Genomic DNA, 56849 nt, shown 5'->3' on the forward strand with positions numbered 1-56849 from the left:
AAGCACGGCGGAGCCGCCGGCGGCGGCGTGCAGGGCGGCCCAGTCGCCGCGATGGGCGCCGAATTCGCTGGCCGGCGCCAGGGTCCAGCTCATGTTCGTGCGCTTGCTCATGCCAGCACCGCCCTGCGCAGCGCGCCGGCCAGCCACGCGGCTTCGCGGTCGTCCAGTTCCTGGTGGCAGGGCAGGCCCAGCACATGGCGCGACAGATAGGCGGCGTGCGTACATGCCGCCGGGTCCATGCCTTCCCACAGCGGATAGCCGAAGCGGGTCAGGGGGACGCCGTCCGCCAGCAGGCGCCGCGCCAGGCCGTCCGGGTCCTCGGCCACCAGCGGGAACAGCCAGGGGCAGACGCCTTCAGGCAGGGATGCATGCAGCGGCCGCACGCCGGGCAATCCTTGCAGCGCCTGCTGCAGCCGCAGGTAATGCTCACGGCGGCGCGCCGCCACCCGCGCCGGCGACGACAGGGCGAGGATCAGGCGGGTGCAGCGCGAGGCGCGCTTGTCGGCCCAGGCCGGGTCGAAGCCGTAGCCGCTGTCGGAAGACGCCGGGGCCAGCTGGGCGCGCGGCGGCCTGCTGCGCTTGAGCGCGCGCCAGGCCAGGTCCTTGGCGCGCAGCGGCAGCCACAAGGCCGCGCGCAGGGCGCCCAGGCGGCCGAAACTGAAGCCGCGTTCCAGCGTGTTGAAAGCGGACTTCAGCTCGAAGCCAGGTCCGGCCGGGAGCAGCCTGAGCGCGGACAGGTCGCGGCGCGCCGAGATCAGGGCGCCGCCCTCGTACAGGGGCAGGAATTTCATGATGCTGGCGGCCGCGTAGTCGCCCCAGGAGCCCAGCGGCCTGCCTTCGTGCTCGCCGATGAAAGCGTGGGCGCAGTCTTCCAGCAGGGCGATGCCGCGCGCGTCGCACAGGGCGCGCAGGGCGGCCAGCGGCTGCGGAAAACCGAAGAAATGGGTCGCCACCAGCACCCGCGTGTGCGGGGCGATGCGGGCGGCGATGTCGTCCAGGTCGGCCTGGCCATCCGGACCGACGCGGTAGAACAGGGGCAGGGCGCCGCGCCACAGCACCGGCGGCACCATCGAGGCGCTGTGGTAGGCAGGCAGCAGCACGCTGTCGCCGGCACCGACGCCCAGCTCGCGCAGGGCCAGGGCAATCGCAACCCGGCCGCTGGTGACCAGGCGCGCTGCGCCCGCGTCGAGCACGGTGAGGGCGCGCGCGCCGCCGTCCCGGCGGAAGGAAGCCAGGGACAGCACCGGCGCGAGCGGAATGGCGGGACGATTGGAGCGCATGTCGGCAAGCATGGCCCAGTATAAACCGGCGGCCGAAAATTGCCACGCACCGGCGTCGCCGTGCGCCTGGACTGCGGCCGATGGTAAGATGACGGACTGCGGCGCGCGCCGCGTTTACCTTGTTTGCCATGGCCGACCTGATTCACGACTTCATCTTCGCCGCCGCCCGCCGTTCCCCCGCCGCGCAAGCCCTGGTGGACGGTTCCCGCCGCCTCGACTATGCCGCCCTGGCCGGCGCCGTCGAGCTGGCCGCGGGCGCCTTCCTGGCGGCCGGCGTGCGGCGCCGCGAACGGGTCGCGGTCTACCTCGACAAGCGGATCGAGAACGTGGCCGCGATGTTCGGCGCGTCCCTGGCCGGCGCCGTCTTCGTGCCGGTCAATCCCCAGCTCAAGGCGGCCCAGGTGGCCCACATCCTGGCCGACTGCAACGTGCGCGTACTGGTGACGTCGGCCGAGCGCCTGGCGCAGATGGAAGCGGCGCTGGCGGATTGCCCGGACCTGCGCAGTGTGTTCGTCACCGGCGCGGCATCGGCCCCGGCCTCGCCGTCCGGGTTTGCCGTGCACGCCTGGGAAGCGGCGCAGACCCCGCCCGCGCCCGATGCGCTGGCGCAGCGGCGCGCCATCGACGCCGACATGGCCGCCATCCTCTACACGTCAGGCAGCACCGGCAAGCCGAAGGGCGTGGTGCTGTCGCACCGGAACATGGTGGCCGGCGCGCAGAGCGTGGCGTCCTACCTGGACCTGCGTGCGGACGACCGCGTGCTGTCGGTGCTGCCGCTCAGCTTCGACTACGGCCTGAGCCAGCTGACCTGCGCCTTCCTGGCCGGCGCCACCGCGGTGCTGATGAACTACCTGTTCCCGAAAGACATCCTGCAAGCCGTGGTGGGCGAGCGCATCACCGGACTGGCCGCGGTGCCGCCGCTGTGGCAGCAGCTCGCCGCCCTCGACTGGCCCGCCGGCTGCAGCCTGCGCTACCTGACCAATTCCGGAGGCGCCATGCCGCGCACCACGGTGGAGGCGCTGCGGCGCGCGCTGCCGCGGGCCGAGCTGTTCCTGATGTACGGCCTGACCGAGGCTTTCCGTTCCACCTACCTGCCGCCGTCGGAGCTGGACCGCCGCCCCGATTCGATGGGGCGGGCGATTCCGAACGCCGAAGTGATGGTGGTGCGCCCGGACGGCACGCCCTGCGCGCCGGACGAGCCGGGCGAGCTGGTGCACCGCGGCGCGCTGGTGTCGCTGGGCTATTGGAACGATCCGGCGCGTACCGCCGAGCGCTTCCGTCCCGCGCCCGGCCAGCCGCCGGGCCTGCCGCTGACCGAAATGGCGGTGTGGTCGGGCGACACCGTGCGCATGGACCGCGACGGCTACCTGTACTTCATCGGGCGCAGCGACGACATGATCAAGGTGTCCGGCTACCGGGTCAGCCCGACCGAGGTCGAGGAGGGCGCGTACGCCACCGGCCTGGTGGCCGAGGCGGTCGCCTTCGGCGTTCCCCACCCTGCGCTGGGCCAGGCCATCGTGCTGCTGGCCCTGCCGCGCGAGCCGGGCCTGGACGGCGCCGCCCTGCAGCGCCAGTGCCAGCGCCAGCTGCCCAGCTGGATGGTGCCGGCGCACGTCGTGCTGGCGCATGCGCCCTTCCCGCGCAACCCGAACGGCAAGCTCGATCGCAAGAGCCTGCGCGAACCCTATCTCACCCTGTTCGATCAACCAGCATGACGTCCAAGCCCCTCCACGCCAGCCAAACCCTGTTTCCGGTCGCCGACGGCTGCCTGCAGGTCGGCGGCATCGCCTTGCCGCGCCTGGCCCAGCGCGTCGGCAGCACCCCTTTCTATGCCTATGACCGCGCGCTCCTGAGCGCGCGCGTGGCGCACGTGCGCCGCCACCTGCCGCAGGAAATCGCCCTGCATTATTCGATGAAGGCCAATCCCATGCCGGCGCTGGTGCAGCACATGGCGGGCCTGGTCGACGGCATCGACGTGGCGTCCGGAGGCGAGCTGAAAGTCGCCCTCGATACCGGCACCGATCCGTCCCGCATCAGCTTTGCCGGTCCCGGCAAGCGCGGCGCCGAGCTGCTGCAGGCGGTCGCCGCCGGCGCCTGCGTGCATGCGGAATCGGAGCGCGAGCTGCGCGCGCTGGCGCAGATCAGGCGGGAGACCGGCATCGCGCCGCGCCTGGTCCTGCGCATCAATCCGGACTTCGAGCTGAAAGGATCGGGCATGCGCATGGGCGGCGGCGCCAAGCAGTTCGGCATCGACGCCGAGGACGCGCCGCGCGTACTAGGGCTGGCGGCCGAACTGGGCCTGGAAGTGCTGGGCTTTCATATCTTCAGCGGCTCGCAAAGCCTCAAGGCCGAGGCCATCATCCAGGCGCAGGCCCAGACCCTGGAGCTGGCCCGGCGCCTGGCCGCGGCCAGCGCCGATCCGGTGCGCATCCTGAACCTGGGCGGCGGCTTCGGCATTCCGTATTTTCCCGGCGAGCAGGCGCTCGACCTGGCCCCGATCGGCGCGGCGCTGGCGGCGGCGCTGCCGCAGGTCCGGGAGGCGCTGCCGCAGGCCCGCCTGTCGATCGAACTCGGACGCTACCTGGTGGGCGAGGCAGGGGTGTATGTCGCGCGTGTGATTGAACGCAAGGTCTCGCGCGGCCAGGTCTTCCTGGTCACCGACGGCGGCCTGCACCACCATCTGGCGGCATCCGGCAACTTCGGCCAGGTGATCCGCAAGAACTACCCGGTCGCGATCGGCAACCGCATGGACCAGCCGGCGGGAACGCCGGTCTCGGTCGTCGGGCCCCTGTGCACGCCGCTCGACCTGCTGGCCGACCAGATGGCCCTGCCGGATGCCGAGGCGGGCGACCTGGTGGTGGTGTTCCAGTCCGGGGCGTATGGCCGCTCCGCTAGTCCGCAGGACTTTCTCAGCCATCCCGAAGCGGTCGAAGTGCTGGTCTGAACAGGGGGCACGTACCGCCCCTATGATGTTGCGCAGCTGACACACAAAAAAATGCATGTAGGATTTGTCTGACGCAAGGTTACAATGGCGAGGGTCAATACGATAACCTTTAGTTAACCGCTCCCGGCCACCAAGACGAATCCTTTAGGCAGCCAGTCAGTGAACAATCCAATTGCTAACCGAGACTTCCCGATCGAGATCGACATCCGTGCGCTGCCGGCTGAACTCAAGGAGGAATTCGATTTCGACGTGTGCCGCAGCACGGCGGACCTTGCATGTCCAGTACTGGACGATGCCTGGAACCGGATGCTGGAAACCGGGCGCAGCCCGGAAAAGTTTTATCAGATGCCCGCTTTCGTACGGTCCAGGAACAGCGGGCAATATCTGGAAAAGCACTGGGAGCTGGTGACGGTAAGACGCCGCAGCGATGCAGCCGTCGTCGGTATTCTTCCTTTGCGCAAAGGTGAGCAAGAAGTTGGCTTGCACCTCGGTTCGATTTGCCTGTTCAAGTACAAGATCAAGGTATTGCAGCTGCTTGGCAGCGTACCTCTGTTGCATCCGGTCGAAGAGCGCTTGTTCGGCTTCGTTCTGAGTAAGCTGCTCGAGCGGCATCCGGATTGCCAGGCCTTGTCCATGCAGGCCGTGCCGCTGGAACTCATCGGTGAATTCCGGGATGTCAAAGGCTTGTCCTGTCACGTCCTGCATGGCTGGCGCGAGTGCCATACGGTTCCGCTGCCGGATACGGTCAGCGAATATCTTCAGAAATTCAGTTCGAAGAAGCGGTATAACCTGTCGCGGCAAATCCGCCTGCTGTCCAAGGAAGCCGGCGAGGCTCGCCTGGTCCGCATCACGCAGCCCGACCAGGTCGCGGACCTCATTGCAGCGCTCAAATCCCTGCCTTCCGGACAACAGCACGCGACACCGGCGCTGCAGACGGAGCTGGAAAACTCCGCGCGCAACGGGTTGCTACTTTCCTACCTGCTCCAGTGCGGCAGCGAAACCGTCGCTGCGATCATTGGCAGTTCGGGTGAAAAGGTCTGGCATGTCCATAACATCCTTTGCAAGGACAAGTACCTGGAGTTGTCGGTGGGGACGAGCATCACCCATTTGGCCATGCAAGATGTCATTGAAGACCTGTCTTTCAAGCTTGTCGATTTCGGGTATGGAACGCCGAACCAGGAATACCGTTCGACGCATGTCCTGAAAAAGCGCGCCCAGGTCTTGCTGTGCCGCAGCCGCAGCCTCTTCAATGCGATGTTCGTCATCCAGAATATGCTCGGCGCGCTGAATAAAACGATGGTCGAGCGCATCAAGAAAACGAGCAAGGAATTTCGCCGGAGGGCGCAGAAGCCCGGGAAACCGTAATGCAAGGCGCCCAGCCTTGACATTGCCGCCGCCTGGGGGAGTGCCCCTGGCGGCGTTGCTGGCTGAAAGCGGCGGGTTTCGCCTTCAGGCCGCTTTCAGTCCGGTCACCCGGCCGTAGATCTGCTTGTAGCGCGCCACGCTGACCGGCCAGTTGCGCTCGTTTTCCACGTATTCCCGTCCTGCCTTGCGCAGCGCCGGCCAGTCGGTCCGGGCTTCGAGCAAATCGCCGACCTTGCTGGCCAGGGCCTGGGGATCGTCGGGTGCGAACAGGACGCCGGTCTTGCCGTCGGTGATCAGTTCGCGGTGTCCGCCGACCCCGGAAGCGGCCAGGATGCGGCCCTGGGCCATGGCCTCGAGCGGCTTGAGCGGGGTGACCAGGTCGGTCAGGCGCATCGACAGGCGCGGGTAGACCAGCACGTCGAGGAGATCGTAGTAGCGCTGTACCTGGTCGTGCGGCACGCGGCCCGTGAACACCACTTTGTCGCCGATGCCGAGTTCCTTCGCCAGCTGGCGCAGCTGGGCGTCCTGGGGACCGCCGCCCACCAGCAGCACCCGCAGGTCGGGGGCGCGCGCGCACAGCGCGGGCACGGCGCGCAGCAGCACGTCCAGGCCTTCATACGCGTAGAAGGAGCCGATGAAGCCGATCAGGCGGTTGTCCTGCAGGCCGAGCTGGCGCTTGAGTTCCAGGTCCGGCTGGCCGCCGACGGCGAACTTGTCGATGTCGACCGCGTTCGGGATCACCGTCACCTTCTCGGCCGGGATGCCGCGCCCGAGGATGTCGCCGCGCAAGCCTTCGCAGATGGTGGTGACCGCATTCGCGCGCTTCAGGGCATAGGTCTCGAGCGCGCGCGTCAGGCGATAGCGCAGGCCGCCCTCGCTGCTGGTGCCGTGGTCGACCGCGGCGTCTTCCCAGAAGGCGCGCACTTCGTACACCACGGGAATGCCGAAGCGGCGGCCGGCGCGCAGGGCGGCGATCGCGTTCAGGCAGGGGGAATGGGCATGCAGGACGTCGGGCTTGATGCGCGGGATGATCTCGGCCAGGCGCTTCTCCAGGCCGCGGATCACTTCCAGCTGGTTCAGGACCGGCATCTTCGCCAGGATGCTGCGCGAGCGCGGGGTGCGGAAGAAATGCAGGCCGTCCGCGGATTCCTCGGGCAGGTCGTTGCCGCCCTGGTGCTTGGCGCCGGTGACATGGAAGGTTTCCCAGCCGAGCGCGCGCTGTTCGCGCAGGATGGAACGGGTGCGGAAGGTATAGCCGCTGTGCAGCGGGATCGAATGGTCGAGGACGTGAAGAACACGCATTGCTGTCAGCTCCGGATGGCGGCGGTCGCGCCGTTCTTGCGCAGGAAGGCTTCGAACATCAGCACGGCCCACAGCGCCGTGCTGTGGTCCTTGGTGCCGGCCTGGTGTTCGTCCAGCATCTGCCTGAGGTACTTGTCGTTGAAAATGCCGGTATCGAGCAGCATCGGGTTGAGCACCGCGCGCTCCAGGGACTCGCGCAGCGGTCCGCGCAGCCAGGACGCAAGCGGAATCGAGAAGCCCATCTTCTTGCGGTACAGGATGTCGTCCGAGAGATAGGGCTGGAGCGCCTTCTTGAAGATGTGCTTGCCCTCGCCGTTGCGCAGCTTGCACGAGGACGGCAGGCCCGAGACCCATTCCACGAACTTGTGGTCCAGCAGCGGCACGCGCACTTCGAGCGCATGCGCCATGCTGGCGCGGTCGACCTTGGTCAGGATGTCGCCCGGCAGGTAGGTCTTCATGTCGACGTACTGCAGCAGCGAGAGCGGGTCGTCGGTCGGCGAGTTGGCGGCGTGGGCGCGCATGACTTCCGCCGCGCGGTAGCCTTGCAGGCGGGCGCGGAAGGAGTCCGAGAACAGCTGGTCGCGCACCCGGTCGACCAGGATCGACACGCCGTGGAAGTAGCCGTCGACCAGGTCGCGCGCCAGGGCCTCGAAGGTGGTCTTGGCGCGGAAGATGCGGGGCGCCCAGTCGGCCTTCGGGTAGGCCGCGCCGAGGAAGCCGAATACCGGCTTGCGCAGGGCCAGCGGCAGCATCGAGCGCACCTGCTGTTCGCCCATCGCCATGCGGTAGCGGCGGTAGCCGGCGAAGTTCTCGTCGCCGCCGTCGCCCGACAGCGCCACCGTCACGCGCTTGCGGGCGAGCTGGCATACGCGGTAGGTCGGGATCGCCGAGCTGTCGGCATAGGGCTCGTCGTACAGCCCCGCCAGCAGGTCGACCAGGCCGTAGTCGTCCTTGTCCACGGTCTCGGACTGGTGGTTGGTCCGGTACTGCTCCGCCACCTGGCGCGCGTAAGTCGATTCGTCGAAGGCCGGGTCGTTGAAGGCGATCGAGCAGGTGTTGACCGGATCCTTGGACAGGCCCGCCATCATGGCCACGACCGCGCTCGAATCGACGCCGCCGGAGAGGAAGGCGCCCAGCGGCACCTCGGCCTCGAGCTGGCTCTCGACCGCTTCGCGCAGGCGCGTCACCAGCTCTTCCTCCATCTCGCGCTCGCCCATCGGCGCATGCGGGGTGAAGGGCAGGTCCCACCAGCGGCGCGGGCGGGCGGCGCGGCCGTCGGCGCCCACGTGCAGGGTCAGGCTATGACCGGGTTCGAGCTTGAAGGCATCCTTGAAGATGGTGCGCGGTTCCGGCACGTAGCCGTAGGCGAAGTATTCCTCGACCGCGCGCGGCTCGATGGTGCGAGGCAGCTCGGGGAAGGACAGCAGCGACTTGAGCTCCGAGCCGAACACCAGGGTGCCGTCCGGCAGGAAGGCGTAATGCAGCGGCTTGATGCCGAGGTGGTCGCGCGCCAGGAAGAAGGTGCGTTCCTTGCGGTCCCAGATCGCGAACGCGAACATGCCGCGCAGGTGGCGCACGCAGTCGTCCCCCCACTGTTCCCAGGCGTGCACGATGGTCTCGGTGTCCGACTGGGTGCGGAAGGTGTGGCCGAGCGCCTTGAGCTCCGCCATCAGTTCGCGGAAATTGTAGATCTCGCCATTGAATACGGTGACCACGCTGTGGTCTTCGTTGAACAGCGGTTGCTGGCCGCTGGCCAGGTCGATGATCGACAGGCGGCGGTGGCCGAAGCCGACGCCGGGTTCGAGGTAGACGTCGCCCTCGACGGGGCCGCGGTGGAACTGGGTCTGGTTCATCCGCTCCAGCACCGCGCGATCGATGTCGCGCGTGCCGCGCGGGTCAAAAATGCCAACTATTCCGCACATGGTCGGGTGATTTCTTCTGAGTTGATGGTGACGTCGCGCAGGCGGTCGTAGAGGGCCGTATAGGCGCCGACCATTGCCGCGACACTGTAGTTGCGCTCGATACGCTCGCGCGCCGCGATCCCGTGCGCGCGCAGGCGCGCCGGATCGTCGAGATAGGCGCCGAGGGCGGCCGCCAGCGCGACCGGGTTCGACGGCGGCACCAGGGCGCCGGTGGCGCCCTCCTGCACCACGTCCGGGATGCCGCCGACGGCGCTGGCCACCACCGGCAGCCCGCAGGCCATGGCTTCGAGCAGGGTGACCGGCGTGCCTTCGGCGATCGAGGACAGGGCGAACACGGAGAAGCCGCGCATCAGGTCCGCCACGTCGCTGCGCGCGCCCGGCATCCAGACCAGGTCGGCGACTCCCTGTTCCCTGGCGCGCCCGGCCAGGAATTCGCGCAGCGGGCCGTCGCCGACGATGGCCAGGCGCAGCGCGCCGCGCTGCTGCGGCCGTTCGCGGCACAGCAGGGCGAAGGCATCGATCAGGCCGGCCTGGTCCTTGACATCCTGCAGGCGTCCAACAGTGCCGATGACGAAGGGCGCCGCCGCAAGCGGCCAGGGCGGCTCGGCCACCGCCAGTCCGGGCGCGTAGCGCGCCGTGTCCACGCCGTTCTGGATCAGTTCGGTCTTGCGCGCGGGAATGCCGACCAGGCCGGTCAGCCAGTTCTCCAGGTCGCGCGAGACCGGGATGTAGCGGCCGATCCAGGGCGCCAGCGCGCGGCGCAGGAAATTGTGCTTGCGGTTGCGGCCTTCCGGATCGCTGGCGTCGCGCCCGTGCTCGGCGTGGATGCGCACCGGCACGCCCGCGGCCCAGGCCGTGAACGCATATTCGGCGCAGGCGAAGTTATAGGTGTGGACGATGGCCGGGCGCAGGCGGCGCAGCAGGCGCCACATGGCCAGGTGGATACCCAGCCCGAGGCCGGGCGGCTTGTGCAGCGCGAACAGCTCGACGTCGGGCTTGGCGATCCTGTCCGCGAACTCGGTATAGCCGGTCAGGCACACGATCGCGTGGCGGTAGCGCGCGGCAGGCATGTGGTTGATGCAGTCCACCAGCAGCGTTTCCAGCCCGCCGAAGTCGAGCCGGTAGATCACGTGCACCACCAGCGGGCGCTGGTCCTTTGCAGCCATCAGCGTCCCCGTGCGGCCCCGAGGCTCGCTTCGAGCGGCGCCAGGTTGGCGTCCAGGAAGGCGCGCAGCGCAGCGCGCGCGCTGTCCGGATTCTCGCCGAAGGGCGCCGCCACCATGACGGCGGCGCCGTCGTCGCCGCGCAGCAGCAGCGTGGCGCGGGCCTGGCGCAGCTTGCCCTGGACGTCGCTGGCGGTGAAGCCGCCATCGACCCACAGCCAGTGCCAGACCAGGAACTGTCCCTGCGGGCCCTTGATGCGGGTCTCGCGCAGCGCCAGGCTTCGTCCGCCGACGCGCTCTTCGCGCCCGCCGGAGGCCACTTCCAGGAATTCCTTGCGGGTGCCTACGCGGTTGGTCGAGCTGATCAGGATCTTGCCGCGCTCCTGGTTGCGGTAGTACAGCACCTGGAGATTGACCGGCTGCGCGCCCGGGGCGGCATAGGTGCCGCGCAGGGCGGCGTCGGGATCCATGAAGCTGGGCTGCCAGGCGGTCCAGGCCGGCGCCTGGCTCCAGGCAAGGCGCTGGGCGTCCAGGCGGACCGGCGCCGGGTTGTGGTTGGCGCGATCGGCATAGGCCGCCAGCGCCGGCCAGACGGCGCAGGCGAGGACGGCGGCCAGCGCCACGCCCGCGATCGGACGCGCCGGCACGGCCGGTGCGTCGGCCAGGACGCCGGCCGCGGGCTCGGACTGGTCTTCGCGCCAGTAGCTGCCGATCCAGAACATGATGAACATCACCAGGCCGAAGAACAGCCAGCCGTAGATCAGGTGGTCCACGCCGGTGGCCAGTTCCATGCCGCTGAAGTGGCCGATCATCACGATCATCACGGCGCGCAAGCCGTTGGCGACGATCGGCACCGCGATCGACAGCCCCACGAACACCAGGCGGCGCGTCAGGCTGCGATAGCTCAGGTAGGCGTACAGGCAGCCGAGGGTGACGGAAGAAATCAGGTAGCGCACGCCGCTGCAGGCCTCGACCACCGACCAGTTCCCGGTCGGCAGCTCGAAGTAGGTGCCGTTACGCAGCACCGGGATGCCGAATGCGCGCACGGCGGCCACGGTGAAGTCGGCGGTGAAGTTGATCAGGTGCGGAACGAAGGCTTCGCCGAAAGGCACCGCCAGCAGGATGAAGGCGAGCGGGAAGGCGAGCGAGCGCGCCAGCTGCCAGCCCAGCACCGCCACCGCGCTCAGGGGCAGCATGGCGGCGAAGGCGTATTGCATCGCGAATTGCACCTCGCCCAGGCGCGCCAGCAGCCAGCCGGCGCCGCACAGCGCCAGCAGGCCGACTGCGGGCCAGCAGGGCGCGACCGGAATCCGCTTGAAGACGGCGCGACGGGTCCAGATCAGCCACAGGCTGATGGGCAGGATGGCGTAGCCGTGGGCGAAGGTGTCGGAGCTGTTCCAGATCGAGACGATCGAGGCGGCGGTGCCGAAGTAGAACAGGAAGGGCGCGAGCAGCGCCATGGCGATCAGCGCCACGCTGGCGCCGGGGATGGAGGTGCGCACTGCGCCGGCCAGCGCCGGTTGGTCGTTCATCAACATTCGAGCCTCTCTTCGATGCTTGACAGGTGGGCAGGCCAGCTATAGCGGCGTTCGACGCAGGCGCGCGCCGCGCGGCCCATGGCGTCGCCGGGCGTACGCAGCAGGGCAAGCAGCCGGCTTGCGTGGTCCTCGGGCGCATCGGCCACCACCAGTTCGCTGCCCGGCGTGGCATCGATGCCTTCGAACGCCTGGGGAGAAGCGACCACGGGGCGCGCCATCGCCATCGCTTCGAGTACCTTGTTCTGGATGCCGCGCGCAATGCGCAGCGGGGCCACCGCGACCGCGGCGTGCGCCACATAGGGCCGCACGTCGGGCACGCTGCCGGTGACGGTGATGCCGGGACGGGCGGCAAGCGCCTGCACGGCCGGGGCAGGGCGGGCGCCGACGATCACCAGGCGGGCACGCGGCTCCCCGGCCAGCACCAGCGGCAGCACGTGGTCGGCGAACCACTGGACCGCGTCGATGTTGGGCCAGTAGTCCATGGCGCCGGTGAATACCATGGCCGGGCCGCCCTTGCCCTCCGCCTCGTAAGGATTCGGATAGGCACGGTCCGGGCTGAAGTACTCGGTATCGACGCCGTTGTTGAAGAATCCGATGCGGTCCGCGCTTTCGGGAGCGAGCTGGCGGAACAGCTCCGCCTCCGGTGCGGACACGAACAGGGAGGCGTCGAAGCGCGCCGCCACCTGCCGCTCGTAGGCGAGCAGGCGGCCCGCCTCGTGGCGGTACAGCCAGCTCATCGGCCAGGACTTCTTGTCGGCGTACTGGCGCCACTTGTCGGAGTCGACGTCGCAGAAATCGATCACCCGGCGCGCCGCGGCATGGGAGTCGGCGTACTGGGCCATCGGCGAGCAGAACACCACGATGCGCCCGACGCCGTGCTCGCGCACCGTGCGGTCGACCCAGGCCTGCATGCCGGCGTCGCGGTAGAAGCCTTGCGAGATCGAGCCGCCGGCGGCGAGGCTGCCCATGCCGCGCAGCCGGCCCTGGAGCGGGCCGAGGCGGACGAAGTGGCTGCTGGCGCACATCGCCTCGACCGCCGGGACGTGCTGCCAGTCGTCGGGATCGTCGATGAAGGTCGCCAGATGCACGCGATAGCGCTGCGCCAGGTGCTTGAGCAGGTTGTAGGAGCGGATCTTGTCGCCCTTGTTGGGCGGATAGGGGATGCGGTGCACCAGCAGCAGCAGGTCGGCCCGGGCCTGCGCCGGGGCCGCGGGCTGCTTGTCCAGCACTGCGTCGGTCAGCAACATCAGCGGCGCTCCAGGAAGATCCGGTCCATGCGGTCCCACGCGAAATCGCGCGCCAGCGCTTCCAGCCGCGACTCCATGCGTGCGATGTTGACGTAGTGGCGGAAGCGCGCCTTGGCGCCCAGTCCTTGCGGACGCGGCTGGCCGGGATCGAGTTCCCAGGGATGGAAGTAGAACAGGGCTGGTTCGCCGTCCTCGCGGTTGACCTTTTCCATCATCCAGCGCGACAGGGCGTAGGGAAGCAGGCGGAAGTAGCCGCCGCCGCCGGCCGGCAGGTTGCGTCCGCCCATCCGGACCGTGGTGACCGGCACTTCCAGCAGGCTGTCGGGGCCGTTCGGATAGAAGGCGAAGCGCGGCGCGTCCGGCATGCCGTAGTGGTCGTGGGCGATCGGGTAGATGCTGGAGCTGTAGCGGTAGCCGGCCTCGTGCAGCGCGTCGAGCGCCCACAGGTTCTGCGCGCCGATCGAGAAGCTTGGCGCGCGGTAGCCGAGGACCTCCTGGCCGCCGATGTCTTCCAGCAGGGCCTTGCTGGAGCGGATGTCGTTGTCGAACTCGGCGCGGCTCTGGTCCGAGGCGCGCAGGTGGCCGTAGCCGTGGCTGGCCAGCTCGTGGCCGCCGGCGACGATGCGGCGCACCAGGTTCGGATAGCGCTCGGCGATCCAGCCCAGGGTGAAGAAGGTGGCGCGCACGCCGTGGCGCTCGTACAGCGCCAGGATGCGGTCGACGTTGGCCTCGACCCGGCATTCGCGCGCATCCCAGCTGTCGCGCGAGATGTAGGGGGCGAAGGCGGAAACCTGGAAGTAATCCTCGACGTCGCAGGTCATGGCGTTGCGGATGCGCTCGCCCGGGGCGGGACGCGGCCTTGCTGCGGGGGTGTGCATCTTCATTCCTGGTTGTCCATGTGCTGGGCCGGCGCGCCGGGCGGCGCGGCGACGATTTTCTTCAGGATCGACAGCACCGAGACGATCGATTTCTCGAGGCGCATCATGCGCTCGTCGAGCAGTTCCACGCTGGCGCCGCCGGTGCGGCGTTCGCCCAGGCGCAGTTCCTCGCCGGCGCCGAGCAGGTCGGCGCCGTTGGCGCCGGCATGGGCGGCGCGCGCCCCATTTGCGGCGCCCGGGATCTCGGTCTCGGGCAGCTGGTATTCCTCGGAGATGTCGCGCACCACTTCGTTGATGTGGCTTTCCGCGAAGGCGTGCAGCTCTTCCAGGTAGCCCATCAGCAGGACGCGGTCCATCAGGGTATTGGTCTTGCGCGGGATGCCGCCGCTGTAGCCGAAGATCGCCGCATGGGCGCCGTCGTCGAAGGACGGGTCGCCCTGCCAGCCGACCGTGGCCAGGCGGTGCTCGACGTAGGCGCGGGTTTCCTGCGCATCCATCGGGCCCAGGTGGTAGCTGGCGATCACGCGCTGGCGCAGCTGCTGCATGCCGGGGCTGTGCAGGGTGGCGCGGAATTCCGGCTGGCCGAGCAGGAAGGTCTGCAGCAGCGAGCGGTCGTCGGTCTGGAAGTTGGACAGCATGCGCAGCTCTTCGACGGTGCGCGCGTTCAGGTTCTGGGCTTCGTCGATCACCAGCAGGGCGCGCTTGCCCTGGCGGTCGACCGTGCGCAGGAACTGTTCCAGGCGGTTGAGCAGCTCGGCCTTGCTGGCCCCTTCGTAAGGCAGGCCGAAGCTCGACACCACCATGCGCAGCGTGTCTTCCGGATCGAGGCTGGTGTTGACGATATGCGCCGCGACGATCTGGTCGGTCGGGATCTTGTTGAGCAGGTTGCGCACCAGGGTGGTCTTGCCGGCGCCGACCTCGCCCGTGATGACGATGAAGCCTTCGCCCTGCGACAGGCCGTACTCGAGGTAGGCCATGGCGCGCTTGTGGCCCTTGGAGCCGAAGAAGAAGTGGGGGTCGGGGCGCAGCTGGAAGGGCTTGGCCGACAATCCGTAGTAGGTTTCGTACATCGTTGTTCTTCCGGTTAAAGCTTCATCGACAGGCTTGCCGAAATGGCGTTTTCCGAGTAGGTCCCGCTATTGCCGACCCCGACGTCGCCGCTGCGGCGCCGCATTTCCACCGTGCCCAGCATGCGCTCTCCATAGCGGCGGGTCAGGCCCACCCGCAAGGTGCGCTGGTGGTTCACCAGGCCGGTCGTCAGCGACTGGCTGCGCTGCACGTTCCAGCCGCCGATCACGCTGGAACGGCTGTTCAGCTGGCGGGTGAAGGTCGCATCCAGGCCACGCTGGCGCACGTTGGTATTCAGGTTGCTCAGCTGGCTGCCCAGCAGGTCGCTGTCGCTCTGCGCATCCGTCAGGGCGATGCGCTCGTTCGCATACAGGCTCAGCACCGCGCTGCTGCGCCCGAGCCGGTAGGCGCTGGTGGCCTGCAGCGACTTCTGGCGCATGTAGCGGTTGCTCAGGAAATTCACGCTGTCGGCCAGGCTGGGCGGCAGGCCGGTGGCCTGCATGTAGGCCGCGACCACGCGCTGGCGTTCGACCGGATCGGGGAAGGAGGCCGAGAACAGGCGGTCGAGCAGTGCGGCGGTGTCGATCGTGGTGGGCAGCAGGAATTGCTGGCGCGAGGTCGTCACCGCGTCGCTGTAGCTGACGCTCCACACCGTCTGGCGGCTGCGGTGGCTCGCCAGCAGCGAACCGGTCTGGCCATAGTAGTGGCGGCCGAGCGAGGCTTCGAGGCTGGTGCGGGCGCCCGGCTTCCAGGCGAAGCCGGCCGACCAGTTGCGGCCCTCGTCCTTGTTGTCACTGCCGAGGCCGCCGAAATCGTAGCGGTCGTAGCCGGCGGTGGCGGTCAGCGCCAGGCGCGGCGAAATGCGGTAGCTCAGGTTGCCGCGCAGGGACTCGGTCGTGGATTCCCCGTAGCGCGCGGAATCCAGGTCCTGGCGGTAATAGTTCAGTCCCCAGCCGACGGTGTCGAAGTTGCTGCCACTGGCCAGGCTCGCGCTGACGGCATCGCTGTCCGACTTGTAGAAGCCGTTCCGCACGGCGTCGCCCAGCACGCTGCCGCCGGCCGAGTCGACCGCGTCGCGCGTATAGCGCAGCTGGGCGCTGGCGGTATTGCCGAAGCGGTGCACCAGGTAGGGGCTCACGCTCCAGGTCTCGATCTCGGTACGGTTGCCGAGCGAGTACAAATCGGTGCTCAACTGCGGGCCGAAGGCGGAGGTGCTGCGCTGGCCGCGCGAAGTGGAGGCGTCGATGTACAGCAAATCCTCGGACAGGATGCCGCGCAGGGCGCCGCTGTACTGGCGCTGGTTGTCGGTGGTGCGGTTGCCGACGTCGTGCAGGAAGGCGAACTGGTGCCACTCGGCGCTGGCCGACACGTTCAGGCGCGGCGAGGTGCCGATCACGGTCACTCCGGGGGCCAGCTGGGCCACCAGTTCACTGCGCTTGCGCTCGTCGGCCTGGAGATTGATGTTGTCCGTGTAGGTGACGCTCGTCGTCAAGGTCGGGACGACACGCCAGCCGGCTTGCGCCGGCAGCGCCAGCAGCATGGCTGCGGCCAGCGGCGCCAGGCGCGGCAGCCGCTTAGCCGTAGTGATAGTCATACGTCTCTTCGATGCCCGGGATGTCCCTGGTCTTGTTATAGATGAGGTTAACGTTGTTCATGCCTTCCAGCTGGTGCAGCGCTTCCTTGACCGCGTGCTGGGTCGTGGTCTGGGCTTCCACCACGACCACGATCTGGCCCATGTGGCTGGCCAGCACGCGCGATTCGCTGGTCAGCAGCAGCGGCGGCGAATCGAAGATGATGACGCGGTCCGGATAGCGGTTGGCCAGTTCGTTCAGCATCGCGCTCATGGTCGAGCTGGCCAGCAGTTCGGTGGCGCGCGAGGTGCTGGTGCCGGCCGGCAGGATGGACAGGGTGTCGACATTGGTGCGCAGCATGACGTCCGACAGGTCGAGCTTGTCGTCGAGCAGGATGTCCATCAGGCCGCGCTGGGCCGGCAGGCCGAGCGTGCGCAGCACCGAAGGACGCGCCACGTCGGCGTCGACCAGCAGCACGGTGTGGTCGAGTTCCATGGCGATGCTCATCGCCAGGTTGATCGCGCAATAGGTCTTGCCTTCGCCCGGCAGCGAGCTGGTCACCATGATCAGGTTGGCCGGCTTGTCCTTGGGACCGCGCTCGGCAAAGGCGCGCTGCAGCAGCGGGCGCTTGATGATGCGGAATTCCTCCAGCAGGGCGGTGCGTCCGCCGGCGGCGGTGACCATGCCCGTGTCGCGCATGCGCGCCAGGTCCAGGTCGACCTTGCGGGTACCGGCGCGGGAGCGCGCCGGCGCCTCGGCGGCGGGCGCGGCCGCAGGCGCGCTGTCCGGCAGGGGGACGGCGGCCGGCGCGGCCGCGACGGCGGCGCCATGCTCCGGCGCGTAGCCGGCGGCATCGGCCGCCGGGGAGAAGGTAACGGGGGCGGCGCTCTGGCGCTGCTTGTCGATGCGGCTGGCCGCTTTTTCAATGATGCTCACATTCGCTCCTTGGCAACGGCCTTACATGTTGGGACGGACGAGGATGGCGGCGACGCCGGCCCCATAGGCGCTGAACAGCACCAGCACCGAGACGCCCAGCGCCACCAGGCGGCGCTTGCGGCGGACGGTCTGCTCGGCGGTCCAGTTCATGCTGATCGAACCGAGGATCGGCACGCCGGTCACCTCGCGCAGCGCCGCATGGCTGAGGAAGGTCGGGCGCAGCTGGCTCATCAGGAATGCACCGGCCAGGCCGGCGGCCAGCGCAGCGACGAACACGGCCGAGAACAGGCGCAGGCGGTTGGGGCCGGACGGCACCGGCGGCGCGGTCGGCGGCTCGATCACGCGGAAGGTCAGCATGTCGGTGGCCGAGGACAGGTCGCCCGAGAGCTTGGCCGATTCGCGGCGCTCGACCAGCTTCTGGTAGTTTTCGCGGTTGACTTCGTAGTCGCGGTTGAGCTGGGCCAGCTGGGCCTCGACTTCCGGCGCCTGGGCGCTCTGGTTGCGCAGCTGCGCCACGCGGGCGCTGTATTCGGCCACCCGCGCCTGCAGCGAGGCCACGCGCGCATCGGCTTCCGACAGCGCGACGGTGAGCTGCTGCAGCATCGGGCTGTAGCTGGCGCCCGGATCGGCGCTCGGCTTGCGGTTCTTCGCCTGCTCTTCCTTGCGCGCCTGCAGCTGCTCGAGCAGGCGGCGGTTGGCGACGATGTCCGGGTGCTGCTCGGTGAACTGGGTGCGCAGGGAATCCAGGGTCTTGGTGACGGTGGCGATGCGCTCTTCCAGCGCCGGGTCCACATAAGGCAGGCTGGGGCTGGCCCCGCCCTTGGCGCCGCTGCCGCCCGAAATCTGGCGGCGGATCGCATTGCGTCCCTGCTCGGCTTCGGCCAGCTCCAGGCGAGCCTGGCTCAGGGCTTCGTTGGCGGCGATCATGCGCGAGCCGAAGTCCGCGCCTTCGCGCGGCAGCATGCCGACGTTCTTGATCTTGAACTCCTTGAGCGTGTTTTCGGCCGTGGCCAGCTTCTCTTCGTAGCTCTTGATCTGGTCGTCGATGAACTGGACCGCCTTCTCGGAGTCCTGCTTCTTCCCGCCGAAGCTGCCCTCGACGAAGATGGTGAGGAAGGCCTGGACCACGTCCTTGCCTTCCTTGGCGCTGGGCGCCGTGTAGGTGATGGTATAGATGTCGTCGCGCTCGGTGCCCGCGATCTTGATGCGCGAAATCATGTCGTCGACCATCTTTTCCTGCTCCTTGCTGTCGCGCGCCTTGACGTCGAGGTCGACCATGCGCATGACGCGCTCGACGTTCGGACGGCTGATCAGGGTGCGGCGCATGAACAGCACCTGCTGGTCCAGGTTCGGCACCGTGGTCATGTTCGACAGCAGGGGTTTGAGGATGCTCTGGGTGTCCACGTAGACACGGGACGACACTTCGTACTGGTTCGGCAGCTTGAACACCACGGCCCATCCGGCCAGGGCGACGACCCAGGTGATAACGACGGCATGCCAGCGGTATTTGCCGATGGCTTTCAGAAATGTAAGGATCAGGGCTGTAATCTCGGCCATCTTGTCAGTCTCGCCAGTAAGAGCCCGGTGACGGGCTCAACTAATTAAAGATCTTGCATGATCGCTTGTACACTAAGCAATTGCAATTACGTATTTAGAAATTGCGGCTTTCCAGCTTCAGAGTGCAAACTGTTTGCAACAGAACTTCTGCAGTGCAACAAAATTTCAAGGACTTGCCCGTTTTCACCTCGAAATCTTGTTGCATTATCGCAAACATTCGGGCCGAAGAGTGATTGTATTTTTCTACACCCTTTGGCAGTGTTGCTTCAAGCTTAAGCAGGCAAGTCAGTAGCAATAGAATAATTCTGTTGCTGTACGTTAAACATGCTTATTGTAATGTTTAATGTTGGAAAGGGCCTACACGATTGGAAGTCTTTGGCAACAGGTTTACCGGAGAAATATGATATGCGAATGACAACAAGGCGCGCCACCTGCCTTTTGCTGGGCGGCCTGCTGGCCTGGCCAGCCCTGGCGGCCGGCCTGCCGGACACCGCTGCGGCAGTAAAAAGATCCGTGGTCGGCGTCGGGACTTACCAGAAGACGCGCAGCCCGGCGACCGTGTTCGTCGGCACCGGCTTTGTCGTGGGCGACGGCCTGAGCGTGATCACCAACGCGCACGTTGTCCCCGATGTCTTGAATGGCACCCGCGTGGAGGAGCTGGGCGTGGTGGTGGGCAAGGGCGAGCAGATCGCGTTCCGTCCAGCGACCCTGGTCGGCCTGGACCGGGAGCACGACCTGGCCCACCTGCGCCTGAGCGGCGCGCCGCTTCCGGCCGTGACGCTGGGGGACGACGCACAGGCGGTGGAGGGCCAGGAACTGGCCTTCACTGGTTTCCCTTTGGGAATGAATCTCGGCCTGTTCGCCGCGACGCACCGGGCGCTGCTGGCGGCCATCACGCCGGTGGTGCGTCCTTCGCTGAACTCGCGGGGCCTGGATGCGCGCGCCATCGCCCAGCTGCAGCGTTCTTCCTTCCAAGTGTTCCAGCTTGACGCGACCGCCTACCCGGGCAACAGCGGCAGTCCACTCTACGATCCGGCCAGCGGCGCCGTGCTGGGCGTGATCAATGCCGTGTTTGTCAAAGGCTTGAAAGAAAGCGCGATCAGCGCGCCCAGCGGCATCACCTACGCCATCCCGGTACGCCATGTCCACGCGCTCTTGCAACGAAAGTAAGCACGAGTATTTCAACGGTGCATGCATTTCCACAGGCCGCTGTTATACAATACCTACGCTTGTTAATTGATGTATAACATTTTTCAATCGCTAGACGATGTCGCGCAGGCAAGCCGCCGCGCGGCCGCGCGAAGGGGACTCGACGTGAGCAAACTGATGCATTTGACGAAATATCTCGTGGCCGCGGGCGCCGCCGGCTTCCTGCTGCTGTTGGGGGGCTGCGCCACCCCCGCCGCGCCAAGCCAGGCCGCGCTGGCGCCGGTCAATCCCGATTACCTCATCGGTGCGGGCGACAGTGTAAACATCATCGTCTGGCGTAATCCGGAAGTGTCGATGTCGGTCCCGGTACGCCCGGACGGCAAGATCACCACGCCGCTGGTCGAGGATCTCCAGGCCGCGGGCAAGACCTCGACCCAGCTGGCGCGCGACATCGAGCAGGCGCTGGCGAAATTCATCCAGCAGCCGGTGGTGACGGTGATCGTCACGAATTTCGTCGGCAACTACAGCGAGCAGATCCGCGTCATCGGCCAGGCGGCCCGTCCGCAAGCGTTGCCGTTCCGCCGCGATATGTCCTTGATGGATGTCCTGATCGCGGTCGGCGGCGTTACCGAATTTGCTGCCGGCAATAAGGCAACGATCGTGCGCACCGTCGACGGCAAACAGGAAAAGCTGCCGGTACGTCTCGACGCCCTGTTGAAGGACGGCGATATTTCGGCCAACGTGATGATGCGTCCCGGCGACGTTCTTGTCATTCCGGAAAGCTTCTTCTAATTCGTGCCTGTCGAACATTTTTACAACAGACAGGCCAGATGGATGGCGACTTGCCGCGCATAAGCGATTAGTATTTGATAACGCAGGTTTTTTTCGGACGGGTCTATCGAAGGCATGGAAATTGCTTGTAGAAAATGACTTGCCATTAAGAAATTACGGCATACATTTTTCCCTTAAGGATCTAGTTCATGGACAAAGATATCGGTTCCACGTCTGACGACAAGCGCACCCCGGGCACGCTCGGCGCACGCGGCGCGGCGCGCCGCCGGTTCGCCCGGGCAGGGGTGGGCGCGACCGGTATCGTCCTGACCTTGAGCAGCAAGGGCGCCATGGCCAATGCCTGTTCCTCGCCCTCCGGGTTCGTCTCGGCCTCGCTCAAGGGCAGCAGCGGCCCCGCCTTTTCCTGCGCCTCGAACGGTTCGCACGGGTACTGGAAGAACCACCAGGAGGAGTGGGGGATCACCGGCGTGAAACCCACCGACCTGTTCGGCGCCCATTTCGATACCGGCATCGGTTACGCGCACCTGAAGCAGATTCCCCTGATCGGCGTGCTCGACCCGAACGCCTACTTCGATGCACTCGCGCAGAAGGAAGGCAAGAAGAAGGGCGAAGTGCCGCCAGGTTTCGATCCGAACAATGTCGCGATGCAGACCATCGCCGCCTACCTGAATGCGCGCCAGGCCATGGCGACCGGGGCGCAGGGCGCGGTGCTGACACCCCAGGCAGTGAAGAAGATCTGGTCCGATTTCGTTTTCGATGGCAGCTACCTGCCCAGCCCCGGCGCCGAACGCTGGGGCGGCGCGCAGATCGCGTCCTACTTCGAAGGCACCTTCCTGCGCAAGTAGCCGGGAGAGCGGCGCTTGTCGATGTGGCGTGTCAGGTCCGGCCAGCAACTCTTGCATCGTTGCTGGGGCCATGAGTGCGTGCTGTATAACAATCTCTCTGGCAGCACCCACCTGCTCGATCCGGCCACGATCGATCTGCTGGCTTGCCTGGCCGAACAGGCCATGTCGCCGGCGGCGCTGGTGGACGAGGGCTATGCCGAGGCCGGCGATATCGGCGCCTTGCTGCGGGACCTGGAATTGCTTCACCTGATCGAACCCCTTCCATGCTGACCCTGGCCATGCTGGGCCGCGACACGGCCGTCCGGCGCCTGCGCGCCCAGGGCCTGCGCCTGCAGACCGGCCCCTTCGTCAACTGCATCCACAGCCCGCTGGATGGGCTGGCCGACCTGCTGCTGGCCATGTACGGCGACTACCCGGTCCTGTCCGACGAGGGAGTCGCGGACTTCCACCTGCGCCTCGTGCCGGGCCGGGGCCTGCGCCGCTGGCTCAGGCCCCAGGTGTTCTTCGAATACGCGGGGCAGGCGCCGTTCCAGCCCTTGCCCCGGGACCAGCTGTTTCCCATGCTCGAGTGGAGCCTGAACTGGTGTGTCTCGGCGCATGCGCAATCCTGGCTGATCATCCATGCGGCTGTCGTCGAACGCCATGGCAAGGCCGTGATTCTTCCGGCGCCATCCGGCTCGGGCAAGAGCACGCTGTGCGCGGCCCTGGTCAGCCGCGGCTGGCGCCTGCTGTCCGATGAGCTGACCCTGGTGCGGCTGGACGACGGCCGCATCGACCCCAACCCGCGCCCCGTCAGTCTGAAGAACCAGTCCATCGACATCCTGCGCGCGTTCGCGGCGCAGCAGGTGTTCACCGACCCGGTGGCCGACACCGTCAAGGGAACGGTCGCCCACATGCGCGCGCCCGCGGACAGCGTGCTGCGGGCGGGCGAAGCTGCCGAGCCCGCCTTCGTGGTGTTTCCGCGCTTTGCGGCGGATGCCGGCCTGGCGCTCGAGGAAGTGGCGCCCGCGCGCGCGTTCTTCCGGCTGGCGGAGAATGCCTTCAACTACAACCTGCTGGGCGCCGCCGGCTTCGAGGCCGTTGCCGGTGTCGTCGGGCGCTGCCGCAGCTACGATGTCAGCTACAGCAGCCTGGACGAAGCCCTGGGTGCGTTCGAGCGCCTGGTGGCGGGGCCGTGCTGATGGCCCGGCCGCTGCTCGTCACGGTCCTGGCAGAGCCCGCCCGGCTGCATGGGCTCGCGCCGGCGCAATGGGACCTCCTGCTGCGCCAGTCCGCCGCGTGCGGACTGCATGCGAGCCTGTATCACCTGGCGCTCGGGCAGGACGCCCTGGCGGGGATGCCCGAGCGGGCCAGGCGCCACCTGGAGTGGGCCGACCTGCGCTGGCGCGCTCATGGACGCGCGGCGCAGCATGAAGTCGCCTGCATCCTGGAGGCGCTGTCCGGCACCGGCGTCGCCCCGGTCCTGCTCAAGGGCGCGGCCTACGCCGCCGCGGGCTTGCAGGCGGCGCTGGGCCGCCGCTACGCCGACATCGACATCCTGGTCCCGAAAGAGCGCCTGCCCGATGTCGAGGCGGCCCTGATGCTGCATGGCTGGCGCACGACCGCACTCGATCCCTACGACCAGCGCTATTACCGCGAATGGATGCACGAGCTGCCGCCCATGAGCCATGCACAGCGTGGCAATACGGTCGATGTCCACCATGCCATCGTTCCCGAGACCGCCGCCGCGCGCCCCGATCCGGCCAAGCTGCGCGCAGCCGCGGTCCCGGTGCCCGGCCAGCCCGGCCTGTGGACCCTGTGTCCGCATGATATGTTCCTGCACAGCGCCGTGCACCTGTTCTGGGATGGAGAGTTCGAGCACGGCCTGCGCGACCTGTTCGACCTGCACCGCCTGGCGCTGCAATTCGGTCCCCAGCCCGGCTTCTGGGACGGGCTGGCGGCCAGGGCGCGCGAGCTGGACCTGGCCCGTCCGCTGTTCTATGCCTTGCGCTATTGCGTGCGCCTGCTGGGCACGGCGGTACCGACCGCGGTGCTGGCCGAGGCCGAGGCCGGTCCCGGCCGGCCCAAGGCCGCGCTGCTGGCGCTGATGGACGCACTGTTCCTGCGCGTGCTGCCGCCGCACCTGGGCTCCGCCGGCCCTGCGCGCCGGCTCGCCCACGGCGCCCTCTATGTGCGCGGCAACTGGCTGCGCATGCCGCCGCTGCTGCTGTCGCGCCACCTGTTCCACAAGGCCTTCCTGTCGCCCAGGCTTGCCGAAGCAGGTTGAACCGGCCTGAAGGGCTGGTGCACTGCGGAAGAATGGCATACTATTAACAGATTGCCCCTGCGGCCCTTGCGATTCATCCAACCTATCTCGCGGACAGGACACATGGAAACAGCGGACAAGCTGGTACGCCTGCAAGACCTGCGCCAGTTCCTGGCCGGCGGCAGCCTGGAGGAAAGCCTGCAGCGCCAGGCCGAGCAGGCCGCGCTGCTGGTCGGCGCCGACCACTGCTCGATCATGCTGATCAACAGCGGCAGCGGCGAGGAAATGCGGATGAGCATGTATGCGCGCCACGGCGACTTGCCGGACGCGGCCCTGCATGCCTCGATCGGCACCGGCGAGGGCATCTGCGGCCACGTGCTGGCCAGCGGCGAGGCGCTGCTGGTGGAAGACATCGGCCGCTCGCAGTTCGCGCTGCTGGCGCGCCGTCCCGACGCGGCCGGCCGCGCCCTGATGTCGGCGCCGGTGCGCATCGGCGAAAAAATCATTGGCGTGGTCAACGTGTCCGGGGCAAGCTTCGACCCGCTCGACCTGCCCCTGCTCGACATCGTGGCCACCCTGATCGGCAAGTCGATCCAGGTGGCCCAGCTGCAGCGCGTGCTCGACTCGCGCTTCGCCCAGCTGGCCCTGCTGCAGGAAGCCCAGCTCAAGGTGGGGGAGCAGGTGCGCACCGCCTACCAGAACCCGGAGGACGTGGCGCGTATATTGGCGCGCGCCTTCTTCCGCGAAATGACCAAGGCCGGCTTCGCTTCCGGCCAGATCGTCAGCGCGGCCACCGAACTCATCGATCAACTCAATCATCAATTGCAGGCGGGCGGACAATCCGCCTGAAGAGGCATGGAAACAACCCACACCGCGCTCGAGGCGGCCGTCGCCGAGTGGCGGGCCTTGCTCGGCCACGAACACGTCCTATCCGGGGCCGCCGCCACCGCCGCCTACGGGCGCGACACCACCGGCATCGAACGCAGCGTTCCAGCGGCGCTGCGCATCGTGGACGGCGCAAAGCTGCCCGAAGTGATGCGCATCGCCCAGCGCCACCGGGTGCCGGTCTACCCGGTCAGCACCGGGCGCAACTGGGGCTACGGCAGCGCGCTGGCGGTCAACGGCGCCTGCGTGATCCTCGACTTGTCCGGCATGAACCGCATCCTGCACTTCGATGAGGAGATGGGCGTGGTGACCCTGGAGCCGGGCGTGACCCAGGGCGAGCTGGCCGCCTACCTCGACAGCCATGGCTACCCCTTCATGGTGCCGACCACCGGCGCCGGCCCCGAGTGCAGCCTGCTGGGCAATGCGCTCGAGCGCGGCTACGGCGTCACCCCCTATACCGACCACTTCGCCGCCGTGACCGACCTGGAAGCGGTGCTGGCCGACGGCAGCCGCTACCGCACCGCGATGCGCGAAGCCGGCGGCGAGGAGCTGGCGCGCCTGTTCAAGTGGGGCATCGGCGCCTATTCGGCCGGCCTGTTCACCCAGAGCGGGTTGGGCGTGGTCACGCGCATGAGCATCGTCCTGGCGCGCCGGCCCGAGGTGGTCAAGGTCTGCCTGTTCAGCCTGAAGGACGACGCCCTGCTGGAGCCGGCGATCGAACGCATCCGCGCCATCCTCGGCAAGCTGCCCGGCACCGTGGCCGGGCTGAACCTGATGAACCGGCACCGGGTGCTGGCGATGTCGGCGCCGTATCCGGCCGACCGCCTGGGCCCGGACGGCCTGATGCCGCCCGCGCTGGTGGAGGAACTGGGAAGGCAATACCAGATCTTTCCCTGGACCGGCTTCGGCACCCTGTACGGCACCCGGCGCATGGTGGCCGCGGCCCAGAAGGAAATCCGCGCCGCCCTCAAGGGCGTGGCCAGCCGCATGCTGTTCCTGAGCCAGGACAATGCCAATACCCTGCGCCGGCTGGCGGGCTGGCTGCCGGGCGCGGCCGGCCAGCGCCTGGCCAGCACCGCCGCCACCCTGGCGCGCTCGCTGGAGCTGGCGGGCGGGCGTCCCAACGAGACGGCCTTGCCGCTGGCCTATTGGCGCAATCCAAACGGCAGCGGCGATGGCGGACAGCCGCGCAATCCGGCCCGCGACGGCTGCGGCCTGATCTGGTATGCGCCGCTGGTGCCGATGCGCCCCGAGAGGGCGCGCGCCTATGTCGAGATGGTCGGCGCCATCACCCGCAAGCACGGCATGGAGCCGCTGCTGACCTTCACTTCGCTAAGTGACAAATTATTCGACAGTACCGTGCCTTTGTTGTTCGACCGCAATTCTCCAGCCGCCGTGGAGGCCGCCCAGGCCTGCTACCGCGAGCTGATCCTGCGCGGCCGCGAGCAGGGTTTCTTCCCCTACCGCGTGGCGATCTCCGCCATGCCCGAGCTGGCCGCCCTCACGCAGGACTCGCAGCGCCTGCACGAGCGGCTGCGACGCGAGCTCGATCCCCACGATTTGTTGGCGCCAGGCAGGTATCGTTAATTGATATAAATTATTTATCTTTGTCAATTAATTTGTCGAGAATTTTTACAATGCTAGAGCCAGCACGGCCATCCAGAATTGTTAACATTGTCAAATAACATGCAATTTCAACCACTTAGCGAGGATCTTTAAACGCTGGCACAGGGTTTGCTAAAGAGAGGATGTCGGTGTCGTTATCAATCAAACGAACTTCTTTATCTCTTGGAGAAAGCATGAAAAAGATTCTCGCTCTCGCATTCGGCGCTGCCATGAGCTTTGGCGCATATGCCGCACCGGCTACTGAACTGCCGCCGGGCCCGATCTACCTGAAATTCTCGGGTCAGGAACAAATCGCCATCAACGGCGCCACGACCTGGGCGGGTTCCAACGAAATCAACTGGGGCGTGTTCACCATCTCGACCATGGAACGCGGCTCGGTCAACACCCCGAACGACCAGATCGATCCGACCGGCGATATCTTCTTCGTCAATGGCCTGGGCGGCGGTCAGGTGACCGGCATGTTCTACGGCGTCGAGCAAGGCACTCCGAACGCGAACAATCCGTTCCCGGCTACCAAGGGCTACATGGACCTGTACTGGCGTGACCTGAACAGCATGACCAAGACCACCCTGGACACCATCAACCCGGGCGTGCGTTGCGGCTTCAGCTGCGCTACCGGCTTCACCGAAGGCACCTTCCTGGCTCGCCTGTTCTTCGACACCGGCATGGACACCATCGACCCGAACAACACCATCGTTGGCGACCAAATTCCGAGCAGCAACGGCTTCTCGGGCACCGCCGACTCCTACGCATCGGTCGATATGTCGGCCGGCGGCCTGTGGGCTGATCAGCTGGATTCGGATTGGTTCTCGAGCTGGCAAGGCCTGCGCGACCTGCGCTTCAAGAACAGCTACAACTACAACCCGAACTGGGGCAATGGCGCCAACAACATCCTCGGTGCTCGTATCGACGATCCGGGCCAGGCATATTCCGAAGTGCCGGAACCGGGCGCCCTGTCGCTGATGGGCCTGGCAATGGTCGGCATGGGCGTCGCCCTGCGCCGCCGCCAGAAGAAAGACTAAGCGTCTTCCTTCCCTCGGAAAAGGCCTCTTCGGAGGCCTTTTTTTCGTCTGCCGAATTGACTTTATTGACAATATTGACGGAAACATAGTCTACTGTCCGTCATGCGCATTCCACTCCGTCTCTTGTTGCAAGTGCCACTGGTAATGGCCATCCTTGCCTTCGTGCCGTCCAACCCCGGCAAGCTGGTGGCTTTGCTGGTCCTGTGGACCCTGAGCTTCGGCCGCCTCACCAAGGTGGAAGCCGTGTTCTTCGTGGTCGTCAACCTGTTCTTCACCGGCATGAACGCCGCTTCGCTGGCCCAGGGGATCTTCACCTTCAGCGAGCCCGACGTGCTGGGCATGCCGGTGTGGGAATTGTTCATGTGGGGCTTCTACCTGCTGCACACGCGCCGCGTCCTGGGCGGCAAAGCCGCGCACGACCGCCGTGCCGCCGTCTGGGCCCTGGCGCTTGCCTATTCGGCCGCCTTCGCTACCATCCACGACGGCAATACCCTGCTCGCCGTCACCGGCGTCCTGCTGGCCATCGGGCTGGTGCTGTTCCATGAGCGCGAAGACCTGGCCTATACCGGCTACATGATCCTGCTGGGCGCCCTGATCGAATATTCAGGCGTCCTGAGCGGTAACTGGTTTTATCCGGATCCGCCGCCGGGTGGCGTGCCGCTGTGGTTCATTACGCTCTGGGGCGGGGTGGGGCTGTTCATGCGCCGCCTGGTGCTGCCGATCCTGGAGCGTTTCGAGGGCGGCCCAAACGAAAACGGCCTGCTTGCGCAGGCCGCCTCCCAGGCATAAGAGGTGGTTAGCCCAGCGACATCAAACGCCGGGTAATGCCTTCTTCTTCCTTCTGCGAGAAGAAATACGGGAACAGCGAACGCTCGTTGCCCGGGTGGTTGCTGGTGCCGCCGAAACGCTCGATCTGCTCCTGTACCTGGTCCAGGCTGCTCCACAGCAGCCAGGCCGGCGCGTCGACGCGCGGATTGGTGCGCATCTCGCCCAGGCGGGTAAAGCCCAGCATGGTCTCGTAGAAGCGGCGGTGGCGCGGATTGACCTCGATGAAGACGTCGGTGCAGTTGTGGATGCGGCGGCCGTAGATGAACAGGATGTGGAATAGCGAGGCCAGCGCCATCTTGGAGCGCACCTTGGGATCGAAGGCCAGCTTGGTGATCTCGCACACCTTGCCGCCCCGTGCGCGGAACTGGTCGATCTCGTCCTTGAAGATCTCGTCGGCCAGCAGGCCCACGCCGGAATCGATGCCGAGCGTCACCGTGCCCACCACTTCGCCGTGGTCGGATGCGGAGAGGGTGATTCGGTTGGGGTCGTCGTCAAGACGATGCGTGCCGGCGTAACCGCGCCAGGCATACATTTTATTGATCAGTAAACTGGCCTTGCTTCGGCCCTGATCCGTATCGGCAACCCGAATCCCGAAAGATTTTTCGTTGATGGCCACGTCGGTGATCCTATCACATGAGGCCGGAGACCCTTCGGTAGCTGAGCTGTAACGTGCGCTCCCCGGTTCAGAGATTAAATCTTTCAATTCCGTTGAATTTAGCGTGGTCATATTCTCTCTCCGCAGGAGTGGCCCGGATGGACGACATAGTGGTTCTTGTATCCTAGCACCGCCGGCACGGGCGTGCCAGAAAGAAATTGCAAAATTATAACTAATGATGCTGAAACGCCACCTTGCGGTGGCGTTTTTGTTTGACTTACAGCTGCTTGAGAAGTTCCTTCGCCTGCTCGGCCCCGGGTCCCTTGCCCTTGGTCGCCAGCACTTCCAGTTCCTTCTTCGCGCCGGCCTTGTCGCCCGACTTGATCAGGGCCTGGGCCAGGTGCAGGCGCAGGTCGCCGCTGCTGGGCGCCAGGCTCACCCCCTTCTGCAGCAGGGGTACGGCGCGCTTGAGGTCGCCCCGTTCGGTGAGGATCGCGCCCAGCGTGTCCATCACCGCCGGGTGGTCGCCGCTCGCGCGGTAGGCCAGCTCGGCGGTCTCGAGCGCCTTCGGATCCTTCAGCTGCTGGTAGGTCCAGGCCAGGTTGTTCAGGGCCACGCCGTTGTTCGGCGAGCTCTTCACGATCGCCTCGAACTGCGCGGCGGCCTGCTTGAGCTGGCCCTTGGCCAGGCTGCGCTCGGCCATGTAGGTGGCCGCCAGCATGTCCTGCGGACGCTTCTTGCTCCATTCGGCCAGGCGGGCGTCGGCCTGGGCTTCCTTGCCGGCGGCGGTCATGGCGCGGTGGATGGTCAGCAGCACCTTGGTGCTCGGCTGCAGCTCGAAGGCCTTTTCGTACAGGGCCAGGGACTGGGCCTGCTTGCCGTCGCGCGCCAGCAGGTCGCCTTCCAGCACGTAGCCGATGGCGGCGTTGTCCGGCTGTTTCTGCAGGGCGCGCGCGCTGTCGAGCGCCAGTTCCGGCTTCTTGGCGCGCATCGCCAGCTCGACCTGGGCCAGGTGGGCCGGCACATAGTCCGGCTGCAGGGCCAGGGCGCGCTTGATGTCGTCGGCCGCGGCGCTTTCGTTCTTCAGGGCCACGTGGGCATTGGCCAGGCGGTACTGGGCCACTGCCGACTTCGGCAGCACGCTGGTCAGCTTGCTGTAGGTTTCCAGCGCGCCGGCGGCGTCGTTATTGGCCAGCTGGGCCTGGCCCAGCAGGTCGAGCAGGTCGGGCTGGGTCGGGTTCTCGGTGCTGGCCTTGCGCGCCAGGTTGAGGGCCTTCTGGTTCTCCTTCTGGGCCAGGTAGTGCGCGCCCAGCTTGAGCAGCGGCGCGACCGCGCCCGGATTCTCGTTGCTGGCCTGCTCGAGCCACTTGGTCGCTTCGGCCGGCTTCTTCTCGTACATGGCGATGTTCGCCAGGGCGACCATGGCGCCGATGTTCTTCGGCTCGGCCTTGAGCACGCCGTTGAAGCGGGACTTGGCCGCATCGATCTTGCGCTCGCGCATGTCGAGTTCGGCCAGGGCGGTGGCGCCCGGATAGAAGGCCGGCTGCAGCTTGACCGATTGCTCGAAGGCGGCGCGCGCGGATGGCGCGTCCTGCTTGGCCAGGTGCACCAGGCCGAGCAGGTAATGCACCTGGACGTTGGATGGCTGCTGCTTGGCCAGCTGCTGGGCGGTGGCCAGGGCCTTGTCGTACTGTTTCATGCCCAGCTGGGCCTGCACCAGCGCGATGCCGCCGTCAGCCGATTTCGGGTCGAGCGTGGCGCCCGCCTGCAGGTCGTTCAGGCCCTTGGCCTGGTCGCCCTGGCCCAGGCGCGACAGGCCCAGCGAAGTGCGCAGCGCCGCCACTTTCGGCGCCAGTTCGCTGGCCTTCTCGAAATAGGAGGTCGCCTTGGCGAAGTCGCGCACCTGCATGTAGGACTGGCCGGCCAGGGCCAGCAGCTGCGGGTCGTCGGTGGCGTTCTTGAGCGCCGGGGCCAGCGCCTCGGCCGCATCCTTGGGCTGCGAGCTCTTCAGCAGGGTCTGGGCCAGCAGCTTGCGCGCGTAGACGTTGTCCGGATTGGCGTTCAGGTATTTACGCAGGTAGAGCTCGGCCTGCTGGTGGGCCCCCAGGTTCAGCTCCACCGCGCCGGCCAGCAGGATGCTGGGCAGGTGTTCGGGAGCGCTCTTGAGCACTTTTTGCAGCGATTCCTGGGCCTGGGCATGCTTGCCCTGGGTGTAGTCGAGCAGGGCCTGGGCATAGTTGGCCAGCAAGTTGCCCGGGGCATGCTTGCGCGCGGCTTCGATCGAGGCCTTGGCGGCGTCGAACTTGCCCTGGTTGATCTCGATATAGGCCTTTTCGACATAGGCCACGCGGTCGTGCGGGCGCAGGGCGATGACCTGGTCATAGGCCTTCATCGCCTCGTCCGGCTTGTTGAGGGCGCGCAGGATGCTGCCCTGGAACAGCCAGGCTTCCGGATTCTTGGGGTCCTTGGTCACGGCCTCGACGGCATAGCGCTCGGCGGCAGCCGCATCCTGGCTGAACAGGGCGTGGCGCGCCAGGCCGACCAGGGCTTCGCCGGTGGCGGGGTCGAGCTGCAGGGCCGCGTCGTAGGCCTGCTTGGCTTCCTCGGGCTTGCGCTGCTCCAGCAGGGCGTCGCCGCGCAGGGCCAGCAGGATGGGCGAGCCCTTGGCCTTGTCGGCCGTCAGGGTTTCCAGTACCTTGTCGGACTGGCCCTGGGCCTGCAGCGCGCGCGCCAGCAGCGGCAGGGTGCGGTCGGCCGCAATGCCCAGGCTGGCGGCCTTGCGCAATTCCTTCTCGGCCGACACGGCGTCGCCGCTGTCCAGGTGCAGGGAGCCCAGCTGGAAACGCGCCTCGCCGTCTTCCGGACTCTGGGCCACCGCATTCTTCAGCTGGATCATTGCTGCCTTGCGGTCTCCCTTTTCCTGGTACGCCTTCGCTTCGGCCAGCAGGGTCGCGGTCGATTCGGTGCGGTTGCAGCCGGCCAGGCCGCCCAGCACGAGGGCGCCGGAAACGAGGGCTGCGGTAAGAGTGAGCTTATGGACGTGACGCGACATTGAATCTTTCCTTTTAAGTAGTATCACGGCGAAGATGGCCCGGGACAGCCGGGGGGAAGAGTTTCCACATCGACAATAATACCCGAACAGCTTGCTTAGAAGGGAATCAATGGCAAGGAGTGTTGCGGACTTGCCATGACAGTTAAGCAAGCATGCTTTTGTACCAACTGGCGCTCACTCTTCGCCGGATTGCGCACCCGGTTCCTCGCCCCTCCTGAGGCGGCTCAGCAGGGCCTCGACATTGTCGCTCACCGGCAGCCCATGGCGCCGCAGGAGCTGGACATGCAGGACCAGGTTTTCCAGTACCAGCTTGGCCGAGACGGCCAGCAGGGTCATCAGGCGGTCTTCGGTGCTGAATTTTTCCATCGAGGCGGCCATCTCGCACAAATGGGTGGCGACCAGGGCGCGCAGTTCGTCTTCGGGGAAGGGCAGGTCGGCAAAGTCGATCGGGTCTTCCTGTTCGACTTCCTGCATCAGGGCGGCGAGTTGCTCCGGTTTGATCGGCATGCGTTGCTCCGCGAATGGTTCACGGCTACATTGTAGGTTTGCCAGCCATGCAATGCCCACGCCATTCGCAAAGGGCGGCAAACCCGATGTCGATGGAAGGATCATGGCGCAGCTCTTCTTTACACAGCAACTGGCGCGCTTCACCAGCGTCCCCGAGGTCGCCACCTCCGCAGGGCGGCTGCGCGAAGGCCTGGACAGCGCGTTCGCCCTCAACCCGCGCTTGCGCGGCTACGTGCTGGACGACCAGGGCTGCCTGCGTCCCAACGTCGTGATCTTCATCGATGGCCGGCGCTGCGCCGACACGCGGCGCCTCGACGACCCGCTTCAGCCTGACAGCAAGGTCTACGTGCTGCAGGCACTATCCGGAGGATGAGCATGCAGGCTTATGTGGCGACCCGCAAGGGACTGTTCGAATTGTCGTTCACCGGCTCGCGCTGGGAATTCGGCCCGGTGCACTTCCTGGGCGACCCGGTGTCGATGGTGCTGCCGGACCGGCGCGACGGGACGCTGTACGCGGCCCTGAACCTGGGCCACTTCGGCGTCAAGCTGCACCGCAAGCAGGGCGAGATCTGGACCGAACTGCCGGCGCCGGCCTATCCGCCCAAGCCGGAGGGCCTGGAAGAGAAGGTCGAATGGACCAACAAGCTGATCTGGTCGCTGGAAGCCGGCGGCGCCGACCAGCCGGGCGTGCTGTGGGCGGGGACCCTGCCGGGCGGCCTGTTCCGCTCCGGCGACCGCGGCGACAGCTGGGAGCTGGTGCGCCCGCTGTGGGACATGCCGGGCCGGCCGCAGTGGTTCGGCGGCGGCTACGACGATCCCGGCATCCACAGCATCAGCGTCGACCCGCGCGACAGCCGCAGCCTGCTGGTGGGGATTTCCTGCGCCGGCGCCTGGCGCACAGAGGACGGCGGCGCCAGCTGGGCGCTCAGCGCCAGGGGCATGCGCGCCGACTACATGCCGCCGGACATGCAGGACAATGAGGAAGCCCAGGACCCGCACCGCATCGTGCGCTGCGCGGGCGAGCCGGACGTGCTGTGGTGCCAGCACCATAACGGGGTCTGGCGTTCGGGCGATGCGGGGCGCAGCTGGCAGGAGATCAGGAACATGCCGCTGTCGCATTTCGGCTTCGCGGTGGCGGCGCATCCGCGCGACGGGCAGACGGCCTGGTTCGTGCCGGCGGAGAAGGATGAGCGCCGCATTCCCCTGGGGGCGTCGCTGGCGGTGACGCGTACCCGGGATGGGGGCAAGACCTTCGACGTGCTCAGGGCGGGGCTGCCGCAGGAGCATTGCTATGACCTGGTGTACCGCCACGGGCTGGCGGTGCACGAGGATGGGCGCACCCTGATCATGGGGTCGACGACCGGGAATGTGTGGGTGTCGGATAACGGCGGGGACAGCTGGCACGCGGTGGCGGGGAATTTGCCGCCGGTGTATGCGGTAGCGTTTGCGTAGAACCCAGGTTTCTCAAAGCAGTGGAGGAATAAAAAAGGGCGCGGATACCGCGCCCTTTTCCGTTAAGCACCGGGTTACATATTGCGGCGATACTGCCCACCCACCTCGAACAGCGCCGTGGTGATCTGCCCCAGCGAGCACACCCGCACCGCGTCCATCAGCCTGGCGAACACGTTCTCGTTGTCGATCGCCGCCTGCTGCAGCGCGGCCAGGGCCGCTGGCGCCTTGTCGGCGTTGCGCGCGTGGAAGGCTTCCAGGCGGGTCAGCTGCGACTGCTTCTCGTCGTCGGTCGAACGCGCCAGCTCGATCGTCGTCGGTGCGCCCGCGCCGTTCGGGTTGCGGAAGGTGTTCACGCCGATGATCGGCAGCGAGCCGTCGTGCTTCTTGTGCTCGTACAGCATCGACTCTTCCTGGATCTTGCCGCGCTGGTAGCCGGTCTCCATCGCGCCCAGCACGCCGCCGCGTTCGGCGATGCGCTCGAACTCCTGCAGCACCTGCTCTTCGACCAGGTCGGTCAGCTCGTCGATGATGAAGGAACCCTGGTTCGGGTTCTCGTTCTTCGCCAGGCCCCATTCGCGGTTGATGATCAGCTGGATCGCCAGTGCGCGGCGGACGGATTCGTCGGTCGGCGTGGTGATCGCTTCGTCGTAGGCGTTGGTGTGCAGCGAGTTGCAATTGTCGTAGATCGCGATCAGCGCCTGCAGGGTGGTGCGGATGTCGTTGAAGTCGATCTCCTGCGCGTGCAGCGAGCGTCCCGAGGTCTGGATGTGGTACTTGAGCTTCTGCGAACGCTCGTTGGCGCCGTACTTGTCGCGCATCGCCACCGCCCAGATGCGGCGCGCCACGCGGCCCAGCACCGTGTACTCCGGATCCATGCCGTTCGAGAAGAAGAAGGACAGGTTCGGGGCGAAATCGTCGATGTGCATGCCGCGCGCCAGGTAGGCTTCCACGAAGGTGAAGCCGTTCGAGAGCGTGAAGGCCAGCTGCGAGATCGGGTTCGCGCCCGCTTCTGCGATGTGGTAGCCCGAGATCGACACCGAGTAGAAGTTGCGCACCTGGTGGTGCACGAAGTATTCCTGGATGTCGCCCATGACCTTGAGCGAGAACTCGGTCGAGAAGATGCAGGTGTTCTGGCCCTGGTCTTCCTTCAGGATGTCGGCCTGCACGGTGCCGCGCACGTTCATCAGGACCCAGTCCTTGATCTTCTGCGCTTCGTCGTCGGTCGGCTGGCGGCCGTTGTCAAGCACGAACTTGTCGATCTGCTGGTCGATGGCGGTGTTCATGAACATCGCCAGGATGGTCGGGGCCGGGCCGTTGATGGTCATCGAGACCGAGGTCGACGGGCTGCACAAATCAAAACCGTCGTACAGCACCTTCATGTCGTCCAGGGTCGCGATCGACACGCCCGAGTTGCCGACCTTGCCGTAGATGTCGGGACGCAGGGCCGGGTCGGCGCCGTACAGGGTCACCGAGTCGAAGGCGGTCGACAGGCGTTTCGCATCCATGCCGGTCGACACCAGCTTGAAGCGCTTGTTGGTGCGGAAGGCGTCGCCTTCGCCCGCGAACATGCGGGTCGGGTCTTCGCCCTCGCGCTTGAAGGCGAACACGCCGGCCGTGTAGGGGAAGGAGCCCGGCACGTTTTCCAGCATCAGGAAGCGCAGGATCTCGCCGTGGTCTTCGAATTTCGGAAGCGCCACCTTGCGGATCGGGTTGCCCGACAGGGTCTTCTGGACCAGGCGGGTGCGGATTTCCTTGTCGCGGATCTTCACGACGTAGTCTTCACCGGCGTAGGCGGCCTGCATGTCCGGCCACATGGCCAGCAGCTTCTTGGCGCCGCCTTCCATGGCGTTGTCGCGTTCCGTGATCAGGTCGTCGAGAACCACGTCACGGTTGGCCGCGGCCAGCATGCGCTTGGTTTCCGTCAGCTGCTGGCGCTCGCGCGCCAGCTTGACCTGCTTAGTGGTGTTGCGGTGGTAGCCGCGCACGGTGTCGGCGATCTCGGCCAGGTAGCGCGCGCGGGCCGGCGGCACGATCACGTTCTTGCCGCTCGAGTACTTCTGCGACGGGGCGTTCAGCTTGCCCGCTTCGACCTTCAGGCCCAGCTCGGCCAGTTTCGGCAGCAGGCCGTGGTAGAGGGCGGTGACGCCGTCGTCGTTGAAGCGCGAGGCCTGGGTGCCGAACACCGGCATTTCGTCCGGCGACTTGCTCCACAGTTCGCGGTTGCGCTGGTACTGCTTGGCGACGTCGCGCAGCGCATCCTGGGCGCCCTTGCGGTCGAACTTGTTAATGGCGATGAAGTCTGCGAAGTCGAGCATGTCGATCTTCTCCAGCTGCGAGGCGGCGCCGAATTCCGGGGTCATCACGTACATCGAGGTGTCGACGTGCGGGACGATGGCGGCGTCGCCCTGGCCGATGCCCGAGGTCTCGACGATGACGAGATCGAAACCGGCCACCTTGCAGGCGGCGATCACGTCAGGCAGGGCCTGCGAGATTTCCGAGCCGGCTTCGCGGGTGGCGAGCGAGCGCATGAAGACGCGCGCCTGGCCATTCCAAGGATTGATCGCATTCATGCGGATGCGGTCGCCCAGCAGGGCGCCGCCCGACTTGCGGCGCGACGGGTCGATCGAGATCACCGCGATGTTCAGGCGGTCGCCCTGGTCGAGGCGGATGCGGCGGATCAGTTCATCGGTCAGCGAGGACTTGCCCGCGCCGCCAGTGCCGGTGATGCCGAGGACCGGGGTTTTCACCGATTCGGCGGCATTCACGATCTGGTCGCGCAGGCCGGCGTCGGCCTTGCCGTTTTCCAGCGCGGTGATCAGCTGGGCCAGCGGACGGTGGCGCGCGCCGATTTCGCCCTGCTGCAGGGCGTCGATCGAGGTCGGGGCATACGGGGACAGGTCGATGTCGCAGGCTTCCAGCATCGAGCGGATCATGCCGACCAGGCCCATGCGCTGGCCGTCTTCCGGGCTGAAGATGCGGGTGACGCCATAGGCGTGCAGTTCTTCGATTTCCTGCGGCACGATCACGCCGCCGCCGCCGCCGAACACCTTGATGTGTGCGCCGCCGCGTTGCTTCAGCAGGTCGATCATGTACTTGAAGTATTCGACGTGGCCGCCCTGGTAGCTCGAGATGGCGATGCCTTGCACGTCTTCGGCCAGCGCGGCGGTCACGACTTCGTCGACCGAGCGGTTGTGGCCGAGGTGGATGACCTCGGCGCCGTTCGACTGCAGGATGCGGCGCATGATGTTGATCGAGGCGTCGTGGCCGTCGAACAGGGAGGCGGCGGTGACGAAGCGCACCTTGTTGGCGAGTTTCGGCTGTTCCGGCAGGTCGAGCTTGGCGGCGGAGGTGATGTCGTTCATGGAGTGAGTCCTTGGAATCGGATGAGGACGGGATTCTGGTACGGTATATGACGTTAACGTTAACGTCAAGCCGGGTACGCAGCCCCCGCCCGTCGTTCCGGCGAAGGCCGGAACCCAAGTTTGTCGCGTACTACTCACGCTGTTGCGGCTCGCGGCGGGGAACTTGGGTCCCGGCCTGCGCCGGGACGACGTTGTTTGAAGTTGGCGGTGACTTATGCGGCGCGGCGCTTGACGTTGCCGGACAGCAGCTCCGCCTTGCGCGCACGGTACTCGGCCACGGCCTTTTCCTTCACGTGGCCGAAACCGCGGATCTGGTCGGGCAGCGCCGCCAGCTCGACGGCATCGGCGTAGTTCGACGCATCCAGCTTGCCCAGCAGGCCTTCCACCATCTCGCGGTATTCGCCAATGAGCGCACGCTCCATCTTGCGCTCGGCCGTGTAGCCGAACACGTCGAAGGCGCCGCCGCGCAGGCCCTTGAGCTTGGCCAGCATCTTGAACGCGCCGAACATCCACGAACCATACTTGGCCTTGACCATGTGGCCCTTGGCGTCCTTCCTGGCCAGCAGCGGCGGGGCCAGGTTGAAGCTCAGCGAGAAGCCGCCTTCGAACTGGGTCTTGAGCTGCTCGACGAAACGGCCGTCGGTGTACAGGCGCGCCACTTCGTATTCGTCCTTGTAGGCCATCAGCTTGGCGTAGTTCTTCGCCACGGCCATCGACAGCTTGTTGCCCAGGCCTTTCGCGGATTCGGCCTCGCGCACGCGCTTGACCAGGTCTTCATACACGGCCGCATAGGCCGCGTCCTGATAGCCGGTCAGGTGTTCGACGCGCTTCTTGATCACGCTGTCCAGGCTTTGCGGCATCTGGATCACGACGGTCTGGCTTGGCGTCGCCTGCTTTTCGACGCGCTTGAAGTCCACGGCGGCGCGGCGGCCCCACAGGAAACTCATCTTGTTCGAGGCCACGGCCACGCCATTCAGCTCGATCGCGCGCAGCAGGGCGGCTTCGCTCAGCGGGATGCGGCCCTTCTGCCAGGCGTAACCCATCAGGAACAGGTTCGTCGCGATCGAGTCGCCCATCAGCGCGGTGGCCAGCCTGGTCGCATCGACGAAATCGACGCCCGACTCGCCGCCCACGGCTTCCAGGATCAGCGCGCGCACGTCGCCCGACGGGAATTCCCAGTCGCGCTGCTGCGCGAAGGTGCCGGTCGGCTGCTCGTGCAGGTTGACGATGGCCAGGGTGCGGCCCGGACGCATCTTCGAGACCGCATCGGCCGCGCCGGTGGTCAGGATGTCGCAGCCGAGGATCAGGTCCGCTTCGCCGGTGGCGATGCGCTGGGCGCGCAGGCGCTGCGGGGTGGCGGCGATCTTCACGTGCGAGGTGACCGAGCCGTTCTTCTGACTCATGCCGGTCATGTCCAGCACCGAGGCGCCCTTGCCCTCGAGGTGGGCGGCCATGCCCATCAGGGCGCCGACGGTGATCACGCCGGTGCCGCCGATGCCGTTGATCAGGATGTTGTACGGATGCTCGACGCCCGGCAGGACCGGGGCAGGGAGTTCGCCCCAGCCGTCGTCGGCGCCGTTCTTCGACACACCGGCCTTGCTCTTCTTGAGCGTGCCGCCTTCGACGGTCACGAAGCTCGGGCAGAAGCCCTTGGCGCAGGAGAAGTCCTTGTTGCACGAGGACTGGTCGATCTGGCGCTTGCGGCCGAATTCCGTTTCCTTCGGCAGGATCGAGACGCAGTTCGACTGGATCCCGCAGTCGCCGCAGCCTTCGCACACGGCTTCGTTGATCACCATGCGTTGGGCCGGGTCGGGGAACTCGCCTTTCTTGCGGCGGCGGCGCTTCTCGGCGGCGCAGGTCTGGTCGTAGATGATGACGGTCACGCCCGGCAGCTCGCGCAGCTCGCGCTGGATGTCGTCCATGTGCTTTCGGTCGTGCAGGGTGACCAGGGCCGGCAGGTTGCTGCGATCCGCATAGCGCGACAGGTCTTCGGTGACCAGGGCGATGCGCTTGACGCCTTCGGCCGCCATCTGCTGGGCGATCATCGGCACCGAGGTCTGGCCGTCGACCGGCTGGCCGCCGGTCATCGCGACCGCGTCGTTGTACAGGATCTTGTAGGTGATGTTGACCTTGGCCGCCACCGCCGCGCGGATCGCCAGGTAGCCCGAGTGGAAGTAGGTGCCGTCGCCCAGGTTCTGGAACACGTGCGGCACTTGCGAGAACGCGGCCTGGCCGATCCACGGCGTGCCTTCGCCGCCCATGTGGGTGGTCAGCTTGTTCATTTCAGGGTAGATCGAGGTCGCCATCACGTGGCAGCCGATGCCGGCCAGCGCGAAGGAGCCGTCCGGCACCTTGGTCGAGGTGTTGTGCGGGCAGCCGGAGCAGTAGAAGGCCGGGCGGAAGGGCGTGGTGATGGCCTTCTGCAGCACGGCGTCCTTGGCGTCCAGGAAGGCCAGGCGCGCCTTGATCAGGTCGCGCGTGGCGCTGTCCAGGTCCAGGCGGGCGATGCGGCCGGCGATCACGCGCGCGACCTGGGCCACCGAGAAGTCTGCTTTAGGGGGCAGCAGCCAGTCGCCGCGCGGCGCGACCCACTCTCCCTTGTCGTCGAACTTGCCGACGATGTGGGGACGCACGTCGTCGCGCCAGTTATACAGCTGTTCCTTGAGCTGGTATTCGACGACCTGGCGCTTCTCTTCGACCACCAGGATCTCTTCCAGGCCTTGCGCGAATTCGCGCACGCCTTCCGGTTCCAGCGGCCAGATCATGGCGACCTTGTACAGGCGCAGGCCGACCTTGGCGGCCATGGCTTCGTCGATGCCCAGTTCTTCCAGCGCTTCCAGCACGTCCAGGTAGGATTTGCCGGACGCGATGATGCCCAGCCTGGCGTTGGCGCTGTCGATGGTGGTGCGATTCAGCTTGTTTTCACGGGCGTAGGCCAGGGCCGCGTAGATCTTATAGTCCTGCATCAGCGCTTCCTGGGCGCGCGCCTGCTGGCCCAGCGGGACCGAGGACAGCTTGGTATTCAGGCCGCCTTCCGGCATCGCGAAGTCCTTCGGATATTTCACCTCGACGCGGAACGGGTCGGCATCGACCGAGGCGCTCGATTCGACCGTATCGGCCAGGGCCTTGAAGGCGACCGCGCAGCCCGAGTAGCGCGACATGGCCCAGCCGTGCACGCCCAAATCCAGGTATTCCTGCACGTTGCAGGGGTAGAGCACCGGGATCATGCAGGCCGAGAAGATGTGGTCGGACTGGTGCGGCAGGGTCGAGGAATAGGCGCCGTGGTCGTCGCCGGCCACCAGCAGCACGCCGCCATGCTTGGCGGTGCCGGCGTGGTTCATGTGCTTGAAGACGTCGCCGCAGCGGTCCACGCCCGGGCCCTTGCCGTACCACATGGCGAACACGCCGTCGACCTTGGCGGGGCCGATCAGGTCCACGGTCTGGGTGCCCCAGACGGCGGTGGCGGCCAGGTCTTCGTTCACGCCCGGGACGAACTGGATGTCGTTGGCTTCCAGGTGTTTTTTCGTCTTCCACAGGGTCTCGTCCAGGCCGCCCAGCGGGGAGCCGCGGTAGCCCGAGATGAAGCCGGCGGTGTTCAGGCCCGCGGCCAGGTCGCGCTCGCGCTGCATCATCGGCAGGCGCACCAGGGCCTGGATACCGGACAGGAAGATGGCGCCCGATTTCGCGGTGTACTTGTCGTCCAGGGTGACGGTGGTGAGGCGGGACGAGAAGTCCGGGGACACGGGGGCCTGTTCGGCGCCGTGGATGACGGTATCGGGCATTGCAGTCTCCAAAGGGTATTCGGCTTTTATCCTCTTGCGGCGCCGGGTAGGCGGGCAGCGGTGGGGGAAGCGCGTGGTGGGCGCTTCTTGACCGCGTGGAGTGTAGGGATTTACCCGTCCACAATCCAATAGGGATTCCGGATGGGGGTATAAGAAAAAATGATGACCGATATTCAGGAGGCCAGGCGGGCTCCCGGCCAGGCGCCGCGCGCACACAGGTCCTCGGTCACTTCGCGCACCAGGCGTCCGATGGCCGCCGCCGCATTGGTCAGCGGAATGTTGCGCGAGCTGCAGAGGATCACGCGGCGCGTGACGGCAGGGTCCTGCACGGGCCAGGCGGCCATGGCGCCGCGCGCCAGGTCGTCCTGGAAGGGCGCGCGCGGCAGCAGGGTGGCGCCCAGGTCGGCCAGGATGGCCGAGCGCAGGATGGCGATCGAGTTGATCTCCAGGACGTTGCGCAGCGCCAGGCCGGCGCCTTGCGCCACCTGCTCGACCAGCGGCCGCACGCCATGCTGGCGCGCCGGCAGGATCAGGGTGCTGGCCAAGGCCTGGCCCAGACTCAAACTGGCGTTTGCAGGGGAAAAGCCGGAACCCGCCTTGCAGATGAAGACCAGGTCTTCCTCGACCAGGGGCGTGGCGGTGAACTGCACGGTGGGCGCGTCGTCGAACAGCACCGCCAGGTTCAGGCGGCCGGACTTGAGCTGCTCGGTGAGGTTGCCCGAGATTTCCTCGGTCAGCTGCAGGGTGATCTCGGGATAGCGCTCGCGCACCGCCGTCAGCAGGGGCAGGGCGAGGGCGCCCGAGATGCTGTGCGGCAGGCCGAGCGAGACGCTGCCCGAGGGCCGGTCGAGCGACTGCACCACGGCCGCGCGCGCGTCCGCCACCTGCTTCAGGATCGCCTGCGCGTGCTCGTAGAACACCTTGCCGGCATCGGTGCTGACCACGCCGTGGGCCGAGCGGTGCAGCAGCTGGGCGCCCAGTTCTTCTTCCAGCTGGCGCAGCTGCTGGGTCAGGGCCGGCTGCGCGACGTGCAGCACCAGGGCCGCGCGCGAAAGCGAGCCGTGGTCCACGATGGCGACGAAATAGCGCAGCTGGCGAAGTTCCATGATTCTTATATGAAAAATATGTGTGTTACGGGCAACAATGTGTAATTCCGCTCTGCAATGTTGCTATACTGCACCGGGGGCGCCGTGGCGGCGAGATTAACATAGCAGGATATCAAGATGTTGAAGAAGGTGGATGCCTCACAATTAAAGGTCGGGATGTTCATCCATGACCTGGATTGTGGCTGGATGGAGCATCCTTTCGTGCGCAATCGCTTCCTGTTGACCACGGAAGAGGAAATTTACAAGATCCGCAACGCCAAGATCCGCGGTGTGGTCATCGATTGTTCGCGCGGCCTGGACATCGACGACGCCCCGACCCTGGCCGAGGCCGATGCCGCCACCGAGGCCGAAGTGACGGCCATCGCCACCAAGCCGGTCGTGGTCACCCGCGTCTCGCTGGGCGAGGAACTGGCGCGCGCCGCCAACATCCGCAAGCAGGCCGCCGGCCTGGTGCGCACCGTGATGCAGGACGCGCGCCTGGGCAAGGCGGTCGAACTCGACAAGGTCGGTCCGGTGGTCCAGAGCGTGACCGAATCCATCCTGCGCAATTCCGGCGCCTTGCTCGGCCTGCTGCGCATCAAGAACAAGGACGACTACACCTTCTTGCACTCGGTCAGCGTGTGCGCGCTGCTGGTGGCCTTCTGCCGTTCGCGCGGCATGGACGAGGACACGATTTACCAGGCCGGCCTGGGCGGACTGCTGCATGATACCGGCAAGGCCCTGGTGCCCGACCACATCCTGAACAAGCAGGGACGCCTGACCGACGAGGAATTCGCGGTCATCAAGCGCCATCCGCGCGACGGCTACGACCTCCTGCGCAAGTCGCCCGAGATCGGCGCCATCCCGCTCGACATCACCCTGCACCACCACGAGCGCCGCGACGGCAGCGGCTACCCGGAACAGCTGGCCGAAGGACGGATCAGCGAGCTGGCCCAGATGGCGGCCATCGTCGACGTCTACGACGCGATCACCTCGGACCGCTGCTACCACAAGGGCATGTCGGCGGCCGAAGCGCTGCGCAAGATCTACGAGTGGAGCAAGTTCCACTTCAGCCCGACCCTGGCCCAGGAATTCATGCGCTGCGTCGGCATCTACCCGGTGGGCACCCTGGTGCTGCTGGAGTCGGGCCGCCTGGGCGTGGTCGTCGAGCCGCACGAGAGCAGCCTGCTGACGCCCAAGGTCAACGTCTTCTTCAACACCAAGAAGCAAATCTACATCAAGCCGGAAACCGTCGACCTGTCCAAGGCGCTGGGCTTCGGCGGCGGCGACAAGATCGTGCGCCACGAGTCGCCCGAGAAGTGGAACGTCGAACCGTTGCGCTTCATGCAGGTCGCCTGAGCCGCTTATAGCCCGCCGCCGCAGCGCAGGGTCGTCCCGGTGACGTAGGACGCGGCCGGCGACAGCAGCCACAGCACCGGTTCGGCGATCTCCTCCGGCGTCGCCAGGCGCTGCATCGGGATCTTCGGCGCCACGCGCGCGGGCCGCCCAGGTTCGCCGGCGGCCGCGTGGATATCCGTCAGGGTCGATCCCGGCGCCACCGCGCACACCCGGATCCCTTCCGGCGCCAGCTCGCGCGCCAGTCCCAGCGTAAACGCTTCGACCGCGGCCTTGCTGGCGGCGTAGTGGACATATTCGCCCGGGCTGCCGGTGCTGGCCGCCACCGAGGACAGGTTCACGATCACGCCGCGCGTGCCGCTTGCGCGGAAGGAGCGCACGGCGGCGCGGCTGCAGTGCATGGTCCCGTGCACGTTGGTGCGGAACACCGTCTCGATCGAAGCCGGATCGGCGTCCATGAAGGGGCCGATGCGGCCGGTGATGCCGGCGTTGTTGACCAGGGCTGCCGGCGCCCCCAGTTCGCCTGTCGCGCGCGCGAACAGCCGCTCCACTTCCTCCGCCTGCCCGATGTCGGCCTGGATCGCCAACGCCTCGCCGCCGGCCGCGGCGATCTCGCGCACCAGCGCTTCGGCGGACTGCGCGTCGCGCTGGTAGTTGACGGCGACCGCGTAGCCGCGCGCCGCCGCCTTGCGCGCCACCGCGGCGCCGATGCCGCGACCGGCGCCGGTGACGATCAGCACTGGTCTCATTTATGCCTCCTGACTTGTTGTCGAATCGCGATTGTGGCAGTGTGTGCGCAGGTTCCGTTTTGGGCAAGTCCACCAACACAGGAGGAGCAGGGATGAATGCTTCAGCACCGCCGGTCGTCGAGTTCTGGTTCGAATTCGGCAGCAACTACAGCTATCTCACCGTGATGCGCATCGAAGAGCTGGTGCGGCGCGCCGGCCTGCGGCTGGCGTGGAAGCCCTTCCTGCTCGGTCCCATCTTCCGCGAACTGGGCTTCGAGGCGGCGCCCTTCGTACAGCAGAAGGAGAAGGGCGAATACGCCTGGCGCGACGTGGCGCGGCGCGCCGCGAAGTATGGGCTGGCATTCAGGCGCCCGAGCGAATTCCCGCGCCAGAACGTGCTGCCGCTGCGGGTGGTGCTGGCCTGGCGTGACGCACCGTGGATCGGGGAGTTCTGCCGCCGCATCATGCTGCGCAACTGGGTGCGCGACCTGGAGATCGCGTCGGAAGAAGGGGTGCGGGAAGCGCTGGCCGGCCTGGTGGACGATCCGCAGGCGGTGCTGGCCGCGGCCCTGAGCGAGGCCAACAAGCTGGCGCTGCGCGAGCAGACCGAGGCGGCGCGCCGGCGCGGCGTGTTCGGGGCGCCGACCTTCTTCGTGGGCGAGGAGATGTTCTGGGGCGACGACCGCCTGGAGGACGCGATCGTGTTTGCTCTGGAGAAGCGCTAGAAGAATTCGGCGGTATCGTTGGTCGCCACGGTCTGCAGCAGGCCGTGCGCGACCAGCTCTTCGTAGTAGCAGGCGCGGTTGCGGCCGTTGGCCTTGGCGTAGTAGAGCGCCTGGTCGGCGTGGCCGAGCGTGACCACCGGCGAATCGCTGGCGCTGACGCTGGTGAAGCCGACGCTGACCGTCACCCGTCCCACCTGCGGAAAATCGTGGCTCTCGACGTTGGTGCGGAAGCGGTCGATGATCTTGCGCGCGTTCTCGAGGGTGGTGGAGCGCAGCAGCACCACGAATTCCTCGCCGCCGAAGCGGAATACGCGGTCCTGGGCGCGGAACGAAGACTGCAGCAGGTTGGCGATCAGGATCAGCACCTCGTCGCCGTACAGGTGGCCGAAGCGGTCGTTCACGCCCTTGAAATGGTCGACGTCGACCACCGCCAGCCATTGCCTTTCCTCGCCGCCGTGATGGCGCCGCTCCGGCTGGCCCGGCACCAGCGGCTCGCTGTCCGAGGCGTGCAGCATGCGCGCCAGCTGGTCGTCGAAGGTCTTGCGGTTGAGCAGGCCGGTGAGCGAATCGCGCTCGCTGTAGTCGAGCAGGGTCTGGAAGTTGCGGTAGACGCTGACGATGCCGCTGATGACGTGGATGGCTTCCGGCGTGAACGGGCCCTGGTGCGCGATCTCGAGGCAGGTGTCGGCCTTGTCGCCGAACCAGACCGGCAGCCACAGGTGGTGCAGGCCGTCGCCGCCGCTTGCTTCGGCGCGCGAATCGTGATTCTCGAGGCAGTGCGCGAGGGCGGGATAGCTGGCGATCGGCTCGCCAGGGCTGGCGCCGTCCCGGGGTTCTTCCGGGCAGGCCACGCCGCCCATGCGGATGCAGGCGCGCGAACGCACGAACTTCTGGCCGCACACCGTCACGATGCTCAGCACCCGCGTCTGCACGGCATGCCCCAGCTCCTGCACCGCCGAGATCACCGAGATGTCCAGCATCGTGTGATCGCGGTGGCCGGTCATGTCGACCATGTGTCGCAGCAAGGTGTCGTTCACGGGAGCGTCGTCAGTCAAAGGCACGGGGCGTGGTACCGATGGTGCCGCTTTTTTGAGCGGCGAAGCGAAACAGGATAATCCTTTTTTGTATTACGGGCAATTATTCTTATCAATATTTATTCATTTTCCGGCATCGCTCTTGCGCCGTCCTGTGCCCGCCTTCCGACAGTTTATTCCTCGTCAGAATCTTCCGTTTCCACTAGGAAAAGTTGACTGTAGTCAAGTTGCCGCATGGAATGATTCGCTACAGTGAACTCACTGGCAAACGCAACAAAGCAGTAGCGACGGGGCCCCGACGCAGCCAGTTCCCTCAACCACCATAAGGAGTTTGTCATGAACACGATGTTCTCCGCCATCAAAACCTTCGTTGCCGATGAAAACGGTGTGACTGCCATCGAATATGGCCTGATCGCCGCGCTCATCGGGGTCGCGATGGCCACGGTCGCCAAGACGCTTGGCTCGGAGATCAAGGACACGTTCCAGGACGTCGTCAACGCACTCACCGGCACCACCTCGACCTGATCGTCGTGCCCCCTCGTGGCTGCAGCCAGCCCCGGGGGGCTTTTTTTTGGGGGTGCATCATGCTTGTCGCACCGTATCTCGATACCTTGCTGCTGCTGATGGTGGTGGCGGGGGCAGTCAACGACCTGGCGAGCCGGCGCATTCCGAACCGGCTGCTGCTGGCCGGGATGGTGGGCGCACTCGGCCTGCACCTGGCCTCCGGCGCACCCCTGGCCGGGGTGCTGGCCTGGCTGGGCGGCATGGCTACCGGCCTGGTCGTCTTCCTGCCGTTTTACCTGATCCGCGGCATGGCTGCCGGGGACGTCAAGATGATGGCCGCCGTAGGCGCTTTCACCGGTCCGCTCGAGGCCCTGCACATCGCCATCCTGGCCTGGTGCGCGGGCGGCGTCATGGCGCTGGCGATCGTCGCCGTCCGCGGCCGCCTGTTACCGGTGCTGTCGAATCTCTGGACCATCCTGCGCGGCGCGCTGCTGCGCCTGCCGCTTGCGCAGGCCTTCGGCACAGGAGGGCAGGACAGCGTCGGCTCCATGCCTTACGGGGTCGCGATTGCAGTCGGAACAATGATCATTTTGATAAGCCGCTATGGCTAATCGGGGCCGGGTGGCCCTTTGTGGACCGTCAAAGGCCGGCAATGGACGCTCGCTAGAATCAAATCAAGTTCTCTCGAACACTTGTATTGAGCAGGAGGTGAGAATATGGAAGCGCTAACGGGAGCCGCAGCGGTTTACACGGCGAGGGATCCGGTGCCGGAAGGCCCCGGCGGGCAGCTTGCGCCGGCGGATGGCGAAGCCGTTCCCGTGCTGCCGCGCCAGGCGCGGACCCTGCGCGACACCGGCCTCGAGCCGCGCTTCGTCACTGCCCTGGTGGTCAAGGCGATGCACGCGGGCGGCAAGACGCCGCTGTCGGTGCTGACCGGCAGGCTGCGCCTGTCGGTGAGCGTGGTGCGCGAGGTGCTGCAGGGCCTGATCGCGGCGCAGCAGGCCGAAGTGGCCTGGTCGGGCGATTCCGACATCGACGTGCATTACCAGCTGACCGCCTTCGGGCAGCGCGCCGCCGCCGATTACCTGGCCGAATCGCGTTACTGCGGTCCGGCGCCGGTGCCGCTGGCGCACTACCGCGCGGTGGTGGAGCAGCAGTCGCTGCGCCTGGAAGTGAACGACGCAGCGCGGGCGCGCGTCACGCCGGGCGAGCTGCGCGCGGTGCTGGGCGAGGACGGCCTCGAACCGGCAGTGCGCGAACTCATCGGCGCGGCCCTGCATTCGAACCGCCCGCTGATGCTGTATGGCCCTTCCGGCAGCGGCAAGACCACGCTGGCCAGGAAATTCGCCCGTCTGCGCCAGGAACCGGTCGCCGTGCCCTACGCGGTGCTGGTCAAGCACGAGATCGTGCAGCTCTACGATCCCGCCCTGCATCCGGCGCCGCTGGCGAACCGGCGCATGGAGGAGCGGCGCAGCTGCGACGCGCGCTGGGCGCTGTGCCAGCGTCCCCTGGTCCACATCGGCGCCGAGCTGACCCGCGACATGCTCGAACTGCGCGCCGACCCCGGCAGCGGCGTGTTCCATGCGCCGCCGCACCTGAGCGCCAACAACGGCCTGCTGGTGGTGGACGACCTCGGGCGCCAGCGCATGCCGGCCGGCGAGCTGCTGCATCGCCTGCTGGGGGCCTTCGAGCACGGGCGCGACCACGTGGCCGTGCCCGGCGGCCCGGCCCATGCGCTGCCTTTCGATGTCGGCCTGGTGCTGGCCACCAGCCTGGCGCCCGAATCGGTGCTGGACGAATCCTGCCTGCGCCGCATCGGCTACCGCATCGCGATCGGGCCCTTGGGCGAGGCCGGCTACCGCGCGCTGGTGCGGCGCCAGGCGCGCCTGGGCCGGCTGGAGGCCGACGAAGCCGTGCTCGATTACCTGGTCAATGAGCTGCACCGCCGCACCCGGCGTCCGCTGCTGGCGGCCTATCCGCAGGAGCTGGTGCAGCGCATCCATGATTTCGCCGGTTTCGCCGGACGCACGCCGCGCTTCGACGTGGACAGCGTGACCCAGGCCTGGAGCAGCCTGTTCGGCGCCGGCTCGCTCCCGCTTGCAATGGGAGACCTGCGATGAAAAACCAACGTGCCGTGATCGTGATGGCCCTGGCCGTCGTGTTCGGCCTGGCCGCGGTGGCGCTGGCCGCGCAATGGCTGCTGAACGCCCCGGCGGCCAGCGCGGGCCGCATCGCGGTGGCCGTGGCCGATATCGATATCGGCCAGCGGCTTGCGCCCGAGATGGTCAAGCTGGTCGACTGGCCGGCCGACAGCGTGCCGAAAGGCGCGTTCGCCGACCCGCAGAAGCTCGCCGGCCGGGTGCTGCGCACCAGCGTGCTGGCGGGCGAACCGCTGAGCGAGGCCAAGCTGGCGCCGGCCGGCACCCTGGGCGGCCTGTCGGCCCTGATCGCCGAGGGCAAGCGCGCCATCACGGTGCGCGTCAACGACGTGATCGGTGTGGCGGGCTTCGCCTTGCCCGGCAATTACGTCGACATCATCGTCAGCACCGAAACCGAGCCGCAGCCGCGGCCCCAGGGCGGGGAGCGCGAGCGCAACATCTCGAAAATCGTGCTCGAGCGCATCCTGGTGCTGGCCGTGGCGCAGGAAGTCAGCCGCGACGAGACCAAGCCCAAGGTCGTCAACGCGGTGACGCTCGAGGTCACGCCCGAGCAGGCCGAGAAGCTCGACCTGGCGCGCAGCGTGGGCACGCTGTCGCTGGCGCTGCGCAACCAGGTCGATCCGGCCGCGGCCGCGACCCTGGGGGCGACCAAGGACAGCCTCCTTCCCGCGCCGGGCGCAGCGCTGCGGCAGGTCGCGCTGCCGGTACAAGCTCCGCAGCCGCGGCCACAGCTACGGCGGCCGCGGGCAGCGCCGCCGCAGCGCCACTGCGTCGGCGTGATCAACGGCCTGCACACCTCGCAGGAATGCTTCTGACACCTTCACGCCTGGGATGAACGCCATGAACAGATGCTCCACGATCGCGCGGCGGGACGGGCTGCGCGCCTGCGCGGCGGCCGCCGGTATCGCGCTCCTTGCCGCCACCGCCATGCCGGCGGCGGCCGCGGCCAAGCCAGCCGCCGAGCCGGAAGCCAAACCCCAGGCCGGCTGCAGCGGCGAAGCCGCGCGCCCGGCGCGCCTGGCCCTCCACATGGGCAAGTCGACCATGCTGCGGCTGCCCGAACCGGTGCGCCACCGCAGCGTCGGCAATCCTTCCGTTGTGCAGGCCATGCTGGTCGCGCCCGACACCCTCTACATCGCCGGGGTCGACGTCGGCAGCACCAATATGATCGTGCAGGGCCGCAGCGGCCTGTGCAGCATCGTCGACATCGCGGTGTCGATGGACCCGGCCGAAGTGCAGGCCACGCTGGCCGCCGTCATGCCCGAGGAAAAGGACATCCGCGTGATGTCGGCCATGGATACCCTGGTGCTGACCGGCACCGTCAGCGACGCCAGCGCGGTCGCGCGCGCCGTCGAACTGGCCGGGGCCTATGTGCGCCGGCCGCTGCGCCAGCTGCCGCCTGCGGCCAAGGACAACGAGACCGACGGCGTGATTCCCGTCGCCGCAAACAGCGGCGGTGGAGGCGCAGCGGGCGCGTCCGCCGGCGCGCGCGTGGTCAACCTGCTCGGCGTCAGCGCGCCGCAGCAGGTGCAGCTCGAAGTCAAGGTGGCCGAGGTGTCGCGCACCCTGATCGAACGCCTGGAATCCGGCTCGCGCTTTACCTTTACCCCCGGCAGCTGGGGAGCCATCCTGACTTCGAATTTCCTCACCGGCCGGGCGCGCGGAGGCATCGGGGGCAGCAAACCCAACGGCAACATGGTCGCCGTCGAAGCCGACAAGCAGGATGGCCTGGTGCGCATCCTGGCCGAGCCGAACGTGATGGCGATCAGCGGCCAGGAAGGCAGCTTCCTGGCCGGCGGCAAGTTCTACATCCCGGTGGCCCAGGACAACAACAAGGTGACCCTGGAAGAAAAGGAATTCGGCGTCGGCCTGCGCTTCACCCCGACCGTGCTGGCGGGCGGGCGCATCAACCTGAAGGTGGCGCCGGAAGTGTCGGAACTGTCGCGCGAAGGCATCGGCATCAACGCGGTGGGCATCGCCGGCACCGCCATCATGCCGCTGGTGACCACGCGCCGCGCCAGCACCACGGTGCAGCTGTACGACGGCCAGAGCTTCGCCATCGGCGGCCTGGTGAAGAACAACCTGGTGGCCAACCTGAAGGGCCTGCCGGTGCTGGGCGAAGTGCCGGTGCTGGGCGCGCTGTTCCGCAGCACCGATTACCAGCAGGACCGAAGCGAGCTGGTGTTCGTGATCACCGTGCGCCTGGTCAAGCCGATCGCCGGCGCCGGCTATGCGCTGCCGACCGACAGGATCGGCCTGCCGTCGCGCGGCGAGATCCTGCTGGGCGGCAGCCTGGAAGGAAGGCCGCCTGCCGCCACGGCCGCCATGTCGACGCCGGCCATCGCGCCGCCGCCGTCGCAGACCGCGGGCGGCTTCGAGCTCAAATGAGCTCACATGCACTCAACAAGGGGATGGACATGGCAAGCAGAACAACCCGTTGGATCCTGGCGGCGCCCGCCGCGGCAGCCTTGCTGGGCTGCGTTTCCGGCACGCCCAACTATGACCGCGAATTCGGCAAGGCGTTGCGCGCCAACCTGGCGTCGCAGGTGCTCGACCCTGCCGCCGGCGCGAACACCGACCCGGCCGCGGGCATCGACGGCCAGGCCGCGCGCGCCGCGCACGAGCAGTACCAGCACTCCTACTCGCGTCCCCAGGCCGAACCGGCGCGCTCGCTGATCGGTACCGGAAAATGAAAGCCGGCCACCCCGGGCCAAGGATGGCAAGCGCAGCTGCGGCGAGGATGCCATGAGAGCGCTCCTGATCAGCCGCGACAGCCAGCTGTATGCGGAAATCGCGTCCCAGGGCGCGGCGCGCGTGCCGCCGCTGCACCTGGCGTCCACCCGCGCCAGCCTGCGCGATGCGCTCGACCGTCTTGACGCCGACAGCGCCCAGCTGGTGATCATCGACGCCAGCGAGACCGAGCCGCTCGAGGCCGCGCTGCTGGAGCGCCTGGCCCGCCAGTATCCGTCGGCCCAGCTGATGCTCCTGACCGATCACCACCAGCCGGACCTCCTGATCACCGCCATGCGCGCCGGCGTGCGCGAAGTGCTGCAGCTGCCGCTGGTGCACCGCGCCTTCCACGAGGCGATGGACCGGATCTCGGCCGCCGCCGGCGTGTCCCTGACGCGCGACGGGAAGGTGCTCGCCTTCATCGCCTGCAAGGGCGGCAGCGGCGCGACCTTCATCTCGACCAATTTCGGCTACGCGCTGGCGACCCTGGCCGGCAAGAAGGTCCTGCTGGTCGACCTGCACGGCCAGTTCGGCGACGCCGCGCTGTACGTGTCGGACCAGAAGCCGAGCATGACCCTGTCGGACGTGTGCGCCCAGATCGCCCGCGTCGATGCGCCTTTCCTGGATTCCTGCCTGGTGCACGTGGCCCCCGGCTTCGGCGTGCTGGCCGCGGCCGACGACCCGGGCCAGGCCAGGGAAGCCAAGCCGGAGCACATCGACACGATCCTGCGCGTGGCGCGCCAGCACTACGACTACGTGCTGCTCGACGTCGGCCGCCAGATCGACGCGGTTTCGCTGCGCGCGCTCGACATCACCGACACCATCTACCCGGTGCTGCAGCTGGCGCTGCCCGACATCCGCGACGCGCGCCGCCTGCTCGACATCTTCCGCTCGCTCGGCTACGTGCTGGACAACATCCGCCTGATCGTCAACCGCTACGAGAAGGGCGGCAAGCTGCGCCTGCAGGACCTGCATGCGGCGCTCGGCTGCGAAGTGATGCACACCTTCCCGAACGACTACATCGCCGTGACCGACTCGGTGAACCAGGGCGTGCCGGTGCTGCAGCTGTCGCGCTCGAGCGCGGCCGCGCGCAGCCTGGCCGAGATGGTGGAGCTGGTGACGGCGCGCCGCGTACCGGAAAACAAGGGCCTGCTCGATCGCTTGTTCGGCGGGGGCGCCTAGCCCCGCTCGACGCCAGCCCCCGACATTTCACGACTGGAGCACCCGATGTCCCTACGAGAACGCCTTGCCAGCACCGAAGTCAGCACCAGCGCCGAGCGCCAGCTGGCCGCCGGGCTGCCGGACACCGGCAACCACGCCTACCAGGAGCTCAAGAAGCTGATGCACCAGATGATCCTCGACCGGATCGACCTGGAACGCCTCAAGCGCCTGACCCCCGAGCAGTTCAAGCACGAGCTGGCGCTGCTGGTCCAGCGCATCATCGAAGAAGAAAGAATCGTCCTCAACCAGCACGAGCGCCACCACCTGGTGCTCGACATCCAGCACGAGATGCTCGGCTTCGGGCCGCTCGAGCCGCTGCTGAACGATCCGACCGTCTCGGACATCCTGGTCAACACCGCCAGCAAGGTCTATGTCGAGCGGCGCGGCAAGCTGGAGCTGACCGACATCAGCTTCCACGACAACGCGCACCTGATGAAGATCATCGAAAAGATCGTCTCGCGCGTGGGACGCCGGGTCGACGAGTCGAGCCCGATGGTCGACGCCAGGCTGCCGGACGGTTCGCGCGTCAATGCGATCATCCCGCCGCTGGCGGTGGACGGCCCGCTGCTGTCGATCCGCCGCTTCGGCGCCACGCCGCTGACGGTGCAGAACCTGCTCGACTACAAGAGCCTGACCCCGCCCATGATCCAGGTGCTGGAGGGCCTGGGCACGGCCAAGGTGAACATATTGATCTCGGGCGGCACCGGCAGCGGCAAGACCACGCTGCTGAACCTGATCTCCGACTTCATCCCGGGCAGCGAGCGGGTGGTGACGATCGAGGACGCTGCCGAGCTGCAGCTGCGCCAGCCGCACGTGGTGCGCCTCGAGACCCGTCCGCCCAATATCGAGGGCAAGGGCGAGGTGACCCAGCGCGCCTTGGTGCGCAACGCGCTGCGCATGCGGCCCGACCGCATCATCCTGGGCGAGGTGCGCGGGGCCGAGGCGCTCGACATGCTGCAGGCGATGAACACCGGCCACGAAGGCTCGCTCGCCACCATCCACTCGAACACCCCGCGCGACGCCTTGTCGCGCCTGGAGAACATGGTCAGCATGGCCGGCGTCAGCTTGAGCGCGCGCGCGATCCGCCAGCAGATCGTGTCGGCCGTGACGGTGGTGGTGCAGGCTTCGCGCCTGACCGACGGTACGCGCAAGGTGGTCAGCATCCAGGAGATCACCGGCATGGAGGGCGACATCATCTCGATGCAGGAAATCTACCGCTTCGAGCAGCGCGGCGTGGACGCCGAGGGCAAGGTGCTGGGCCATTTCTGCGCCACCGGCGTGCGCCCGCGCTTCGCCGACCGCCTGCGCCTGTTCGGCGTGCCGGTGCCGGAAGACGCCTTCGATCCCGACCGGATCTTCGACTGAGGGGGGACGGCATGGACGCGCTGTTCTCCGGTTTCGTGGTGTTCCTGTTCGCTGCGGTGATCCTCGCGGTCGAAGGCGTCTACCTGTGGTGGATGGGCACCCACGGCGCCGCGGCGCGCCGCATCGCGCGCCGCCTCCAGCTGATGTCGGGCGGGGTCGGACGCACGGGCGAGCGCATCTCGATCCTCAAGCAGCGACGCTACAGCAGCCACCAGTCCTTCGACCGCATGCTGCACCGCGCCGGGCTGGCGCACCGCATCGACGCGCTGCTGGTGCAGGCCGGATCGCCCTGGACGGTGGGGCAGTTCATCGCCTGGTCGCTCGGCTGCATGGCGGCCGGCATGCTGGCGGCGTCCGCCTGGCCGCTGCCCTGGCCGGCGCGGATGCTGGCAGGCCTGGCCTGCCTGAACCTGCCCTGGTTCCTGATGCGGCGCGCGCGCCAGCGGCGCCTGCTGCGCATCGAGCAGCAGCTGCCGGATGCGGCCGACTTCATCGCCCGCGCGCTGCGCGCCGGCCATTCCTTCAACAATGTCCTGCAAATCGTCGGCAACGAGCTGCCCGAGCCGCTCAGCAGCGAGTTCCGCATCGCGCGCGAAGAGATCAACTACGGCGTGCCGATGAGCGAAGCGCTGCACGCGATGGCGGCGCGCATCCCGCTGACCGACCTGCGCTACCTGATCATCGCGGTGCTGATCCAGCGCGAATCGGGCGGCAACCTGGCCGAGATCCTCGGCAACATCAGCCAGATCATCCGCGCCCGCCTGAAGCTGATCGCCCACGTGCGGGTGCTGTCGGCCGAGGGACGCATGTCGGCCTGGATTCTGGGCCTGATGCCGTTCTGCGTGGCCGGCGCCATGGCGATCACCAGCCCCGACTACATCAGCATGATGTGGAAGGACCCGTCGGGCGTGCGGATGCTGTGGTACGGCGCCGGCATGATCCTGTTCGGGGTGATCTGGCTGCGCAAGATCATCCGCATCCGCGTGTGAGGTGCCTATGCCGTCGTCCCAACTCCTGTTCCTGTTCATCGTCTTCGCCGTCGTATGCGGCCTGGGCTGGCTCGGCGTGGCGCTGTTCGCCCCGGTCGCCCTGCGCGAGCGCCTGCGCCGCTTCCTCGGCAACAAGCCGGGGCAAAGCGAGGGCGGCCTGGAGGCCGGCAAGGACTGGGTCGAGCGCGTGGCCAGCGTCGCCAGGCCGCTGACCAAGCTCTCGATTCCGGACGAAGGCTGGGAAAAATCCACCCTGAGCACCCGCTTCATGAACGCCGGCTGGCGCAACCCGGCGGCGCCGACCCTGTACTTCGCCTCCAAGACCGGACTGGCGCTCCTGATCCCGGCGCTGAGCGTGCCTGCCATCGTGCTGTACGGCGGCGCGCTCGACTCGAACAAGCTGCTCGCCCTCCTGCTGCTGGGCGCGGCCCTCGGTTACTACGCGCCGAACGTGGTCCTCACCCGCATCGCCAACCGGCGCCGGCGCGAGATCTTCGAGACCATCCCCGACGCGCTCGACCTGCTGACCGTGTGCGTGGAAGCGGGCCTGAGCCTGGAGCGGGCGATGGTCAAGGTAGCCGGCGAGATCCACATCAAGAGCGTGGTGCTGGCCGAGGAACTGCAGCTGGTGCTGATGGAGATGCGGGCCGGCTTCAGCAAGGAGAAGGCGCTGCGCAACTTCGCCCTGCGCTCCGGGGTCGAGGATGTCGACACCCTGGTGGCGATGCTGATCCAGTCCGAACGCTTCGGCACCAGCATCGGCGACTCGCTGCGCGTGTATTCGGACAACCTGCGCCACAAGCGGCGCGTCAAGGCCGAGGAGCGCGCGGCCAAGATCGGCCTCAAGCTGCTGTTCCCCCTGATTTTCTGCATTTTCCCGACGCTGCTGATGGTGCTGCTCGGGCCGGCCGCGATCCAGATATCGCGAACCCTGGGCGCGCTGCACGGGGTGCATTAATCCTTGCGTTGATTGAATGGAGATCGCGATGCGAACCGCTACCACCTTGAGTACGCTGGCGCTGCTGTGCGCCGGCGCCGGCCTGCTGGCCTGTACGCCGCTGCCGACGCTGTCCTCCGCCGCCGCAGCCGCCGGCGGCGACGAAGCCTACCTGGCCGGCCGCAACCATCACCTGGCGCGCCGCTACGACGAGGCGCGCGCCGCCTACCAGGCCGCGCTGCGGGCCGACCCCGGCCATGTCAACGCCCGCAACGGCCTGGCCACCCTGCACGCCGAGCAGCGCGATTTCGCGGCCGCCATCGCGATCTGGCGCGAGCTGGCGGCGCCGCTGACGATGTCCTCCGGCCCGGACAAGGCTTACCTGCTCGGCAACCTGGGCCATGCCTATTTCCTGAGCGGCGACTACGACCAGGCGCTGGTGGCGCTCGAAAAAGCCTGCCTGCTCAATCCGCTCAACGCCCGTTCCTGGCAGCTGCTCGGCGACACCCTGCACAAGCTGGGCCAGGATGCGCGCGCCGCGCAGATGCTCAGGCAGGCGGACGCGCTGCGCCGGCACGACCTCCGCGCCGACCTGGCGGCGGTGGGCGGCAAGACTTCGGTGAGCGCCATCGGCCAGGCGCTGCAGGCCCAGCGCGGCGACGCCGCGGAGCCGGCATGGCTGGAGACCGAGCTGCACGTGGCCGGCAACGGCATGCTCGAACTGCGGCGCGGCAAGGCGCCGGCGCCGGCTGAAGCACCCGAAGCGCCGGCTGCGCCGCCTCCGCAGGCGCCGTCGATCGAGGCCGCCGTCACGCGGCTGGAAATCAGGAACGGCAACGGTGTGACCGGCATGGCGCGCACGCTGGCTCGCCGGCTGGGCGATCCCGGCATGAAGGTGACCCGGCTGTCGAACGAAAAGGGTTTCGGCGTGGCGCGCACCCGTATCGAATACGAGGCGGCCCACCGCGCGGCGGCCGAGCGCCTGGCACGGCGGGTCGGCGGCGTGCAGCTGCTGGAAGTGCAGGCCTGCGCGCCGACCGACCTGCGCCTGGTGCTCGGGCGCGACCTGCCGCGCCGCGGCCTCGCGCTGCGGCCGCTCGCGG

At 67.2% G+C, this 56849-nt stretch carries 47 protein-coding genes (1 of these 47 running past the window's edge); 28 read left to right on the top strand and 19 right to left on the bottom strand.

Features of this window, described 5'->3' with window-relative positions:
* Positions 1 to 107 precede the first annotated feature (107 nt).
* Entirely contained in the window at positions 108 to 1280 is a 1173-nt protein-coding gene (locus J8847_RS12590; RefSeq protein ID WP_229512773.1) for a DegT/DnrJ/EryC1/StrS family aminotransferase, read from the bottom strand.
* A gap of 128 nt (positions 1281 to 1408) precedes the next feature.
* Between J8847_RS12590 and J8847_RS12595 the strand changes: the two genes are divergently transcribed.
* The 3 genes from J8847_RS12595 to J8847_RS24515 all read left to right on the top strand — a co-directional run bounded on the left by J8847_RS12595 (position 1409) and on the right by J8847_RS24515 (position 5589).
* On the top strand, positions 1409 to 2995 hold the full coding sequence (locus tag J8847_RS12595) for an acyl-CoA ligase (AMP-forming), exosortase A system-associated (RefSeq protein WP_211525061.1): 1587 nt from the start codon (positions 1409 to 1411) through the stop codon (positions 2993 to 2995).
* Entirely contained in the window at positions 2992 to 4224 is a 1233-nt protein-coding gene (locus J8847_RS12600; protein WP_211525062.1) for a pyridoxal-dependent decarboxylase, exosortase A system-associated, read from the top strand. The genes J8847_RS12595 and J8847_RS12600 overlap by 4 nt, the downstream gene beginning before the upstream one ends.
* Positions 4225 to 4383: 159 nt before the next feature.
* On the top strand, positions 4384 to 5589 hold the full coding sequence (locus J8847_RS24515; protein ID WP_211525063.1) for a GNAT family N-acetyltransferase: 1206 nt from the start codon (positions 4384 to 4386) through the stop codon (positions 5587 to 5589).
* Between the two features lie 84 nt (positions 5590 to 5673).
* On the opposite strand, the gene J8847_RS12610 is transcribed toward J8847_RS24515, so the two are convergent.
* Genes J8847_RS12610 through J8847_RS12655 form a run of 10 tightly spaced genes read right to left on the bottom strand, consistent with a single transcriptional unit; the run spans position 5674 to position 18771 of the window.
* A complete protein-coding gene (locus J8847_RS12610) occupies positions 5674 to 6891 on the bottom strand; it encodes a TIGR04063 family PEP-CTERM/XrtA system glycosyltransferase (RefSeq protein ID WP_211525064.1) in 1218 nt (405 codons plus the stop codon).
* Positions 6892 to 6896: 5 nt separating this feature from the next.
* Entirely contained in the window at positions 6897 to 8813 is a 1917-nt protein-coding gene (locus J8847_RS12615; protein ID WP_211525065.1) for an XrtA/PEP-CTERM system amidotransferase, read from the bottom strand.
* Positions 8801 to 9979: a TIGR03088 family PEP-CTERM/XrtA system glycosyltransferase gene (locus tag J8847_RS12620; protein ID WP_211525066.1), complete on the bottom strand. Its 1179-nt coding sequence runs from the start codon at positions 9977 to 9979 to the stop codon at positions 8801 to 8803. Before J8847_RS12620 ends, J8847_RS12615 begins: the two co-directional genes overlap by 13 nt.
* Positions 9979 to 11508: an exosortase A gene (xrtA, locus tag J8847_RS12625; RefSeq protein ID WP_229512775.1), complete on the bottom strand. Its 1530-nt coding sequence runs from the start codon at positions 11506 to 11508 to the stop codon at positions 9979 to 9981. Before xrtA ends, J8847_RS12620 begins: the two co-directional genes overlap by 1 nt.
* Positions 11508 to 12761, bottom strand: a complete 1254-nt coding sequence (locus J8847_RS12630; RefSeq protein WP_211525068.1) for a TIGR03087 family PEP-CTERM/XrtA system glycosyltransferase — start codon at positions 12759 to 12761, stop codon at positions 11508 to 11510. The genes xrtA and J8847_RS12630 overlap by 1 nt, the downstream gene beginning before the upstream one ends.
* On the bottom strand, positions 12761 to 13645 hold the full coding sequence (locus J8847_RS12635) for an XrtA system polysaccharide deacetylase (protein WP_211525069.1): 885 nt from the start codon (positions 13643 to 13645) through the stop codon (positions 12761 to 12763). The genes J8847_RS12630 and J8847_RS12635 overlap by 1 nt, the downstream gene beginning before the upstream one ends.
* Positions 13642 to 14709: an XrtA/PEP-CTERM system-associated ATPase gene (locus J8847_RS12640; protein WP_211525070.1), complete on the bottom strand. Its 1068-nt coding sequence runs from the start codon at positions 14707 to 14709 to the stop codon at positions 13642 to 13644. The genes J8847_RS12635 and J8847_RS12640 overlap by 4 nt, the downstream gene beginning before the upstream one ends.
* 14 nt (positions 14710 to 14723) lie before the next feature.
* Entirely contained in the window at positions 14724 to 16301 is a 1578-nt protein-coding gene (locus tag J8847_RS12645) for a TIGR03016 family PEP-CTERM system-associated outer membrane protein (RefSeq protein ID WP_211525071.1), read from the bottom strand.
* The gene (locus tag J8847_RS12650; RefSeq protein WP_211525072.1) at positions 16282 to 17214 is read right to left on the bottom strand and encodes an XrtA-associated tyrosine autokinase; all 933 of its coding nucleotides are present in this window, start codon (positions 17212 to 17214) and stop codon (positions 16282 to 16284) included. Before J8847_RS12650 ends, J8847_RS12645 begins: the two co-directional genes overlap by 20 nt.
* Positions 17215 to 17235: 21 nt before the next feature.
* On the bottom strand, positions 17236 to 18771 hold the full coding sequence (locus J8847_RS12655) for an XrtA system polysaccharide chain length determinant (protein WP_211525073.1): 1536 nt from the start codon (positions 18769 to 18771) through the stop codon (positions 17236 to 17238).
* Positions 18772 to 19182: 411 nt separating this feature from the next.
* Between J8847_RS12655 and J8847_RS12660 the strand changes: the two genes are divergently transcribed.
* The 10 genes from J8847_RS12660 to J8847_RS12705 all read left to right on the top strand — a co-directional run bounded on the left by J8847_RS12660 (position 19183) and on the right by J8847_RS12705 (position 28124).
* Positions 19183 to 19941, top strand: a complete 759-nt coding sequence (locus J8847_RS12660; RefSeq protein WP_211525074.1) for a serine protease — start codon at positions 19183 to 19185, stop codon at positions 19939 to 19941.
* A 156-nt stretch (positions 19942 to 20097) separates the two neighbouring features.
* Complete coding sequence (locus J8847_RS12665; protein ID WP_211525075.1) at positions 20098 to 20712, top strand: XrtA/PEP-CTERM system exopolysaccharide export protein; 615 nt, start codon at positions 20098 to 20100, stop codon at positions 20710 to 20712.
* Between the two features lie 188 nt (positions 20713 to 20900).
* Positions 20901 to 21557, top strand: coding sequence for a hypothetical protein (locus tag J8847_RS12670; RefSeq protein ID WP_211525076.1), 657 nt, complete (start codon positions 20901 to 20903; stop codon positions 21555 to 21557).
* A gap of 21 nt (positions 21558 to 21578) precedes the next feature.
* Complete coding sequence (locus J8847_RS12675; RefSeq protein ID WP_267876279.1) at positions 21579 to 21827, top strand: HPr-rel-A system PqqD family peptide chaperone; 249 nt, start codon at positions 21579 to 21581, stop codon at positions 21825 to 21827.
* A complete protein-coding gene (locus J8847_RS12680; protein WP_211525078.1) occupies positions 21821 to 22738 on the top strand; it encodes an HprK-related kinase A in 918 nt (305 codons plus the stop codon). The genes J8847_RS12675 and J8847_RS12680 overlap by 7 nt, the downstream gene beginning before the upstream one ends.
* Positions 22738 to 23823 carry a nucleotidyltransferase family protein gene (locus tag J8847_RS12685; protein WP_229512787.1) on the top strand — a complete coding sequence of 362 codons (1086 nt, stop codon included), beginning with the start codon at positions 22738 to 22740 and terminating at the stop codon, positions 23821 to 23823. The genes J8847_RS12680 and J8847_RS12685 overlap by 1 nt, the downstream gene beginning before the upstream one ends.
* A gap of 102 nt (positions 23824 to 23925) precedes the next feature.
* Complete coding sequence (locus tag J8847_RS12690; RefSeq protein WP_211525080.1) at positions 23926 to 24651, top strand: GAF domain-containing protein; 726 nt, start codon at positions 23926 to 23928, stop codon at positions 24649 to 24651.
* 6 nt (positions 24652 to 24657) lie between these two features.
* Entirely contained in the window at positions 24658 to 26274 is a 1617-nt protein-coding gene (locus J8847_RS12695) for an FAD-binding oxidoreductase (protein ID WP_211525081.1), read from the top strand.
* A 212-nt stretch (positions 26275 to 26486) separates the two neighbouring features.
* Complete coding sequence (locus tag J8847_RS12700) at positions 26487 to 27335, top strand: PEP-CTERM sorting domain-containing protein (RefSeq protein ID WP_229512777.1); 849 nt, start codon at positions 26487 to 26489, stop codon at positions 27333 to 27335.
* A gap of 144 nt (positions 27336 to 27479) precedes the next feature.
* Complete coding sequence (locus J8847_RS12705) at positions 27480 to 28124, top strand: DUF2878 family protein (RefSeq protein ID WP_211525082.1); 645 nt, start codon at positions 27480 to 27482, stop codon at positions 28122 to 28124.
* Positions 28125 to 28131: 7 nt separating this feature from the next.
* On the opposite strand, the gene J8847_RS12710 is transcribed toward J8847_RS12705, so the two are convergent.
* From J8847_RS12710 to J8847_RS12720, 3 genes are all read right to left on the bottom strand, one after another.
* Positions 28132 to 28779 carry a GNAT family N-acetyltransferase gene (locus J8847_RS12710; protein ID WP_373888813.1) on the bottom strand — a complete coding sequence of 216 codons (648 nt, stop codon included), beginning with the start codon at positions 28777 to 28779 and terminating at the stop codon, positions 28132 to 28134.
* Between the two features lie 256 nt (positions 28780 to 29035).
* Positions 29036 to 31810 (bottom strand): XrtA/PEP-CTERM system TPR-repeat protein PrsT, encoded by a 2775-nt coding sequence (gene prsT / locus J8847_RS12715; protein ID WP_211525084.1) that lies wholly within the window; start codon positions 31808 to 31810, stop codon positions 29036 to 29038.
* A gap of 174 nt (positions 31811 to 31984) precedes the next feature.
* Complete coding sequence (locus J8847_RS12720; RefSeq protein ID WP_211525085.1) at positions 31985 to 32317, bottom strand: hypothetical protein; 333 nt, start codon at positions 32315 to 32317, stop codon at positions 31985 to 31987.
* 103 nt (positions 32318 to 32420) lie between these two features.
* Here J8847_RS12720 and J8847_RS12725 point away from each other — a divergent pair, with 103 nt between their 5' ends.
* Entirely contained in the window at positions 32421 to 32690 is a 270-nt protein-coding gene (locus J8847_RS12725; RefSeq protein ID WP_211525086.1) for a MoaD/ThiS family protein, read from the top strand.
* Positions 32687 to 33769, top strand: coding sequence for a glycoside hydrolase (locus J8847_RS12730; protein ID WP_211525087.1), 1083 nt, complete (start codon positions 32687 to 32689; stop codon positions 33767 to 33769). The genes J8847_RS12725 and J8847_RS12730 overlap by 4 nt, the downstream gene beginning before the upstream one ends.
* A gap of 74 nt (positions 33770 to 33843) precedes the next feature.
* On the opposite strand, the gene icmF is transcribed toward J8847_RS12730, so the two are convergent.
* From icmF to J8847_RS12745, 3 genes are all read right to left on the bottom strand, one after another.
* The gene (gene icmF, locus J8847_RS12735; protein ID WP_211525088.1) at positions 33844 to 37131 is read right to left on the bottom strand and encodes a fused isobutyryl-CoA mutase/GTPase IcmF; all 3288 of its coding nucleotides are present in this window, start codon (positions 37129 to 37131) and stop codon (positions 33844 to 33846) included.
* Between the two features lie 212 nt (positions 37132 to 37343).
* A complete protein-coding gene (locus tag J8847_RS12740; RefSeq protein ID WP_211525089.1) occupies positions 37344 to 40913 on the bottom strand; it encodes an indolepyruvate ferredoxin oxidoreductase family protein in 3570 nt (1189 codons plus the stop codon).
* Between the two features lie 173 nt (positions 40914 to 41086).
* Entirely contained in the window at positions 41087 to 42019 is a 933-nt protein-coding gene (locus J8847_RS12745; protein ID WP_211525090.1) for a LysR substrate-binding domain-containing protein, read from the bottom strand.
* A gap of 117 nt (positions 42020 to 42136) precedes the next feature.
* On the opposite strand from J8847_RS12745, the gene J8847_RS12750 reads away from it, so the two are divergent.
* Complete coding sequence (locus J8847_RS12750) at positions 42137 to 43357, top strand: HD-GYP domain-containing protein (protein WP_211525091.1); 1221 nt, start codon at positions 42137 to 42139, stop codon at positions 43355 to 43357.
* 5 nt (positions 43358 to 43362) lie between these two features.
* Here the strand turns inward: J8847_RS12750 and J8847_RS12755 are convergent, their stop codons facing one another.
* Positions 43363 to 44103 carry an SDR family oxidoreductase gene (locus J8847_RS12755; protein WP_211525092.1) on the bottom strand — a complete coding sequence of 247 codons (741 nt, stop codon included), beginning with the start codon at positions 44101 to 44103 and terminating at the stop codon, positions 43363 to 43365.
* 92 nt (positions 44104 to 44195) lie between these two features.
* Here J8847_RS12755 and J8847_RS12760 point away from each other — a divergent pair, with 92 nt between their 5' ends.
* Positions 44196 to 44807, top strand: a complete 612-nt coding sequence (locus J8847_RS12760) for a 2-hydroxychromene-2-carboxylate isomerase (protein WP_211525093.1) — start codon at positions 44196 to 44198, stop codon at positions 44805 to 44807.
* Here the strand turns inward: J8847_RS12760 and J8847_RS12765 are convergent.
* Positions 44804 to 45820 carry a GGDEF domain-containing protein gene (locus J8847_RS12765; RefSeq protein ID WP_211525142.1) on the bottom strand — a complete coding sequence of 339 codons (1017 nt, stop codon included), beginning with the start codon at positions 45818 to 45820 and terminating at the stop codon, positions 44804 to 44806. The two genes, J8847_RS12760 and J8847_RS12765, sit on opposite strands and share 4 nt — an antisense overlap.
* A 357-nt stretch (positions 45821 to 46177) precedes the next feature.
* Here J8847_RS12765 and J8847_RS12770 point away from each other — a divergent pair, with 357 nt between their 5' ends.
* From J8847_RS12770 to J8847_RS12820, 11 genes are all read left to right on the top strand, one after another.
* The gene (locus J8847_RS12770; protein ID WP_229429802.1) at positions 46178 to 46366 is read left to right on the top strand and encodes a Flp family type IVb pilin; all 189 of its coding nucleotides are present in this window, start codon (positions 46178 to 46180) and stop codon (positions 46364 to 46366) included.
* A 59-nt stretch (positions 46367 to 46425) separates the two neighbouring features.
* The gene (locus J8847_RS12775; RefSeq protein WP_211525094.1) at positions 46426 to 46956 is read left to right on the top strand and encodes a prepilin peptidase; all 531 of its coding nucleotides are present in this window, start codon (positions 46426 to 46428) and stop codon (positions 46954 to 46956) included.
* A 105-nt stretch (positions 46957 to 47061) separates the two neighbouring features.
* Positions 47062 to 48465: an ATP-binding protein gene (locus J8847_RS12780; RefSeq protein WP_229512779.1), complete on the top strand. Its 1404-nt coding sequence runs from the start codon at positions 47062 to 47064 to the stop codon at positions 48463 to 48465.
* Positions 48462 to 49319: a Flp pilus assembly protein CpaB gene (gene cpaB, locus J8847_RS12785; RefSeq protein ID WP_211525095.1), complete on the top strand. Its 858-nt coding sequence runs from the start codon at positions 48462 to 48464 to the stop codon at positions 49317 to 49319. The genes J8847_RS12780 and cpaB overlap by 4 nt, the downstream gene beginning before the upstream one ends.
* Before the next feature lie 25 nt (positions 49320 to 49344).
* On the top strand, positions 49345 to 50892 hold the full coding sequence (locus tag J8847_RS12790; RefSeq protein ID WP_211525096.1) for a type II and III secretion system protein family protein: 1548 nt from the start codon (positions 49345 to 49347) through the stop codon (positions 50890 to 50892).
* Complete coding sequence (locus tag J8847_RS12795) at positions 50889 to 51197, top strand: hypothetical protein (RefSeq protein ID WP_229512781.1); 309 nt, start codon at positions 50889 to 50891, stop codon at positions 51195 to 51197. Before J8847_RS12790 ends, J8847_RS12795 begins: the two co-directional genes overlap by 4 nt.
* A 52-nt stretch (positions 51198 to 51249) precedes the next feature.
* Positions 51250 to 52416, top strand: a complete 1167-nt coding sequence (locus J8847_RS12800) for an AAA family ATPase (protein WP_211525097.1) — start codon at positions 51250 to 51252, stop codon at positions 52414 to 52416.
* A 45-nt stretch (positions 52417 to 52461) separates the two neighbouring features.
* Complete coding sequence (locus tag J8847_RS12805; protein ID WP_211525098.1) at positions 52462 to 53820, top strand: CpaF family protein; 1359 nt, start codon at positions 52462 to 52464, stop codon at positions 53818 to 53820.
* A gap of 11 nt (positions 53821 to 53831) precedes the next feature.
* The gene (locus J8847_RS12810; protein WP_211525099.1) at positions 53832 to 54809 is read left to right on the top strand and encodes a type II secretion system F family protein; all 978 of its coding nucleotides are present in this window, start codon (positions 53832 to 53834) and stop codon (positions 54807 to 54809) included.
* Positions 54810 to 54816: 7 nt separating this feature from the next.
* Entirely contained in the window at positions 54817 to 55767 is a 951-nt protein-coding gene (locus tag J8847_RS12815) for a type II secretion system F family protein (RefSeq protein ID WP_211525100.1), read from the top strand.
* 28 nt (positions 55768 to 55795) lie between these two features.
* On the top strand, positions 55796 to 56849 hold the 5' portion of the coding sequence (locus tag J8847_RS12820; RefSeq protein WP_211525101.1) for a LytR C-terminal domain-containing protein. It continues 74 nt past the right edge of the window; 1054 of the gene's 1128 nt are visible here — the first part of the coding sequence; the start codon lies at positions 55796 to 55798; its stop codon lies beyond the right edge, outside the window.

It is taken from the genome of Massilia sp. AB1 (genome assembly GCF_018119385.1).
Taxonomy (GTDB): domain Bacteria; phylum Pseudomonadota; class Gammaproteobacteria; order Burkholderiales; family Burkholderiaceae_D; genus Telluria.

Coding starts and splice junctions, on each gene's coding strand:
- J8847_RS12685 (WP_229512787.1), top strand. CDS start 22,738: ATGGCCCGGCCGCTGCTCGTCACGGTCCTGGCAGAGCCCGCCCGGCTG.
- J8847_RS12790 (WP_211525096.1), top strand. CDS start 49,345: ATGAACAGATGCTCCACGATCGCGCGGCGGGACGGGCTGCGCGCCTGC.
- J8847_RS12800 (WP_211525097.1), top strand. CDS start 51,250: ATGAGAGCGCTCCTGATCAGCCGCGACAGCCAGCTGTATGCGGAAATC.
- J8847_RS12720 (WP_211525085.1), bottom strand. CDS start 32,317: ATGCCGATCAAACCGGAGCAACTCGCCGCCCTGATGCAGGAAGTCGAA.
- prsT (WP_211525084.1), bottom strand. CDS start 31,810: ATGTCGCGTCACGTCCATAAGCTCACTCTTACCGCAGCCCTCGTTTCC.
- J8847_RS12760 (WP_211525093.1), top strand. CDS start 44,196: ATGAATGCTTCAGCACCGCCGGTCGTCGAGTTCTGGTTCGAATTCGGC.
- J8847_RS12815 (WP_211525100.1), top strand. CDS start 54,817: ATGCCGTCGTCCCAACTCCTGTTCCTGTTCATCGTCTTCGCCGTCGTA.
- J8847_RS12730 (WP_211525087.1), top strand. CDS start 32,687: ATGAGCATGCAGGCTTATGTGGCGACCCGCAAGGGACTGTTCGAATTG.
- J8847_RS12660 (WP_211525074.1), top strand. CDS start 19,183: ATGACAACAAGGCGCGCCACCTGCCTTTTGCTGGGCGGCCTGCTGGCC.
- J8847_RS12705 (WP_211525082.1), top strand. CDS start 27,480: ATGGCCATCCTTGCCTTCGTGCCGTCCAACCCCGGCAAGCTGGTGGCT.
- J8847_RS12745 (WP_211525090.1), bottom strand. CDS start 42,019: ATGGAACTTCGCCAGCTGCGCTATTTCGTCGCCATCGTGGACCACGGC.
- J8847_RS12635 (WP_211525069.1), bottom strand. CDS start 13,645: ATGAAGATGCACACCCCCGCAGCAAGGCCGCGTCCCGCCCCGGGCGAG.
- J8847_RS12620 (WP_211525066.1), bottom strand. CDS start 9,979: ATGGCTGCAAAGGACCAGCGCCCGCTGGTGGTGCACGTGATCTACCGG.
- J8847_RS12645 (WP_211525071.1), bottom strand. CDS start 16,301: ATGACTATCACTACGGCTAAGCGGCTGCCGCGCCTGGCGCCGCTGGCC.
- J8847_RS12775 (WP_211525094.1), top strand. CDS start 46,426: ATGCTTGTCGCACCGTATCTCGATACCTTGCTGCTGCTGATGGTGGTG.
- J8847_RS12595 (WP_211525061.1), top strand. CDS start 1,409: ATGGCCGACCTGATTCACGACTTCATCTTCGCCGCCGCCCGCCGTTCC.
- xrtA (WP_229512775.1), bottom strand. CDS start 11,508: ATGAACGACCAACCGGCGCTGGCCGGCGCAGTGCGCACCTCCATCCCC.
- J8847_RS12780 (WP_229512779.1), top strand. CDS start 47,062: ATGGAAGCGCTAACGGGAGCCGCAGCGGTTTACACGGCGAGGGATCCG.
- J8847_RS12725 (WP_211525086.1), top strand. CDS start 32,421: ATGGCGCAGCTCTTCTTTACACAGCAACTGGCGCGCTTCACCAGCGTC.
- J8847_RS12805 (WP_211525098.1), top strand. CDS start 52,462: ATGTCCCTACGAGAACGCCTTGCCAGCACCGAAGTCAGCACCAGCGCC.
- J8847_RS12655 (WP_211525073.1), bottom strand. CDS start 18,771: ATGGCCGAGATTACAGCCCTGATCCTTACATTTCTGAAAGCCATCGGC.
- J8847_RS12610 (WP_211525064.1), bottom strand. CDS start 6,891: ATGCGTGTTCTTCACGTCCTCGACCATTCGATCCCGCTGCACAGCGGC.
- J8847_RS12680 (WP_211525078.1), top strand. CDS start 21,821: ATGCTGACCCTGGCCATGCTGGGCCGCGACACGGCCGTCCGGCGCCTG.
- J8847_RS12695 (WP_211525081.1), top strand. CDS start 24,658: ATGGAAACAACCCACACCGCGCTCGAGGCGGCCGTCGCCGAGTGGCGG.
- J8847_RS12740 (WP_211525089.1), bottom strand. CDS start 40,913: ATGCCCGATACCGTCATCCACGGCGCCGAACAGGCCCCCGTGTCCCCG.
- J8847_RS12600 (WP_211525062.1), top strand. CDS start 2,992: ATGACGTCCAAGCCCCTCCACGCCAGCCAAACCCTGTTTCCGGTCGCC.
- J8847_RS12810 (WP_211525099.1), top strand. CDS start 53,832: ATGGACGCGCTGTTCTCCGGTTTCGTGGTGTTCCTGTTCGCTGCGGTG.
- J8847_RS12690 (WP_211525080.1), top strand. CDS start 23,926: ATGGAAACAGCGGACAAGCTGGTACGCCTGCAAGACCTGCGCCAGTTC.
- J8847_RS12640 (WP_211525070.1), bottom strand. CDS start 14,709: ATGTACGAAACCTACTACGGATTGTCGGCCAAGCCCTTCCAGCTGCGC.
- J8847_RS12755 (WP_211525092.1), bottom strand. CDS start 44,103: ATGAGACCAGTGCTGATCGTCACCGGCGCCGGTCGCGGCATCGGCGCC.
- J8847_RS12795 (WP_229512781.1), top strand. CDS start 50,889: ATGAGCTCACATGCACTCAACAAGGGGATGGACATGGCAAGCAGAACA.
- icmF (WP_211525088.1), bottom strand. CDS start 37,131: ATGAACGACATCACCTCCGCCGCCAAGCTCGACCTGCCGGAACAGCCG.
- J8847_RS12765 (WP_211525142.1), bottom strand. CDS start 45,820: ATGGTCGACATGACCGGCCACCGCGATCACACGATGCTGGACATCTCG.
- J8847_RS12630 (WP_211525068.1), bottom strand. CDS start 12,761: ATGTTGCTGACCGACGCAGTGCTGGACAAGCAGCCCGCGGCCCCGGCG.
- J8847_RS12590 (WP_229512773.1), bottom strand. CDS start 1,280: ATGCGCTCCAATCGTCCCGCCATTCCGCTCGCGCCGGTGCTGTCCCTG.
- J8847_RS12700 (WP_229512777.1), top strand. CDS start 26,487: ATGAAAAAGATTCTCGCTCTCGCATTCGGCGCTGCCATGAGCTTTGGC.
- J8847_RS12750 (WP_211525091.1), top strand. CDS start 42,137: ATGTTGAAGAAGGTGGATGCCTCACAATTAAAGGTCGGGATGTTCATC.
- J8847_RS12675 (WP_267876279.1), top strand. CDS start 21,579: ATGTGGCGTGTCAGGTCCGGCCAGCAACTCTTGCATCGTTGCTGGGGC.
- cpaB (WP_211525095.1), top strand. CDS start 48,462: ATGAAAAACCAACGTGCCGTGATCGTGATGGCCCTGGCCGTCGTGTTC.
- J8847_RS12665 (WP_211525075.1), top strand. CDS start 20,098: ATGCATTTGACGAAATATCTCGTGGCCGCGGGCGCCGCCGGCTTCCTG.
- J8847_RS12615 (WP_211525065.1), bottom strand. CDS start 8,813: ATGTGCGGAATAGTTGGCATTTTTGACCCGCGCGGCACGCGCGACATC.
- J8847_RS12770 (WP_229429802.1), top strand. CDS start 46,178: ATGAACACGATGTTCTCCGCCATCAAAACCTTCGTTGCCGATGAAAAC.
- J8847_RS12670 (WP_211525076.1), top strand. CDS start 20,901: ATGGACAAAGATATCGGTTCCACGTCTGACGACAAGCGCACCCCGGGC.